48 protein-coding genes (1 of these 48 running past the window's edge) are annotated in these 57,035 nt (G+C 72.5%); 27 read left to right on the top strand and 21 right to left on the bottom strand.

Annotated elements, in window-relative coordinates:
- The 3 genes in view from AB0M43_RS07415 to AB0M43_RS07405 are tightly spaced (at most 9 nt apart) and all read right to left on the bottom strand, a layout consistent with a single transcriptional unit that may run on beyond the window.
- Positions 1-233, bottom strand: partial view of an ABC transporter permease gene (locus tag AB0M43_RS07415; protein WP_363722020.1) — the 5' portion only. It extends 673 nt beyond the left edge of the window; only the first 233 of its 906 coding nucleotides appear in the window; it begins with the start codon at positions 231-233; the stop codon falls past the left edge of the window.
- Positions 230-1,306 carry an ABC transporter permease gene (locus AB0M43_RS07410; RefSeq protein ID WP_363722019.1) on the bottom strand — a complete coding sequence of 359 codons (1,077 nt, stop codon included), beginning with the start codon at positions 1,304-1,306 and terminating at the stop codon, positions 230-232. The genes AB0M43_RS07415 and AB0M43_RS07410 overlap by 4 nt, the downstream gene beginning before the upstream one ends.
- Positions 1,307-1,315: 9 nt before the next feature.
- Positions 1,316-2,920: an ABC transporter substrate-binding protein gene (locus tag AB0M43_RS07405; RefSeq protein ID WP_363722018.1), complete on the bottom strand. Its 1,605-nt coding sequence runs from the start codon at positions 2,918-2,920 to the stop codon at positions 1,316-1,318.
- Between the two features lie 303 nt (positions 2,921-3,223).
- Here AB0M43_RS07405 and AB0M43_RS07400 point away from each other — a divergent pair, with 303 nt between their 5' ends.
- The 6 genes from AB0M43_RS07400 to AB0M43_RS07375 all read left to right on the top strand — a co-directional run bounded on the left by AB0M43_RS07400 (position 3,224) and on the right by AB0M43_RS07375 (position 8,135).
- The gene (locus AB0M43_RS07400) at positions 3,224-3,760 is read left to right on the top strand and encodes a cupin domain-containing protein (protein ID WP_363722017.1); all 537 of its coding nucleotides are present in this window, start codon (positions 3,224-3,226) and stop codon (positions 3,758-3,760) included.
- Positions 3,761-3,843: 83 nt separating this feature from the next.
- Positions 3,844-4,761: a dihydrodipicolinate synthase family protein gene (locus tag AB0M43_RS07395; RefSeq protein ID WP_363722016.1), complete on the top strand. Its 918-nt coding sequence runs from the start codon at positions 3,844-3,846 to the stop codon at positions 4,759-4,761.
- Positions 4,761-5,927 carry an FAD-dependent oxidoreductase gene (locus AB0M43_RS07390; RefSeq protein ID WP_363722015.1) on the top strand — a complete coding sequence of 389 codons (1,167 nt, stop codon included), beginning with the start codon at positions 4,761-4,763 and terminating at the stop codon, positions 5,925-5,927. The genes AB0M43_RS07395 and AB0M43_RS07390 overlap by 1 nt, the downstream gene beginning before the upstream one ends.
- Positions 5,920-6,309, top strand: coding sequence for a 2Fe-2S iron-sulfur cluster-binding protein (locus AB0M43_RS07385; RefSeq protein WP_363722013.1), 390 nt, complete (start codon positions 5,920-5,922; stop codon positions 6,307-6,309). Before AB0M43_RS07390 ends, AB0M43_RS07385 begins: the two co-directional genes overlap by 8 nt.
- Positions 6,306-7,766, top strand: coding sequence for an FAD-dependent oxidoreductase (locus tag AB0M43_RS07380; protein ID WP_363722011.1), 1,461 nt, complete (start codon positions 6,306-6,308; stop codon positions 7,764-7,766). Before AB0M43_RS07385 ends, AB0M43_RS07380 begins: the two co-directional genes overlap by 4 nt.
- 120 nt (positions 7,767-7,886) lie before the next feature.
- Complete coding sequence (locus tag AB0M43_RS07375) at positions 7,887-8,135, top strand: hypothetical protein (protein WP_363722009.1); 249 nt, start codon at positions 7,887-7,889, stop codon at positions 8,133-8,135.
- A 234-nt stretch (positions 8,136-8,369) separates the two neighbouring features.
- Here the strand turns inward: AB0M43_RS07375 and AB0M43_RS07370 are convergent, their stop codons facing one another.
- Complete coding sequence (locus AB0M43_RS07370) at positions 8,370-9,029, bottom strand: TetR family transcriptional regulator (RefSeq protein ID WP_363722008.1); 660 nt, start codon at positions 9,027-9,029, stop codon at positions 8,370-8,372.
- Positions 9,030-9,343: 314 nt separating this feature from the next.
- Between AB0M43_RS07370 and AB0M43_RS07365 the strand changes: the two genes are divergently transcribed.
- Positions 9,344-10,129: a DUF3050 domain-containing protein gene (locus AB0M43_RS07365; protein ID WP_363722006.1), complete on the top strand. Its 786-nt coding sequence runs from the start codon at positions 9,344-9,346 to the stop codon at positions 10,127-10,129.
- A 414-nt stretch (positions 10,130-10,543) separates the two neighbouring features.
- On the opposite strand, the gene AB0M43_RS07360 is transcribed toward AB0M43_RS07365, so the two are convergent.
- A complete protein-coding gene (locus AB0M43_RS07360; protein WP_363722004.1) occupies positions 10,544-11,302 on the bottom strand; it encodes a hypothetical protein in 759 nt (252 codons plus the stop codon).
- A 368-nt stretch (positions 11,303-11,670) separates the two neighbouring features.
- Here AB0M43_RS07360 and AB0M43_RS07355 point away from each other — a divergent pair, with 368 nt between their 5' ends.
- From AB0M43_RS07355 to AB0M43_RS07340, 4 genes are all read left to right on the top strand, one after another.
- Positions 11,671-12,807, top strand: a complete 1,137-nt coding sequence (locus tag AB0M43_RS07355; protein ID WP_363722002.1) for a hypothetical protein — start codon at positions 11,671-11,673, stop codon at positions 12,805-12,807.
- Positions 12,808-13,139: 332 nt separating this feature from the next.
- Positions 13,140-13,337, top strand: coding sequence for a hypothetical protein (locus tag AB0M43_RS07350; protein WP_363722000.1), 198 nt, complete (start codon positions 13,140-13,142; stop codon positions 13,335-13,337).
- A gap of 156 nt (positions 13,338-13,493) precedes the next feature.
- Complete coding sequence (locus AB0M43_RS07345; RefSeq protein ID WP_363722074.1) at positions 13,494-14,273, top strand: exodeoxyribonuclease III; 780 nt, start codon at positions 13,494-13,496, stop codon at positions 14,271-14,273.
- 933 nt (positions 14,274-15,206) lie between these two features.
- Entirely contained in the window at positions 15,207-15,911 is a 705-nt protein-coding gene (locus tag AB0M43_RS07340) for a hypothetical protein (protein WP_363721999.1), read from the top strand.
- Positions 15,912-16,189: 278 nt separating this feature from the next.
- On the opposite strand, the gene AB0M43_RS07335 is transcribed toward AB0M43_RS07340, so the two are convergent.
- The 4 genes from AB0M43_RS07335 to AB0M43_RS07320 all read right to left on the bottom strand — a co-directional run bounded on the left by AB0M43_RS07335 (position 16,190) and on the right by AB0M43_RS07320 (position 20,505).
- Positions 16,190-16,774 carry a DinB family protein gene (locus AB0M43_RS07335; RefSeq protein ID WP_363721997.1) on the bottom strand — a complete coding sequence of 195 codons (585 nt, stop codon included), beginning with the start codon at positions 16,772-16,774 and terminating at the stop codon, positions 16,190-16,192.
- 205 nt (positions 16,775-16,979) lie between these two features.
- Complete coding sequence (locus tag AB0M43_RS07330) at positions 16,980-18,083, bottom strand: LPXTG cell wall anchor domain-containing protein (protein ID WP_363721995.1); 1,104 nt, start codon at positions 18,081-18,083, stop codon at positions 16,980-16,982.
- 189 nt (positions 18,084-18,272) lie between these two features.
- Positions 18,273-19,946: a TlrC/CarA/OleB/SrmB family ABC-F type ribosomal protection protein gene (locus AB0M43_RS07325; protein WP_363721993.1), complete on the bottom strand. Its 1,674-nt coding sequence runs from the start codon at positions 19,944-19,946 to the stop codon at positions 18,273-18,275.
- Between the two features lie 157 nt (positions 19,947-20,103).
- Complete coding sequence (locus AB0M43_RS07320; RefSeq protein ID WP_363721991.1) at positions 20,104-20,505, bottom strand: VOC family protein; 402 nt, start codon at positions 20,503-20,505, stop codon at positions 20,104-20,106.
- Between the two features lie 94 nt (positions 20,506-20,599).
- Between AB0M43_RS07320 and AB0M43_RS07315 the strand changes: the two genes are divergently transcribed.
- The gene (locus AB0M43_RS07315; RefSeq protein WP_363721989.1) at positions 20,600-21,283 is read left to right on the top strand and encodes a TetR family transcriptional regulator; all 684 of its coding nucleotides are present in this window, start codon (positions 20,600-20,602) and stop codon (positions 21,281-21,283) included.
- A 171-nt stretch (positions 21,284-21,454) separates the two neighbouring features.
- On the opposite strand, the gene AB0M43_RS07310 is transcribed toward AB0M43_RS07315, so the two are convergent.
- The 3 genes from AB0M43_RS07310 to AB0M43_RS07300 all read right to left on the bottom strand — a co-directional run bounded on the left by AB0M43_RS07310 (position 21,455) and on the right by AB0M43_RS07300 (position 24,477).
- Positions 21,455-22,102 carry an alpha/beta hydrolase gene (locus AB0M43_RS07310; protein ID WP_363721987.1) on the bottom strand — a complete coding sequence of 216 codons (648 nt, stop codon included), beginning with the start codon at positions 22,100-22,102 and terminating at the stop codon, positions 21,455-21,457.
- 398 nt (positions 22,103-22,500) lie between these two features.
- The gene (locus AB0M43_RS07305) at positions 22,501-23,058 is read right to left on the bottom strand and encodes a hypothetical protein (RefSeq protein WP_363721985.1); all 558 of its coding nucleotides are present in this window, start codon (positions 23,056-23,058) and stop codon (positions 22,501-22,503) included.
- A 168-nt stretch (positions 23,059-23,226) separates the two neighbouring features.
- Positions 23,227-24,477, bottom strand: coding sequence for a hypothetical protein (locus AB0M43_RS07300; protein ID WP_363721984.1), 1,251 nt, complete (start codon positions 24,475-24,477; stop codon positions 23,227-23,229).
- A 364-nt stretch (positions 24,478-24,841) separates the two neighbouring features.
- Between AB0M43_RS07300 and AB0M43_RS07295 the strand changes: the two genes are divergently transcribed.
- From AB0M43_RS07295 to AB0M43_RS07280, 4 genes are all read left to right on the top strand, one after another.
- Positions 24,842-25,432 (top strand): NAD(P)H-binding protein, encoded by a 591-nt coding sequence (locus AB0M43_RS07295; RefSeq protein ID WP_363721982.1) that lies wholly within the window; start codon positions 24,842-24,844, stop codon positions 25,430-25,432.
- A 15-nt stretch (positions 25,433-25,447) separates the two neighbouring features.
- Positions 25,448-25,684 carry a hypothetical protein gene (locus AB0M43_RS07290; RefSeq protein ID WP_363721980.1) on the top strand — a complete coding sequence of 79 codons (237 nt, stop codon included), beginning with the start codon at positions 25,448-25,450 and terminating at the stop codon, positions 25,682-25,684.
- 27 nt (positions 25,685-25,711) lie between these two features.
- Positions 25,712-26,812 (top strand): winged helix DNA-binding domain-containing protein, encoded by a 1,101-nt coding sequence (locus AB0M43_RS07285; RefSeq protein ID WP_363721978.1) that lies wholly within the window; start codon positions 25,712-25,714, stop codon positions 26,810-26,812.
- A 247-nt stretch (positions 26,813-27,059) separates the two neighbouring features.
- A complete protein-coding gene (locus AB0M43_RS07280; RefSeq protein ID WP_363721976.1) occupies positions 27,060-29,039 on the top strand; it encodes a M4 family metallopeptidase in 1,980 nt (659 codons plus the stop codon).
- A gap of 129 nt (positions 29,040-29,168) precedes the next feature.
- Here AB0M43_RS07280 and AB0M43_RS07275 read toward each other — a convergent pair whose 3' ends face one another.
- Positions 29,169-30,563: an MFS transporter gene (locus tag AB0M43_RS07275; RefSeq protein WP_363721974.1), complete on the bottom strand. Its 1,395-nt coding sequence runs from the start codon at positions 30,561-30,563 to the stop codon at positions 29,169-29,171.
- Positions 30,564-30,650: 87 nt separating this feature from the next.
- On the opposite strand from AB0M43_RS07275, the gene AB0M43_RS07270 reads away from it, so the two are divergent.
- Entirely contained in the window at positions 30,651-31,649 is a 999-nt protein-coding gene (locus tag AB0M43_RS07270) for a YafY family protein (protein WP_363721972.1), read from the top strand.
- Positions 31,650-31,841: 192 nt separating this feature from the next.
- Here AB0M43_RS07270 and AB0M43_RS07265 read toward each other — a convergent pair whose 3' ends face one another.
- The 4 genes from AB0M43_RS07265 to AB0M43_RS07250 form a co-directional block, all read right to left on the bottom strand.
- Positions 31,842-32,843 carry a hypothetical protein gene (locus AB0M43_RS07265; RefSeq protein ID WP_363721971.1) on the bottom strand — a complete coding sequence of 334 codons (1,002 nt, stop codon included), beginning with the start codon at positions 32,841-32,843 and terminating at the stop codon, positions 31,842-31,844.
- Between the two features lie 304 nt (positions 32,844-33,147).
- Positions 33,148-35,496 (bottom strand): hypothetical protein, encoded by a 2,349-nt coding sequence (locus tag AB0M43_RS07260; protein ID WP_363721970.1) that lies wholly within the window; start codon positions 35,494-35,496, stop codon positions 33,148-33,150.
- Between the two features lie 369 nt (positions 35,497-35,865).
- Complete coding sequence (locus AB0M43_RS07255) at positions 35,866-37,503, bottom strand: hypothetical protein (RefSeq protein WP_363721968.1); 1,638 nt, start codon at positions 37,501-37,503, stop codon at positions 35,866-35,868.
- Positions 37,504-37,701: 198 nt separating this feature from the next.
- Positions 37,702-38,409: a trypsin-like serine protease gene (locus AB0M43_RS07250; RefSeq protein ID WP_363721966.1), complete on the bottom strand. Its 708-nt coding sequence runs from the start codon at positions 38,407-38,409 to the stop codon at positions 37,702-37,704.
- Positions 38,410-38,514: 105 nt separating this feature from the next.
- On the opposite strand from AB0M43_RS07250, the gene AB0M43_RS07245 reads away from it, so the two are divergent.
- Both AB0M43_RS07245 and AB0M43_RS07240 read left to right on the top strand, forming a co-directional pair.
- The gene (locus tag AB0M43_RS07245) at positions 38,515-39,486 is read left to right on the top strand and encodes a LysR family transcriptional regulator (RefSeq protein ID WP_363721964.1); all 972 of its coding nucleotides are present in this window, start codon (positions 38,515-38,517) and stop codon (positions 39,484-39,486) included.
- Positions 39,487-39,658: 172 nt separating this feature from the next.
- A complete protein-coding gene (locus AB0M43_RS07240; protein WP_363721962.1) occupies positions 39,659-39,898 on the top strand; it encodes a hypothetical protein in 240 nt (79 codons plus the stop codon).
- A 435-nt stretch (positions 39,899-40,333) separates the two neighbouring features.
- On the opposite strand, the gene ligA is transcribed toward AB0M43_RS07240, so the two are convergent.
- Entirely contained in the window at positions 40,334-42,409 is a 2,076-nt protein-coding gene (ligA, locus tag AB0M43_RS07235; RefSeq protein WP_363721960.1) for an NAD-dependent DNA ligase LigA, read from the bottom strand.
- A gap of 384 nt (positions 42,410-42,793) precedes the next feature.
- On the opposite strand from ligA, the gene AB0M43_RS07230 reads away from it, so the two are divergent.
- The 3 genes from AB0M43_RS07230 (at position 42,794) to AB0M43_RS07220 (ending at position 46,088) form a co-directional block, all read left to right on the top strand.
- Positions 42,794-43,717 (top strand): hypothetical protein, encoded by a 924-nt coding sequence (locus AB0M43_RS07230; RefSeq protein ID WP_363721958.1) that lies wholly within the window; start codon positions 42,794-42,796, stop codon positions 43,715-43,717.
- 254 nt (positions 43,718-43,971) lie between these two features.
- Positions 43,972-45,447 (top strand): hypothetical protein, encoded by a 1,476-nt coding sequence (locus AB0M43_RS07225; protein ID WP_363721957.1) that lies wholly within the window; start codon positions 43,972-43,974, stop codon positions 45,445-45,447.
- Positions 45,448-45,479: 32 nt separating this feature from the next.
- A complete protein-coding gene (locus AB0M43_RS07220; protein WP_363721955.1) occupies positions 45,480-46,088 on the top strand; it encodes a hypothetical protein in 609 nt (202 codons plus the stop codon).
- 126 nt (positions 46,089-46,214) lie between these two features.
- Here AB0M43_RS07220 and AB0M43_RS07215 read toward each other — a convergent pair whose 3' ends face one another.
- The 3 genes from AB0M43_RS07215 to AB0M43_RS07205 form a co-directional block, all read right to left on the bottom strand.
- The gene (locus AB0M43_RS07215) at positions 46,215-47,081 is read right to left on the bottom strand and encodes an SDR family oxidoreductase (RefSeq protein ID WP_363721953.1); all 867 of its coding nucleotides are present in this window, start codon (positions 47,079-47,081) and stop codon (positions 46,215-46,217) included.
- A 104-nt stretch (positions 47,082-47,185) separates the two neighbouring features.
- Positions 47,186-47,824, bottom strand: a complete 639-nt coding sequence (locus tag AB0M43_RS07210) for a TetR/AcrR family transcriptional regulator (protein WP_363721952.1) — start codon at positions 47,822-47,824, stop codon at positions 47,186-47,188.
- Positions 47,825-47,902: 78 nt separating this feature from the next.
- Complete coding sequence (locus tag AB0M43_RS07205) at positions 47,903-48,505, bottom strand: anthrone oxygenase family protein (protein WP_363721951.1); 603 nt, start codon at positions 48,503-48,505, stop codon at positions 47,903-47,905.
- 80 nt (positions 48,506-48,585) lie between these two features.
- On the opposite strand from AB0M43_RS07205, the gene AB0M43_RS07200 reads away from it, so the two are divergent.
- From AB0M43_RS07200 to AB0M43_RS07180, 5 genes are all read left to right on the top strand, one after another.
- Positions 48,586-51,441, top strand: coding sequence for an AAA family ATPase (locus AB0M43_RS07200; RefSeq protein ID WP_363721949.1), 2,856 nt, complete (start codon positions 48,586-48,588; stop codon positions 51,439-51,441).
- Between the two features lie 119 nt (positions 51,442-51,560).
- Positions 51,561-52,205, top strand: a complete 645-nt coding sequence (locus AB0M43_RS07195) for a methyltransferase domain-containing protein (protein ID WP_363721947.1) — start codon at positions 51,561-51,563, stop codon at positions 52,203-52,205.
- Complete coding sequence (locus tag AB0M43_RS07190) at positions 52,202-53,047, top strand: alpha/beta hydrolase (protein WP_363721945.1); 846 nt, start codon at positions 52,202-52,204, stop codon at positions 53,045-53,047. The genes AB0M43_RS07195 and AB0M43_RS07190 overlap by 4 nt, the downstream gene beginning before the upstream one ends.
- A 228-nt stretch (positions 53,048-53,275) precedes the next feature.
- The gene (locus tag AB0M43_RS07185; protein WP_363721944.1) at positions 53,276-54,070 is read left to right on the top strand and encodes a calcium-binding protein; all 795 of its coding nucleotides are present in this window, start codon (positions 53,276-53,278) and stop codon (positions 54,068-54,070) included.
- Between the two features lie 7 nt (positions 54,071-54,077).
- Positions 54,078-57,011 carry a BTAD domain-containing putative transcriptional regulator gene (locus tag AB0M43_RS07180; RefSeq protein WP_363721942.1) on the top strand — a complete coding sequence of 978 codons (2,934 nt, stop codon included), beginning with the start codon at positions 54,078-54,080 and terminating at the stop codon, positions 57,009-57,011.
- Positions 57,012-57,035 lie beyond the last annotated feature (24 nt).

Here is a 57,035-nt window from a genome sequence, read left to right as displayed (position 1 = left end):
GACCCCGACGGGGGTACGTAGGTGTCGGCGCTCTGGGCGAGCGGGTCGTACGGCGCGACGAGCGGGGCCAGGACCGCCAGCAGTAGCCAGACGACCAGGATCGCCAGGGCCGCGGCGGCGACGGGCTGCCGCCAGATCGGTCGGCCGCCGTCGCCCCGGAGCCGGCGCAGCCAGCTCCGCCGGCCGAGCGCCCGGGTCACCTTGCGGTCCTCTGTTGCGGTGGGGATCGTCACGACAGCCGGATCCTCGGGTCGATGAGGCCGTACAGCAGGTCGACGGTGAGGTTGACCATTGTGTAGACCAGTGCCACGAACAGGCTGACGCCGAGGATCGCGGGCAGGTCCAGCGCGGTGGCGCTGCGGAACGCGTACTGGCCGAGGCCCGGCCAGCCGAAGATGTTCTCCACCAGCACCGTGCCCGACAGCAGCGACGCGAACGCCAGGCCCGACACGGTGATGACGGGGACGAGCCCGGCGCGCAGCAGGTGCCTGCGCAGGACGGTCCGGCCGGGCAGCCCCTTGGCGTAGGCGGCCCGGATGTAGTCCTGCTGCAGGACCTCCAACATCGAGGACCGGACGAACCGCACCAGCATGGCCACGGTCAGGCAGGTCAGGACGAGGACGGGCAGCAGCAGGTGCTGGGCGGCGTCCCAGGCGACGTCCCACTGCCCGGCGAGGGCCGCGTCGACGGTGTACATGCCGGTGGTCGTGGGCGGCGGGCTGAAGTCCGTGGACAACCGGCCGCCGCTGGGCGCGATCCCCAGTTTGTAGAAGAACACGTACAGCACGACGAGGGACAGCCAGAACGGCGGCGCCGACAGCCCCAGCAGCGCGCCGATCCGCACCAGCTGGTCGGTGATCCTGCCGTTGCGGACGGCGGCCAGCATGCCGATGCCGGTGCCGAGCAGCAGGGCCAGCACCATGGTCGGGATCGCCAGTTCCATGGTGGCCGGCACGTAGTGCCCGAGGTCGGCCATCACGGCCCGGCCGGTCTGCTGGGAGGTGCCGAGATCGCCGTGCAGCAGGTTGCCGAGGTAGTGCAGGTACTGCTGGTACACCGGCTGGTCCAGGCCCCACTTCTCGCGGAACGCGGCCACGGCGGCCGGGTCGTTGAGGGCCTGGTCGGACAGGTTCGCCGTGACCGGGTCTCCCGGCACGACCTGCACCAGCCCGAATGTCACGATCGTGACCCCGAGCAGCAGTCCGACGGTGATCAGGAGCTTCTTGGCCAGGAAACGCAGCAGCAGGTGCTGGTTCCGGGGCCGCGACGCGGTCGGGGCGACCGCGTCGGGTCCGGCCTGTCGCACGGCGGCCACCTACTTGCGGCCGATCGCTGCGACGTCGACCTGCCAGCCGGCGGGGGTGTAGTCCGCGCCGGTCAGGGAAGGGGTCGCCACCACCATGCCGGAGTTGTTGGCCACGACGATGTACGGCGAGTGCGCGTTCATCTGCCGCTGCCAGTCCTGCATCGCCGCCGCCCGGGCGGCCAGGTCCAGGGTGCCGGTGACCTTGGCCCCGGCGGCGACGACGCCCGGGTCGGCCCGGTCCACGGTCCAGCCGGCCCGCAGCGCGGTGGCCTGGCCGGGGGCCATGTTGTTGATCAGGGAGTCGGCGACGGGGTAGTTCAGGCTCTGCGGGGTGAAGCCCATCGCGGACTTCCCGGACCGCATGTCGTCGAGGAACGTGGTCAGCGGCTGCGGGTTGAGCTCCAGCTTGATGCCGGCCTCGGACGCGTCACTCTGGATCTTGGTGGCGACGGTGCCCAGGTCCACGCCCCGGTAGGTGATCGCCGGGTAGCTGAACTTGAGTGCGGGACTGGTCAGACCCGCCTCGGTGAGCAGTGACTTCGCCTTGGGGACGTCGCGCCTGGACGCCTCGGATTCCGGCAGCGCGCCGGGGAAGCCGGGGGCGACGAGCCCGGCGGGGTTGCCGGCGCCCTTGCCGTACAGGGCCGCGATGCCCGCGTAGTCGATCGCCGAGCGCAGCGCCTGGTTGAACTTCGGGTTCGAGCTGACCGGGGACACGGCCGGGTCGGCGTTGAGGTACAGGAAGTACACGGTGTCCTGCACGCCCGACGTCCGCAGGGTGGCGGGCAGGCCGTCGAGGAGTTTGCCGGAGATGTCCAGGGAGACCTCGGTGCCCTCGGCGCGCGACATGGTCAGCTTCTGGGTCTGCACGTCCATGTTGCGGAGTACGACCCGGCCGAACGCGGGCTTCGTCCCCCAGTACCGGGGGTTGGCCTCCAGGACGACCTGCGAGTTGGGTTCGTAGGACTTCAGCACGTACGGGCCGGAGCCGGCGGACGCCCCGTCGAGGTACTGCTGGGCGGTGTCGGCCTTGGCCGCGTCGTCCCCGGCGCTGGCGCCGTGTTCCTTCGCGACCTTCGAGTTCAGGATCCCGGTGGCGGGCATGGCCAGCACGGTCGGCACGTTCGGGTCGGCGGTCGCGGAGGTGACCACGACGGTGCGCTCGTCGGTCCTGGCGGCGGTCAGCCCGTTGACCATCACGGCGGGGCTGCCCTTGACGTTGCGCAGCCGGTTGAGGGAGAACACCACGTCGTCGGCCGTCAGGGGAGTGCCGTCGGCGAAGGTGACCCCCTTGCGCAGCGTGAACGTGAACGTCTTCGCGTCGGGCGAGGCGGTGTAGGACTCGGCGAGCGCGGGAACGGGTCTGCTGACGTCGGAGCCCTTGAACGTGACGAGGGTGTCGTAGAGGGCGTGCACGGCGGTGAGGCCGGTCGCCTCGTACACCCGGCCGGGGTCGAGGGTCTTGAGCACGAAGGACGTGTTGACCGTCAGGGTCTTCGAGTTCCCGCTGGCGCCGTCACCGCCGCCGGTCGTGCAGGCTGCTGCGGTGGAGGCGACGGCCAGCGCGGCGAACGCGAGGGCTCCGCCACGGGTGCGGCGTGCGGTGATCGACATGCTGCTCCTACCTTCTGTCGGGACCGGCCGGGGGAGCGGGTCCACCAGGTACTGCGGCGTCCCGGTTCCGGTCCGGGGTCCTGGGGACCGGGGACGCCGGGAGGCGCTGGGGTGTTCGCCCGGACTTTCCCTGTGGCCCCACCACGGGTTGGATGGGGCGGACACAGCACGGTCGTCCGAGTTGTCATTGCCACGGCATGTTTAGTGGAAATGGCTTTCCAGGGCTCCGTGTTTGACCATACTAGACACGGCCGTGTAGCTTAGTCAAACAAGTTCAGCCTGACTGATCAGAACGAGGATCCGATGCTCGGAGAACGACTCCGCGAACTACGTCAGCGCCACAACCTGACGCTGCGTCAGCTCGCCATCGCGGCGGATGTCTCGCCCGCCCTGCTGAGTCAGATCGAGAACGCCGCGACCGACCCGAGCCTGGCGACCCTGCGCAAACTCGCCCAGGTGTTCGACACCTCCATCGCCGAACTGTTCTCCGAACCGGACGCGCCGGCCGTCCACGTCAGTCGCCCCGGCTCGCGCAGCCGGCTCGCGGCCCCGCCCGGCCAGATCTCCTACGACCGGCTCACCCCCGGCCGTGGCGACCTGGAGGTGCTCCAGGCCGACCTCGCGCCCGGCGACGCCAGTTCCGCCGAGCCGTGGTCGCACCCGTCCACGGAGTGCGCGATCGTGCTGGCCGGCACGGTCGTCGCCGAGATCGACGGAGAGAGGCACGTGATCGAGACCGGAGAGGCGGTCACCTTCGACTCCCGGTTGCCGCACCGATACCTCAACGCCAGCGGTGCGCCGGCCCGCCTCCTCATCGCGGTGACCCCGCCGACCCCCTGACCCGACCCCGCTCCCCGCACGTCAGCCCGCGTCCGGCACGCGGGCCGCCCCACCCTGCCCGCGCAACCCGGAAAGGCCCGCACATGGACCGCCACAGCGTCGACTGGCACGGCTACATCCCCGCCGTCACCACCCCGTTCACGGCGACCGGCGACCTGGACCTCGACAGTTGGCGGACCCAGCTCGACTGGCTGGCCGCCGAGCGGATGCACGGCATCGTCGTCGGCGGCACCACCGGCGAGTGGTTCAGCTGGAGCGAACAGGAACGCGCGGACCTGTTCCGCACCGCCGTCGCACAGGTCGGTCGCACCATGACCGTCCTCGGCGGCTGCAACGCCTACACCCCGGCCGAGGCGATCCGGCACGCCGAGGCCGCCCGCGCCGCCGGGATGCACGGCATCCTGCTCACCCCGCCGCCCTACGTGGTCCCGACCCGCGCCGAGACCGTCGCCTTCTACCGCGCCGTGTCCGACGCCGTGCCGATCCCGATCTGCGTGTACAACTGGCCGCGCGGCACCGGCGTCGACCTCGACCCGGAACTGCTCGGCGAACTCGCCGACCTCGAACACGTCGTGGCCGTCAAGAACTCCACCCCCGACTTCGGCGCGTTCGTCCGGGGCCTGGTCGCGCTGCACGGCCGGGTCCGGTACTTCGGCGTCCCCACCGACGAGACCGGCATCGCGCTGCTGACCCGGATCGGCGGCGACGGGCTGATGGGCGCGGGCGGACTGCTCGGCGCCGACCACCCCGACTTCTTCCGCGCCGTGGCCGACGGCGACCTCGACCGGGCCCGCACGCTCGGCGCCCGCGACCGGGTACTGATGAACAGCTGGTTCGGCCCCGACTACGGCGCGAAGTTCGGCAACGCGCAGGCCATCCTGAAGTACGCGCTGACCCTGCGCGGGGTGCCCGCGGGCCACGTCCGCGCGCCCCTGCTGCCCCTGACCGCCGGGGAACAGGCCCGGGTCCGCGCCACCGTCGCCGAGCTCGACCTGATCTGATGGCGCACTACGACACGGCGGTCATCGGCGGCGGACTGCTCGGCTGCGCGACGGCCTGGCACCTCGCCCGGGCCGGCACCCGGGTACTCCTGGTCGAGAAGGACCAGCTCAACCGGCACGCCTCGGGCCAGAACGCCGGCAGTCTGCACTTCCAACTCGAGTACCGGATGGTCGAGCACGGCGACGCCGCCGCCCGCCTGGCGGCCCGAGCGCTACCCCTGCACCTCGACGCGATGCGCGCCTGGTCCACCGTCGAGGCCGAACTCGGCGAACCCTGCGGGGTCGCCCGGCACGGCGGGCTGATGCTCGCCGAGACCCCGGCCCAGGTCGCCGCGCTCGACCGCAAGGCCGCCCTCGAAAGCCGCTACGGGCTCCCGGTCGACGTCGTGTCGGGTCGGGACCTGCGCGTCCTGGCCCCGTACCTGTCGACCGACGTCCTCGCGGCGGGCTTCGCCCCAGGGGAGGGCAAGGCCAATCCCCGGCTGGTCACCCCCGCCTACGCCCGGGCCGCGACCCGCCTCGGCGCCGAGATCCGTACCGGGCACCGCGTCACGTCCCTCGACCGGCACGCTGGCCGGTGGCGGCTCGGCGCGGACGGGGCGGTCGACACGGCGGACACCGTCGTCCTCGCCGCCGGCGTGTGGACCACCGAGGTGGCGGCCATGGCCGACGTGCGGCTGCCCGCGTTCCCCGTCGGACTGACCATGAGCGCCACAGCCCGTACCGGTCCGCTGCTCCCGCACCTGATCCAGCACGTCGGCCGCCGGCTGTCCATGAAGCAGACCGAGGACGGCAACGTCCTGATCGGCGGCGGCTGGCCCGCCAAGCTGGTCACCCGCGCCGGCCGGGTCGACCTGGACGTCAACCCCGAGCTGCGCTACGAATCCCTGGCCGGCAACGCCGCCGCCGCCCGGGTCGTACCCGCCGTCTGCGACCTTCCCGTGATCCGGACCTGGACGGGGATGACCACCCTCACCCCCGACCAGTTGCCGCTCCTGGGGGCCGTGCCCCGCCGCCCCGGCATGTACGTGGCCACCGGCGGCTCCGCGTTCACCCTCGGCCCGACGTACGCCCGGCTGCTCGCCGAGATCCTGCTGACCGGCCGCGCCGGGCTGCCCGTCGACGACTGCTCCCCGGAGCGGTTTGGAGCGCTGAACTTTGCCTGACACCCCCACGTCCACGCCCGTGTCCGGCCCCGGCCCGACTCCCGCGCTCCACCAGGCGGGCCCCGCCGCCGGGGTCCCGGCTCCCGGTGGCACCCGGGTGCCGCTGGCCACCCGCACGGGCATGGAGCTGCCGGTCCCCGTGACCATCGACGTCGACGGCGTGCCGGTCACCGCCTACCCCGGCGAGTCGCTCGCCTCGGCGCTGCTCGCCGCCGGCCAGCGCGCGGTGCGCACCACCACGTCAGGGGTCCGCCGCGCCCCGTACTGCAACATGGGGGTCTGCTTCGAGTGCGTCGTCACCGTCGACGGCGTGCCCTACCAGCGGACGTGCCTGGTCCGGGTGACCGCCGGCATGCGGGTCCGCACCTCGGTGCCCCGATGAGGCCCGACGTCGTGGTCGTCGGAGCGGGGCCCGCCGGACTCGCCGCCACCGCGACCCTGAGCCGGCACGGGGCCACGGTCGTCGTCGTGGACGAGCAGGAACGGCCCGGCGGCCAGATCTACCGACAGCCGCCTGCCGGCTTCACCCGCCCCGGTGGGATGGCCAAGGCGGGCCGGGCACTGCTCGACGCGGCGCACGCCGCCCCCGGAGTGTCCTGGCTGCCCGACACGACCGCCTGGGGGGTGTTCGGCACCCGGGCCGGCCTCGACCCGTACGCCGGCGGAGAACCCCCACCCGGACGGATGCGCGTCGCCACCCACGGCCCGGCGGGCGGCCGGATCCTGGAACCCCGCGCACTGCTGCTCACGGCCGGCGCCTACGACCTGCCGGTCCCCTTCCCCGGCTGGACCCTGCCCGGCGTACTCACGGCCGGCGGGGTCCAGGCCTTCGTCAAGGCCCAGGGCCTCCTGCCCGGCCGGCGGTTCGTCCTCGCCGGTGGACACCCCCTCCTGCTGGTCGTGGCGGACCAGCTCCTCCGGGCCGGCGCGGACGTCGCCGAGGTGGCGTTCAGCCAACGCCCGCGCGACCTGATCCCCGGCCCGGCCGGGCTGCTCGCGGCCCTCGGCAATGCCGGCAAGGTCGCCGAGGGGGTCGCCGCACTGCGCAACCTGCGCCGGGCCGGCGTGCCGATCCGCTTCGGCACCGTGGTGCGCCGCGCCACCGGCGATCCCGACCTGCGGTCGGTGACCCTCGTGGACCTGACGAACGCGGGGCCGAACGGGCCGGAACGCGAGATCGCGTGCGACACCCTGGCCGTCGGCTACGGCTTCGTGCCCTCCACCGAACTCGCCCGGCAGGCCGGCTGCGCCGTGCGCTGGGACCCGCCGGCCGGCGGCTGGGTCGTCCGGCACGACGACTGGCTGCGCAGCTCCGTGCCCGGCATCGCCGTCGCGGGCGAACTGACCGGCGTCGCGGGCGCCGAACAGGCGGAGGTCGAGGGTCGCCTCGCGGCACTCGGGACGGTCCTCGACCTCGGACTCCTCCCCGCCAGGGAGGTGGCGGAGCACGCCCGGCCGGTGCGCCGGGTGCTCGCCCGGCGACGACACTTCGTCTCCGGGGTCCTCGACCGGTTCGCCCCCGACCTCCCGGCGCTCGGCGCGCTGGTCACCGACGACACGGTGCTGTGCCGGTGCGAGGAGGTCCGGGCCGGTGACATCCGCCGGGCCGTCGCCGAGCACCCGCACCTGGGCACCGCCAACGCCGTCAAACTCGTGACCCGGGCCGGGATGGGACTGTGCCAGGGCAGGTCGTGCGCGCCGGGCGTCTGCCAGCTCCTGGCCACCCTCACCGGGCGGACACCGGAGGAGATCGGAACGTTCACCGCCCAGGCGCCGGTGAAGCCGCTACCGCTGTCGGCGCTGGCGGCCGGAACCGACGACCCGACCATCTGTTCCTGACCGCGGGACCTACCGGCCTCCAGGGCCGAGGGAAGGCATCGCGAGGCAGAAAGTGATAGACATCTATCCAATGTGGACGGCGGAACGCTACGCTCTCCTCTCCCTATGAGAGGAAGACCGATGACCGTACCCACGTTCGTCCGCCGAGCCGTCGCGCTGGCCGTGACCGCGACGGCGGCGACAGTGCTCCTCGGCCAGGCCCCGGCCTCTGCCGGCCTCAAGTTGGAGAACGGCGTGTTCCCCACCCTCCAGTGGTGCGAGGACAACAGGGTGTTCTCCGATGACGGCATGAAGTTCCTCGGCCCCTGCGAGTACAAGGACAAGCCGGGCACCGAAAGCGACGGCTGGTACTTCTGGTCCTACTACTAGGCGCCTCGGGGGTCGGTGGTCCAGGCGGGCGGCGTCGGTGACGATGTCGCGGCCGGCTTCGTCGGCGAGCACGTCCTGCCCGCGGACAGTGCGATGACCGCCCACACAGCGCAGCCGGAGCCGATGGGTGACAGGTGTGCCTGGCCAGGGGCTCGCGTCCGGCGTCGAGACCCGGGCCGGCCCTGCCGGGTGCGAACACAAAGGGGCCTGGCCAGGTCGCCGGCCGGCGCCGGTTCACCGGAGCCGGCGGCGGCCGAGCTGCAGCTGGGCCCGCAGCACCTGACGCGGGCGCAGTGGTGGCGTCGGCAGCGGGTGGGCCGCGGTGGCCCGGTACCCGTCGAGGGTGAGAGCCAGGTAGCGCCGCCAGGCCGACGGGTCGATGGCGAAGGTGGCCTCGCTGACCCGGGACAGCGCCCAGACGATGAACGCCAGGTCCTCCGCGGTGACGTCGGCACGCAGGCTGCCCTCCGACTGGGCCCGCTCGACGATCCGCCGGCCGAGGTCGTAGGCGCGCTTGCGGGCGGCCTCGATGCCCGCGTGCGGGAACCGCATCGACGCGATGTCGTTGAAGGCCAGGTCCCCGGCCTGCAACTCGCAGGTCCGCTCGAGGAAGAACACCAGCCCGTCCCAGGCCGGCTCCATCACCACCGCGGCCTCGGCGGCCTTGATCCAGGCGCGCTTCTTGTCCGCGATGACGGCCGCGACCAGGTCCATCCGGGTCGGGAAGTGCCGGTACAGCGTGCCGATCGCCACCTCCGCGCGGCGGGCGACCCCCTCCAGCGGGGCATTGAGGCCGTCCTCCGCGAACGCGGTCTGCGCGGCGGCCAGCAGTGCGGCCCGGTTCCGGCGCGCGTCCTGACGAAGAGGCCCTGCGGGGGCCCTGCGGGTTGCCATGCGCCGCAGCATATATCCGGAGGGCAGCCTCCGATTAGGCCCTTTAAGTCGAGGGCAGCCTCATCTTAAAGTGTAAAAGTGCCGGTCCAACCCATTGCGAGCGTTCGTCGAACGAGCCTAGCCTTGCATCGATCCAAAGAGTTCCGCCGTGCCGCGACGGGGACGGTAAGCCGTGTCCCGGTGCGAAGGGGAGTTGTATTGCGGGTTTGCGCCGGATCCGCTGTGGATCTGTAGCACCCGATAGCAGAGTCGGCGGCGGCCCGTCACCGAACGGTGTGCCGCAGCGCTGCTGCGACCAGTAGGAGGAGAATTCGATGTCGCGCTATGACTGGGGCCAGACCCACCCGGGGATCGAACGCCTCGAGAAGGCCGTGGACGAAGCCCGCGCCCGGGTCGTGGCCCACCCGATGTACCGCACTCTGGACAACCACGACGCGATCGTGACGTTCATGGAGCACCACGTCTTCGCCGTCTGGGACTTCATGTCCCTGCTGAAGTCGCTCCAGATCAACCTGACCTGCGTGTCCGTGCCGTGGCTGCCCACGTCGCACCGGGCCAGCCGGCACCTGATCAACGACATCGTCACCGTCGAGGAGAGCGACGAGCTCGGCGACGGGTACATCAGCCACTTCGAGTTGTACGTCAACGGCATGCACGAGGCCGGCGCCGACACGACCGCGATCGACTCCCTGATCTCGTTGCTGCGTTCCGGGAAGCCGGTCCGCGAGGCGCTCGTCGAGGCCGGCACCCCGGCCCCGTCGCTGGCGTTCGCGAACGCGACGTTCACGTTCATCGAGACCCAGCCGATCCACTGCCAGGCCGCCGCGTTCGCGTTCGGCCGCGAGGACCTGATCCCGGACATGTTCCAGCAGGTCGTGGCCGTCAACGAGCGGGACAACAAGCTCAACACGTTCGTGGACTACCTGGAGCGGCACATCGAGGTCGACGGGGAGAAGCACACCCCGATGGCCATGCAGATGCTCGCCGACCTGTGCGGCGACGACGAGCAGAAGTGGCAGGACTGCGCCGACACCGTCAACGCGGCACTCGACGCCCGCGTCGCGCTGTGGGACGGCATTCTCGCGGCCATCAAGGCGTAGACGGCAGCCCGGGCTTCCGGGTCGCTGTTCGGTGCTTCCGAGCCGGGGTGGCTGCCGGAGGCCTTCGATGGCGCACACGAGCGGATGGCGATCCTCGTCGCCGTGAACGAGGAGAGTGGTAGGGGACAGGGAGCTTCCCTGTCCCCTCTGCTGCATCAGCGACGACCTGCTGTGCGGCGCAGCAACCCGACAGACGGTCGCCTGTGTAAGAAGCTGATCCTCCACCAACTCCGCAGACCGGCCGGCGATTCCGCCAACCCCAACCACCTCGACATCGGGTACTGCGGCGAATGTCCGCACGAAACCGAGCACGTCCATCGGAACATCGTCGACAACGGCGAGCCGGATCGTAGTTGCGTCATCGCCCCAGAAGGCGTGCCGTGCTCACGGCGGCAACTGTCGCGATTCCGCCATTCAGCTGTACCCGTTGTACCTGCCCCGTGCGGGCAGCTGAAATTCGAAGACCCCGACGACGCCGTCTACGAGCTGGGACACGGCCTCGGCCTCCCACGGCACGTCCGGCAGCCAGGGGGGTGGCTCCGTGCCGGGGTCGAGCCCCGGCCACCGCCACAGCGCGAAGCGGGACGCGACCGCCGCCGACAGCAGTTCGGGCGGTTCAGCCGGCGAGTACTCCACCGAGCGGGCGGCCCGGAGTTCCCGACCTTGTCGGGTCGGTCCGGTGCGGCCGTGCAGGGTCGACAGGAAGATCCACCCGATCCCGGCCACGAAGCCGATCGCGCACCAGGTCAGCACATCCGGGTGACCGGACGTCAGCCACACAAACCAGCCGTCCACGGCCAGCACGACGACCACGATGGCGGCAAGCACCCACCGCGGCGTGCGGGCCAGCTCCCCGCGCAGCAGCAACACTCCCCGCATCCGGGCGCGCAGCTCCGAACCCCGGTAGGCGAGGTCGAACCTGTGCAGCGGCACCTCCCTCCGCCCGTGGTCCTCGTCGCCGAACACCGCCTCCAGCACCATCACGTCGCCGGAGGACAGCGCCAGGTCGCTCCGGCGCGCCGGCCCCTCGACGGCGACGACGATCTGACTCTCCCCGTCCACGCGCAACGTGAGCACGCCCCGCTCGGCCAGCGACAGGACCTGCGCGGCCAGGGTCCGCGCCTCGACTTCGTGGGGGGACGCGAGAACCGCGTCGAGAATGTAGTCCGGCACGACAACTCCCGAGGGGCTCCACCGCCCGGCAGGGCGGCCCGGCTGTCCGTTCATGGTCGCGCGTCGACGCGGCAGGCACATGTCGGGCGTCTACCCGACAGCGGCCAAGGAGGGACGCAACCGAGCCGGTACCCAGGACGAACAGGCCAAGTTGTTTCACGTAGTGGCGCCCGTCCCGAGTACCCATCAGCGCGTTTTTGTCGGGTGAACACCTGACAAGTCATGGCAGGGCATGGTTGGCAGCATGGACAACGCCGCCCTGTGGGCGCAGTCCGGCAGGCGGCCCTCGAGGCGTACGTCGGCCCGCCGTCCCGCGACGGGCCGTCCGTCCGGGCCTCGCCCATTCGGTCCGGCGCTCTGGAGGGCGTATGTCTGTTCTGTCTCGTTCGCGGCGGTGGTCCCGGTGGGCCGTCGGTGTGGTGGTCGCACTCAGCGCTCTGGCGGTGACGGCGTCGCCCGCGCTGGCTTCCGCCCCGAACGTGGTGCGGCTGTCGGGTACCAGTTATCCGAACACGTCGAGCACCCCCACGGTGGTGCGCGCGGAGTTCGCCGGGGCCGTCGCGATCGCCTCCGGGTACGACTTCATGATCGCGCTGATGCCCGACGGCACGCTGAGGTCCAGCGGGGTCAACGGTCACGGCCAGCTCGGGGACGGCACGTACGAGACCCGGTACACGCCGGTGACCGTGAAGAAGGTGACCGGGGTGGTGGCCATCGCCGCGGGCGAGGACTACGCGATCGCGTTGCTCGGCAACGGCCAGCTGCGGGTGTGGGGCAACAGCCTCCAGGGCCAGCTGGGCACCGTGGGCGTGAAGTTCCCGACGCCGGTGAAGTACACCCTGGCGCAGCCGGCCCGTTCCGTCGCGATCGGTGACGACCACGTCCTCGTCTCGCTGGCCGACGGCACGGTGGTCGGCTGGGGCGACAACTACTGGGGGCAGCTGGGCAACGGTTCCTCTTACCAGTGGCCGCGGGTCGTGACCCCGGTGGTGGCGACCGGGCTCACCGGGGTGACCTCCGTGGCCGCCGGTCGCCATTACAGCGTGGCTCGCCGGTCCGACGGCACGGTCTGGCATTGGGGCTGGCAGTCGGGCACCTCCCAGCCGATCCTCACCACGCCGACCCCGGTCCCGGGCCTGACCGGCGCGACCTCGGTGAGTGCCGGCGCTGACTTCGCCGTGGTGCTGCTCGCCGACGGCACGGTGTGGACCTGGGGCGACAACTACAGCGGCGAACTCGGCGACGGCACCACCACCGACCAGAATCTGCCGGTACCCGTCCTGGGCCTGACCGGCGTCACCCGGATCGCCTCCGGCGACGTCCACACCCTGGCTCTGCGGGCCGACGGCAGCGTCTGGGGCTGGGGCTACAACCACTACTACGCCCTGGGCGGCGGCACCCGGGACCTCTGGAACCTCGCGGCCCCGATCAACGCGCTGCCGACCAGCGGGGCCCTGGCGATCTCCGCCGACCGCGACATCAGCATGTTCACCTCCACCAGCTGATCCGGGACGTACCGCCGCCGCGTCGCGATCCACGGGAGGTCCGACAGCCAACGGCCCGGGCGGCCTCGCGCCGCCCGGGCCCGCCTACGTGCCGTCGACGGTGTCCCTTGGCCACCTAGGGGTAAGGGGCGCCGTCGGCGCGGGCCTGGACACGGGCATCGTGCCCTGCGGCTGGCGGGAACAGCCGGACCTGGTGGTGTTGGACGACCAACTGCCGCCGGGGCATCAACCGGGCCGCCGCAATCGCCGCCGAGAGTGTCCGCACGACCTGGACCGATGTCATCTGCCCGACCTGCCACGCAGCCCTGTCGCCGCGCGACCGCGATCACGCGATGCCTACTCCTGAGCAGGCCAACTGCGGCGACTGCGACTCCGAGTACCTCGACCAGGTCGTGATCTCTGCGTCAGACCGGGAGTTCGATCGTTACCGCGAGCAGTGGCGCGAGACCCAGGACAAGATCCGGCACGCGCAGGCGGAGTCGACGAGGCGCGCCCACCAGGGCCTGGTGCGGGTAGCCCTGCGCGGGTGAGGATGACAGCTCCTCACCCTGCGCTGGCCACCCGGCCCGCGACCCGGTGGCGGGCCGGGTTGCGGTGCCTGGTGTCCGGGGCGTGGTTCGATGGTGCGTGGCGGAGGGTCTCGCCGGCCGCCGTTCGGGGGCATCGATGGAGAAAGAAGAATGATCTTGCGGGTAGCCGCCTGGAACGTCAACTCGATCACCGCCCGACTGCCCCGGGTACTGGCCTGGCTCGAGTCGGCCCGCCCGGATGTCCTGTGCCTCCAGGAGCTCAAGAGCACCACGGACACGTTCCCCGCCGAGGACGTGCGCGCGCTCGGCTACGAGGTCGCCGCCTACGGCACCGGGCGGTGGAACGGCGTCGCGATCCTGTCCCGCGTCGGCCTCGACGACGTGGCGCGGGGACTGCCCGACGAGCCCGACTACGAGGGCGCCCGGGAGGCGCGGGCGATCACGGCCACCTGCGGGCCGGTACGCGTCTGCTCGGTGTACGTCCCGAACGGGCGGGAGGTCGACCACGCGCACTACGCGTACAAGCTGCGCTGGCTCGGGGCGCTGGCGGAGTCTGCCGCCGGTGACGCGGCCGGCCGGCTACCCTACGCCGTGCTCGGGGACTTCAACATCGCGCCCACCGACGCCGACGTGTGGGACCTCGCGGCGTTCGAGGGCGCGACCCACGTCTCCGCGCGCGAGCGTGCCGCGCTCGACCTGCTGCGGGAGGCGGGCCTGTCGGAGGTCGTGCCGCGCGCGCTGAAGTACGACGTGCCCTTCACCTACTGGGACTACCGGCAGTTGGCCTTCCCGAAGAACAACGGCATGCGCATCGACCTGGTCTTCGGCACCCCGGTCTTCGCGGCGGCCGTCACCGACGCCTATGTCGACCGCGACGAGCGCAAGGGCAAAGGCGCCTCCGACCACGCGCCCGTGGTCGTCGACCTGGAGATCTGAGCATCGGGCGGGCACGACCACGCCCGTCAGCCCGCCGCCGGGGACTGAAGCCCTCAACACGTCGAAGCCACCCCGTCGCCAGAGCATGAGGACGGCAACCCGCACGTTCGGCAGCCCCGAATGGCAGCCGGAAGGGCCGTCGTCCGTCGACGCACCTCGTGTTGGGTCGCCGCCGACCAGTCAGCGCCGGTCCGGGGGCCACGCTTCTCCTCAATTCAGGCGACTGTGGACGGTAGGCAGGTTGGCGCTCGACGGCACCGATGAGTAGGCCGCCGCACACGCAACTGCTCGGTTCGATCCTGGCCAGCACAGTTCGCTGGCCTGAAGCTGGTGCCAGCGACGCCGTAGTTGTTGGGTCAGGTCGTGTCGGTGAAGGCGGTTTGAAGGCGTGGGCTGGTGAGCTTGGCCATTCCCGGACCGGCGGGCCGGTTGATCTCATCGCGTGACTCCAGGGGCGAGTAACATGATCATTTTGCGGAAAACGCTCGCTGCTACGGGTATCGCGGTCCATGTAGCCGGGGGAATGGCTGCGGTGTCGGCCACCCCGGCGGTCGCCGACTCGGTTCGTCGGCGACCGCGCGGCCCGGGCCGTCGCCCGGCTGGGCACTCTCACCGACCGCGAGCGCGAGGTGGCGGTTCTCGTGGGCCGGGGGCTGTCCAACACGGAGAACACCGCGGAGCGCCTCCCGTCGGTGCCCACGAAACACCATGGCGCCGAAGGGCCGCGCTGATCGGCAGCGCGGTCCTGGTTGGAGGCGGTTTCGTCGCCCTCGATCACGCGGTCCCGAAGCCGAGCGCCGACCGGGAGGTCGTGGTCCGCGAGGCGATCACCGCGCTGACCGGATCGACGGGGCGGCCGGTCGCAGGCCTGGTGGATGCGCGGGTCAAGATCCCGACACCGCCTGGCGATCAATCCCGTGCCATTCTTTCGTGATGAATGCGCAGGTGGGGGTGCGTGTACGGTCGCGGCGGTGGCTCGTGGTCTGCGCCTCGGCGTTGACCGTGGCGTTGGCGGCGGTCGTGTGGCATGGGTGGGCCGGCCCCGGGGACTTCAGTGTGTTCGAGGGGCAGGGCGAGGCCCGGGCAAAGCCGACGGCGTGCGTGAGCCCTGCGCGCTGGTTCGTGTATCCGGAGGACTCGGGTGTTCCCGCGAGGTGCTCGAAGGCCACGGGTCGTGCTGTCCTGACCGCCCCGCCTGGGCAGTTGCCGACCGAGGCGCAGGTCCGTGATCTGTACAAGGTCCCTGTGCTGGCCTCGTGGACGTCGGATTCTGGCCTGCCCGAAGTCTCGGTGGACGTTCCGGCCCTGCGAGGAATGATGATCTTGATGGCCTGCCTCGGTGGCGGCTCGATGACGGTGCAGGTCGGGACACGGTCAGCGAGCGTGACCAGTAGATCCTCCGTCGCCCAGTCCTGTGACGGCCTACTGCTCCCGGTCTCGCGGGACAGTGGCCCCACGGAGGTCATCGACGGCACGCAGGTGCACGCCGCAGGCACGGTGCGGTTGGTGCCCTCACTGGCAGGGCCGGCGGGGCCGGCGGAGATCTTCGTCCTGGACTGCTTCCGCACCCCACTCCCGCTGGGGACGCTCAACCCAGGTGTCTTCGAGGCGTGGGAAGCTCGGCCACTGTGCGAATAGGCCGCATCCGGCACCGCACCGTGGACCGCCACGTCCGGTGCGATCGAACGGCAGCTCCCAGCCGGCGCACGGCGGTAGCTGGAAGGCGTGGCTAGTCGGCTACGGTTCCGGCCACAGCGACACGATGACGCAGTCGGTGACCATCCCGACGGGCTGCAAGGCCACCCTCAAGTTCCACCGGTGGTACGCATCTGGCCGCGCTGGGGTCCTTTGATGACGGTGACGCCGAGCAGGCGGATCGCCGCCCCGATCACCCGTTAGGCCCCAGCCGCCGACGGTCAGTCGCGACCGAGGCGACGGCCTGCGGCTGTGTTCCGCAGATAGAGGTCACGAAGCAGGCAGATCTCCGCCCCGTGGTGGATGACCTCCGTGTTCGTGAACAGGATGAGCTTCGCCATGGGCTCGTCGGCGAATTCGGGTGGCTGCGACGGGCCCTGCGGCCGGGCTAGTCCCGCCGCGCCGAGGCCGCGCACCCCGTCGACCCACATGGCGTACGCGTCATCGAGCTGTCTCAAGGCCTCTTCGGAGGTGCCCGCGTAGCGGAACGTCGAGCTTGCCGTCGGCGGACCGCCGAAATGCGACGCGTTGTCCACGGCGAACCCGACCGTGATGTGCGCGAGTCTCCAGGCGATCGTGGTCACCGGCTCCGGAACGCGCGGCGGTTCCGCGTAGTCCATGGTGAACTCGCCCGCGCCGAGGGAGATCGGCGCGGAGGTCTCGCCGCGACGGCTGATCGTCCAGCAGCCGGGGACTGGCTGCCAGAAGTACTCGTCATCTGTCAGCCCGTCCAGCCGGGGCCTGAGCTGATGCCGCCAGTGTGACTCGAGTTGACCGACCAGCTCGGCGTTCCAGTCAATATCCACCTTAGGACGGTACCCGGCGGCGGGGGCGGACCGGTCGCATGATCGGACCGGCCGGGGCGGTGGCCAGCAGGTCGAGGGTTCCGAGTCGGTGCAGTCAACAGGCCGTGGGTGGAGTCCTGCCCGATCGGCAGGACTCCACCCACGAATCACGCCAGCGCGCTCAGCTCGGCTGACGATGGCCCGGCGCGCGCCGGGCCATCCGGTGTCAGGCGGCGAAGGTCCGTCGACGACGGCGCAGGACGAGCAGCGCGACCGTACCGGCGGCCAGCAGTCCCGCGCCGGCTCCGGCGAACGCCAGCGTGTGCGTGCCGGTGACGGGCAGCCCGCCGGTGGCCCGGGCGGTGGGCGAGGCCGGGCGGGCCGGGGCGGGCTCGGCGCACCCGTCGGGGACCGTCCGCGCGGGTGCGCCCTCGACCGTGACGATGATCCGGGCGCAGTTGTTGCTCAGGTCCGGGTCGCCGCCCAGGGCCTCGACGCGGAACGTGCCCTCGCCGACCTCCCGGGACAGGATCCGCAGCCCGTACGTGAAGGAGCTGTCCGCTCCCGGCTCACCGGGGGTGCCCGGGAAGTCCTCCTCCGAGACGCACCGCCGCTCGACCTTGGGGCGCACCTCCAGGCAGTTCAGGGGCGGTTCCTCCGCCCATTCCGTGCCGGCCGGGGCCCGGAGGCGGGAGAGCTTCTGGCCCGCCGGGTAGGAGTCCCCGGTCGGGCCCTTGAAGAAGCTGGTCACCGTCACGTAGACCACCTCGCCGACCTTGCCCGTGACCGGCTGCGCGCGGGCGACCCAGTCCTTGGGCGTGGCGGTCACGGTGCGCAGTACCTGGCCGGTCGCCGTGTTGTCCGCCGGGTTGGAGTCGGTCTCCGCCGCGGCGACCGTCACCTTGGCCTTGATCGGCATCGGGGTCGGGGTCGCGCCCCCCGGGACGTGGGTCCGCTCGTCGGTGGGCAGGGCCAGCGTCATGCCGCGGGATCCGGCACCGGCGACGGGGTCGTCCAGGCGGCAGGCGATCTTTGCCGGACTGAGCAGGGTGCATGTCCTTCCGCGCACGGTCCGCTGTGCCGTGAACGTCAGCGCGGGGCTCGCGCCGCCGTCCACCAGCTCGATGGTCACCGTGGCGGCCGTGGCCTCACCGGGGCCGGCGTTGGACACCTGGAGCCTGAAGATGAGCATGCTGCCGTTGAACGAGGCCGTGCCGAACGTGGGTTTGAGGTCGACCGTGGGCAGGGCGGCCCGGGCGGGGGAGGCCACGAACATGCCGAGGGCGGCGGCCACGGCGGCCACGACCAGCCCGACGGCCCGATGCCGCACGGACCGATTCAACATCTGCGTCACAGGAGGGTTCATTCCGCTGAGGGTGTGGGGAACAGAATCCTAGCCCGGCACCGAATTCCGGCGCAGCCCTGCCCGGACCGCTCGACTTCACCGTCCACATTGGTGCGATCGGCGAATGGCTGCGACGATGCTTCGCGACAGTGCTGCGCCCCGGATACCCGTGGGTCAGGACGTTCGGCCAGGTGGACGTCCCGGCAGCGTCAGGCCGTCTACGGCCCGGCCGGCACGCAGGCGCAGGTGTGATCCGGTGAAGCGGGAGCGCATCCGCCGGTCGTGGGTGACCAGCACGAGTGCGCCCTGGTAGGCGGCCAGTGCCTCTTCCAGTTCTTCCACGAGAGCGGGAGCGAGGTGGTTGGTCGGTTCGTCGAGCAGCAGCAGATCGACGGGGTTACTGACCAGGCGGGCCAGCTCCAGCCGGCGGCGTTGCCCGTAGGACAGTTCCCCGACGCGCAGCCGCAGATCGGCCCGGCCCAGCAGGCCGAGCGACAGCAGCAGCTCGATGTGTTCGTCCGGGTCGCCGTCGCGGCCCTGGGCGAAGGCCTGCGGCACCGTCAGGGAGGGGGGCCACGGCAACTCCTCCTGCCGTAGGTGTCCCACCCGGCCCGGCACGTGCACCTGGCCGCTGTCGGGTGTCAGTTCGCCGGCCAGGATCCGCATCAGTGTCGTCTTGCCCGCGCCGTTGGGGCCGGTCACCAGGAGGCGCTCGCCGGGCAGTAGGCGCAGGGCGGGGACGTGCAGGCGGCCGTCGACCGTCACGTCGGTGAGCTGCGCGGCGACGAAGGCTTCCGCGGTCTCGGCGCCGGTCGTGGCCAGCCGCGCGGTGAGCACGAGCGGATCCGGTGGTGGTGTCGCCGGCGTGACGGTGAGCCGTTGCACCCGTTCCTTGGCGTTGCGGATCCGGACCATCGCGCCATGGCCGCGTCCCCGGGCGCGGAAGCCGCCGTGCCCGAAGACGCTCAACGGAACCTTGCGGGGAATGGCGTCCAGCCGTGCCACATTGGACTCGGCGAGCTGCCGGTTGCGGGCCAGTTCGAAGCGCCAGGCGTCGTACTCCCGCATCCTGCGCCGACGTTGGGCCGCCTTCGCCGTCAGGTAACCGTCATAGCCGTTGCCGTACCGGGAGACCTTGCCGGCGTCCACCTCCAGCACGGTCGTGGTGACGCGCTCCAGGAACACCCGGTCGTGACTGATCACCACGGCTGTCCCGCTGTGCCCGGACAGGTGGTCCTCCAGCCAGCCGACCGCCTGGTCGTCGAGGTCGTTGGTCGGCTCGTCGAGGAGCAACAGTTCCGGTTCGGCCGCCAGCGTGGCCGCCAGCGCGAGACGGGACCGCTCGCCTCCCGACAGCGTCCCCAACGGCCGGTCGAACTCGAGGTTCGGCAGGCCGAGTCCGTGCAGCGCGATGCCCACCCGGGTGTCGGCCCCGTATCCGCCCCGGGCTTCGAAGCGTTCGATCAACGCGGCGTACTCGGTGAGGGATCTGGCGTCCTCGGTGGCGCGCCCGTGCGCCCAGTCGGCTTCGATCCGGCGGATCCGGGCCTCCAGGTCGCGCAGGTCGGCCAGGGCCAGGTCGACGGCGGCCCGGACGGTGACTTCCGGTGGCAGCTGCAGGGTCTGGGCCAGGTAGCCGATGCCGTCGGGTGCCGACACGACCAGTTCACCGTTGTCGGGGTGCTCCTGCCCGGCGATGATGCGCAGCAGGGTGGACTTGCCCGAACCGTTGTCTCCGACGACTCCGACCTTCTCGCCGGGTTTGACGGCCAGGGACACCTGGTCGAGCACGACGCGGTCGTCGTACCGCTTGGTGATGTCGTGTAGTGCCAGTTGTGAGGTTCGCATCGCGGTGGTCTCCTGTTCCCGGCCGAGCCGATCGGAATGATTCGATGTGATGGCCGCGTGTGCCTGGGGCGACGGCCTGCGGCGACGCTGGGAACGGGATACTGGGCGACTCTTTATGGGATGCCTCCTTCTTGAGGTGACGGGCGCGGTTCGGCGTTCAGGGGGTGGCCGGCTCGACCCACTCGACGAACTGGATCACCACGCCGTTGGGGTCGGTGATCTGGAAGAGCCGTTCGCCCCACGGTTCCTCGCGGAGCGGCATGGTGATCGCCACGCCCTGCCCCTCGAGTCGGGCCTCCTCGGCGGCCAGGCCGGTGACGGTGAAGGCCAGGATGAGGCCGCTCGCGTGCTGGTCGCGCTGTTCGGCGGGCAGCACCTCGAGACCGCGACGCAACAGGACGATGTCGACGGCCTCGTCGTCGCGTGTCAGCGACGCGAAGTCGCCCGTGGTCATGGTCTCGGTGTAGCCGAGGTGGGTGGTGAGGAAGGTGCTGGACGCGGCGACGTCGTCCACGGTGAGCGACACGGTGGAGGACGTGATTCTGGCGGCGGTGTGCACGATGTCTCCTCGGGCTAAGTTTACTACGGTGGTAATTATAGTCCCGAGATCAAGGGGTGCCAACATATTTTTGCTACGAGTGTAAGATTTTTCCGTGAGCATCGAGATGATGGGACTCCGCGAGTCCAAGAAGCGCGAGACCCGGCAGGTCATCTCCGACCACGCGACCCGCCTGTTCCTCGAGCGCGGGTTCGAGCAGACGACGATCGCCGACATCGCGACCGCCGCCCGGGTGGCCAAGAAGACCGTCACCAACTACTTCGCCCGCAAGGAGGACCTGGCCTTCGACCACCAGGACCAGTTCGTCGCCAGCCTCGCCGGCACCGTCGCGCGGCGAGCCGTCGGCGAGTCGGCCCTGCACGCGCTGCGCCACGCGTTTCTCGCCGAGGCCCGCGCCCAGGATCCGGTGGCGGGCTTCGCCGGCCCGGACTTCAGCCGCATGGTCGCCGACAGCCCCACCCTGACCGCCCGCCTGCGCGACCTGCACGACCTGAGGGAGAAGGCTCTCGCGGAAGACCTCGCCCTCGCTACCGGCGCGGCCCCCGACGACATCGCCCCCCGCGCCGCCGCGGCCCTGCTCGGCGCGGTGCACCGCACCCTCTTCGACCGCATCCAGGAGCTCACCCGCGCGGGCCGGGACAACGCACAGATCTCCACGACGATCCTCGCGGAGGCCGAACATGTCTTCGACCTGCTGGAACCCGCGCTGGCCGGCTATGGCACGAGGCCGAGTGCGGCCCTGCCGGAAAACGACGCGCATGAAAGGGCGGCCAGGTAGTAGTTGTGGTTGCCTTCCCGGGTGGGGTGATCACCTGGGAGGTGGACGTCGGGCTCGCCCGGAGCCGGTCCTTCATCCGCACCCTGCTGAGGGTGGCCGGCGTCAGTTCGTGAACGCGGTGTCGACGACTGTCGCGACTTCGGCCGCTGGTCCCGCTCGGCGTGGCGGCGGTCAGCTGCTCCCGCCGAGTCGGGCGGACAGGAACCGGGCGATGGCCCCGGCGATGTCGGCCCGGCCCGGGTCGAAGTCGGCGTGCCCGCCGTCGGTGATGGTGACGTGGGTCGGGTGCCCGGCCGCGATGAGCGCGTCGGCCAACCGCACCGCCTGGCTCGGCGGGATGATCGCGTCGTCGAAGGCGTGCACCACCAGCACGGGCGTACCGCCGCCCACGTGCGGCAACACCCCGGACGCGACCGCCTCCGGGTCGTCGGCGGTGGGCACCCGGCCGAGCAGCTTCGTCCAGGAACTGTTGGGGCCGAACGGTTTCGGCCAGTCCGGGCTGACCGGGTCGACCGGGGCCTGGAACGCCAGTACCGCGGCCACGTCCCCGGGCTCGTCCACCCCTCGCAGCCCGAGGTGCAGGGCCAGGTGCGCGCCGGACGAGTTGCCCGCGACGACCAGGGGCTTGCCGGCCTCACGGGCGGCCCTGGCCTCGGCTCGCACATCGTCGAGCTGGGCCGGCCAGACGTGCTCCGGGGCCAGCCGGTACTTCGCGTGTCTCACCGTCATGCCCAGCCGCTCGAACACGCTGACATCCACGTTGTCCACGTGCTGCCAGCCGCCGCCGTGCACCCAGAGCAGTACCGCGTCGAGCTTCATGATCAAGACAATAGCCTCCGGCCGCGGAGGTGTCCCGGGCTCGGCGGGTGGTCGCGCAGGGGTCGGCGTCTGACCCGCTGCCCCGGGCCGCGCCTTCGTTCGTACCCATCTGAGGGTCGAGGCGTCGCCGAATCTCGGCAGTCGGTGGAATGCCGATCAGGTGTCGATCCGACCTGGTCCTCAGCCGGAGGCTGATCGCGAATTCCTCGGCTCGGGCGTGCAACGCCTTGCCGACCTGCCTCCGTTCCAGGTGCGACAGCGAGGGAGGACCCCGAGGCCTACGCCCGACGGGTGCCTGGCTCGACGAGCGCCGCAAGCCACCCGGGCTGGTGCCCGCCGCCCGGGCCCCGACACATCGGTGGCACCTCGGCGAACGGCACCGGAAGTGCCACCGGGGGTCAGGCCGACGCCGGTAGGTTGAGGAACGCCCCGATGAGGCGCAGGTGCCTCGGGGTGAGGCCGACCCGGCGTGGCGGGCTGATCGCCAGGGTCGGCACCGGCAGGTCCGGCCACAGCGGCCGGGTGTCGACCGCGGTGCGCAGCCCGAGGTTGTCCCGCAGGTCGTCGTCCGTCCACACCATCGGCCGACCGGTGGCTGCGGTCCGCCGCCCGCCCGCCTCCTTCCACCACGTGTCCGGGATCGGGGCCAGGGGCCCGGCGGCCTCCTCCACCAGGTACTCCGGGGCCGGCAGGACCGGCAGTTCCGGCAGGCCGAGCGCCTCGGTGGGGGAGGCGATGTGCTGCTGCCAGGTGCTGTGCCAGCGGATGTCGGCCCCGGCGGCGTGTGCCCGGGTGATGAAGCGCAGCACGGGCCGGGCCGCCATGATCGGGTAGGTCTCCTCGGCGTCGCTGGCCTCCGCGCGGATCCACTCGTCGGCCGGCCACACCGACCGGTCGGGGTTGCGCCCGATCGCGTTGACCACGCCGTCGAAGTCCAACAGCCAGACCGGATCCATGAAGCCCTCCTCGACCGGGGCCCCGATTATGCTGCACACCGCCGGAGGCCGGCGAGTGCCCGGCGGGGATCCGGGGCCGCCGACGGCCGGTCGGTCAGTCCGACACCCACATCATCGGGGGTACGCCCGGCCCGGCGCGACAGGTACACGCGGGCGCCGGAACCATGCTCACCCGATCAGTCGCACGGCCTCCTCGTAACTGCTCAGCCCTTCCTGGAACTGGTGTCCGGCCGCCAGTAGCACCGCGCGTTCGGTCAGTGCCCGGACCAGGGCCGGTCGAGCGGCGCGGTCGTCGGAGGCGTGCCAGCGGCGGGCGGCGGTGACACTGTCGTCGAAGGCTGGCAGGGCTGTCTCCAGGAACTGGTGGCCGCGTCTCCACAGGTGGTATGTGCCGATGCGGATCGCGCGCCGGCGGTGTGCCACGGCGGCTTCGGCGAGTGGCGCGTCCTGTCCGGCGGGGTCGGGTACCGGTCGCGGCGGCCGGTCCGGGTCGACGCAGCCGCACGCGGCCAGTCCGGAGTTCTCGCCGTAGTGGGCTCGCAGGTCCGGTGACCAGTGCATCAGGTCCGCGCCGTACGGCGGCCGGGGTTCGCCGGGATCGTGGTGTCCGGTGTCCCACGTCATCGCCGACAGCAGGGTTCCCGCGATCGAGTACTGCGCGCCGCACCAGTTCTTCGGTTCGCCGGTGGCAGCCAGTCGCCGGAGGAGTGCCATGGCCTCGCGTCGCGCGGCGCCGGCATCGGATTCCCGCCCGGCGCGGTCGAGCAGAGCCGCCCGCCAGACCGACTCGTGAAAGACGGTGGCCACGGATCCGGTGCCGGCGGACATCCGGCCGAGGTCCTCGCCGAGAACCTCGTCGAGGACGGCGACCGCCTCGGCGGTACGACCCGCCATGTCCAACTGCGCGGTCAGGGCGAACCGGTTCCACGCGATGTCGTGCTGACCGGTGCCGTCCGGGACCTCGGTCAGCACCTCGCTGGCCTCCGCATGGCGGCCTTCCTCGGCCAGTCCCAGCGCGTAGGAGACCCTGTCGCCACCGGGCGTCGACGCGATCCTCGCCCGGATCGCGAGCCCTTCCGCCCGACGGCCGGCCGAGTACAACAGGCGCTGGTATGTCCCCAGGACGTCTGTGACCAACCTGCCGTGGCCCGGATCCTGCGGGTCCGCCAGTTCCACGGCGGCGCACGCATCCTCCAGCCGTCCCAACTGCACCTCGATCGGTGCCCGGTCGCCGTCGGCGTACCTCAGGCCCACCAACGCGCGGGCCAGGCGGGCACCGTAGCCACGGGGATTGGACGCGGCCAGAATCCGGTATGCCTCAACCCGCTGGTCCGGCCTCGGCGGGCGCGATCCGAGCAGGATCGTCCGGGCCCACACCTCACTCTCGTAGTCCGCCTGGAACTGGTCCGCAACTGTCATGTTCCCCCTCACGTCAGCGTCGAATGGCGAGCCTAGTTCAGAAGAACCCCAGGTCAACTGGCCTGTTAGGTCGAGTGTCCCGTAGGGAATCCCACGGTAGGCTGGGGACGGCACCCACCCGTCGCGCTCGGGGCAGGGGCGGAGGCGATGGGCCGTCTCCAGGCCGGAAGCGGTCGGTGACGACGAACCCGGTGCCGCTCGTCGCCGAAGCCTCGAACGTCCTACGCCGGGCACGCCCGCCATCCCGAACCGAGGTTCCCGACTTCGAAGATCACGCGCTCGCGACTATTAGGAACGAAACATTCCTGATAGCTGCCTACGCTGAGGGCCGGACAGACGATCCAGCGCTCGAAAGGACATCTTCATGTACCTCGTCATCGGTGCCACGGCCCACTTCGGACGCCAGGCCGTCGAGGAGCTGGCCGCCGCGGGCGTACCCGTCCGGGCGCTCACCCGTACCCCGGAGAAGGCCGCGTTCCCCGCTGGTGTCGACGTCGTCCAGGGTGATCTGACCAGGCCCGAGACGTTGCCGGCGGTGATGGCGAACGTCGAGGCGGCGTTCCTGGTCCTGCAGTACGGCATGGACGTCGCCCCGCTCCTGTCGGCCGCCCGCGCGGCGGGGGTACGGCGGCTGGTGTTCCTGTCGTCGGGGGCCGTGGTCCCCGACGCGGACCAGCAGCCCGACGTGATCGCCCGGTACCACCGGGACGTCGAGCGGGCCATCGAGGCGTCCGGAGTCGAGTGGACGTTCCTGCGGCTGCTGTTCCCGGCCATCAACTCGTTGACGTTCGCGATGCAGCTCGGCGGCGGCGACGTGATCCGCGCGCCGTACACCGAAGCGGCCTTCAGCGCCGTGCACGAGCGCGACGTCGCCGAGGTGGCCGCGCGGATCCTGACCGGCGGCGGGCACTCGGGGCAGGTCTACGACCTGACCGGCCCCGGGTCGCTGACCTAGGCCGAGCAGGTCCGCGTGCTCGGCGCGACGCTCGGGCGACCGCTCACCGTGCAGGACCTCGATCCGGAGCCGGTGCGCGAGCAGCTGGGCCAGTTCATGGACCCGGAGTTCGTGGCCGCGCTGTTCGCGCTCATGGCGGAGACGGTCGGCAGGTCCGCGCCGCTCAACGACGTCGTCGAGCGGATCACCGGGCACCCCGCGCGGACATACGCCCAGTGGGCCGAGGACCACCGGGCCGACTTCGACGGCTGAACGACGGGACGGGGGAGGGGGAACGAGATGACGGCACCGATCCTGCGGCGGCGCGAACTGGGCCGCGCCCTGCTGGCCCGCCAACTGCTGCTGGAGCGCGCCGACACGACCGTCGCCGACGCGGTCACCCGGCTCGTCGGCCTCCAGGCGCAGGCGCCGTACGCGCCGTACTTCGGGCTGTGGAGCCGGATCCGGGCGTTCGGCACCGCCGACCTGGCCGACGCGTTGACCGGGCGGCGCCTCGTGCGGATCGCGCTGATGCGCAGCACGGTGCACCTGGTCACCCCGGACGACATCGGCGCGCTGCGGCCGTGGGCGCAGCCGGCCCTCGACCGCGAGTTGGACACGGCGTTCAGGGCCGGCCTCGCGGGGCTGGACCGCGCGGCCGTCGCGGCGGCCGGCCGCGCGCTGCTCGGCGCGGGCCAGCTCACCCCGAAGGAACTCGGCGCGGCCCTGTCCGAACGGTGGCCTGACCGGGAATCCCGGGCGCTCGCCACCGTGGTGCGCAACCTGGTGCCGCTGGTGCAGGTGCCGCCGCGCGCGGTCTGGGGCATCGGCGGGAGCACGCGGTACGCGACGGCGGCCGACTGGACCGGAGCCGAGCCGGCACCCGCCGCCGACCCCGGTCAGGTCGTGCTGCGCTACCTCGCCGCGTTCGGCCCGGCGTCGGTCGCCGACATGCAGACCTGGGCCGGCCGTACCCGTCTGCGTTCCGTTGTGGAGGGTCTGCGGGCGGGGTTGGTGGTGTTCCGCGACGAGCACGGTGTCGAGCTGTTCGACCTTCCCGAGGCACCGCGCCCCGACGCCGGGGTCGCCGCGCCGGTGCGGTTCCTGCCCGAGTACGACAACCTGCTCGCCTCGCACGCCGACCGCAGTCGGGTGATCACGGACGAGGCCCGCCGACGGGTCGTGACCCGCAACGGGATGCGGGCCACCGTCCTCGTCGACGGGGAGGTGGCCGGTGCCTGGAAGCTCCGGAGGGCCGCGACGTCGGCGAGCCTGGAGGTCGAGCCGTTCCGGGCGCTGACGGCCGGCGAGCGGGCCGAGGTCGAGGCCGAGGGCGCGCGGCTGCTGGCGTTCGCCGCGCCGGACGCGCGCCACGAGCTGCTCGTCGGATACCCCGGATAGTCCATCCAGGCACCGACCTTGAGGGGTACGTGTGGGGACGCGCCCGATGCCGGCCGTGCCTCGACCCGCGTCACCCTCCCCGCCCGTGACGCCGCACCGGGCCCGGCTCATCCGGTACCGGGGCACCGCCGGTCGTGGGACATGCCAACCCCGGGCGGAGGGCGGCAGCACGCACTGTACAAACAAAAGATCGACTGATATGGATGTATTGGAGGTTTGTGCGCCACAGTCGGCAGGGGGAACCGGTATGAGAAGAACCGCCGCCGCGACCGGGATCGCCCTGCTCCTCGCGGGACTGACGACCACGGCCGCCACGCGTTCGGCGGCGGCGCCCCCGCCGACCGGACGGGACCGGGCCGTCGCCGTGACCGGCGCGCTGCTGTCCACCCACCGCGCCGAGATCAGTGGCTCCGACGGCGACGCATACCAGGTGTACGCCACGACCCTCGACCCGGACGGCTCCACGCACGCGCGCTACACCCGCACCTACCGGGGACTGCGGGTCCTCGGCGGCGACCTCGCCGTGCACGCGGCCCCCGACGGCACCCTGACCAGTGTTGGCAACACGTTGACCCGGCCACTGGCCCTCGACACCGCCCCGACCGTCGGGAGGGCCTCGGCCGCCGCCGGTGCCCGGGCGCGGTTCGCCGGCACGGTCCGCGCCGTCGGCACCCCGGAACTGGTGGTCGACGCCGCAGACGGCACGGGCGTCCTCGCCTGGGACACCCTCGTGGAGGGCACCGGGCCGGACGGGCAGACCCCGAGCAGGCTGCACGTGCTGAGCGCCGCGCACGGCGGCGGTCTCCTGCGCGCCTTCGACGAGATCCACACCGCCGCCGGCACCGGCCGGACCCTGCGCGCCGGCAACGTCACGCTGGACACGACGGCTCCGGGCGTCGGGTACCGGCTGATCGACCCGGTGCGCGGCGGCAACCTCACCTGCGACGTAGGCCCCGTGCCCACCTGCACCGCGATGGCCGACGCCGACAACACCTGGGGCAACAACAGGCTCACCGACCCCGCGACCGTCGCCGCCGACGCGCACTACGGCGCGGCCGTGACCTGGGACTACTACAAGAATGTCCACGGCCGCTCCGGCATCTTCAACTCCGGCGCCGGGGTCCGGAGCCTCGTGCACTTCGGCAAGAAGTACGCCAACGCGCTCTGGGACGGCAGCCAGGTGCTCTACGGCGACGGCGACGGCAGCACCGGACCGATCATCTCCCTCGACATCGCCGGGCACGAGATGTCGCACGGTGTCACCGAGTACAGCCTCCCCGGCGGCCTGAACCCCACCAGCGAGTCCGGCGCGCTGGACGAGGCGACGTCGGACATCTTCGGCTCGATGGTGGAGTTCCAGGCCGCCAACGCGACCGACCCGGGCGACTACCTGATCGGGGAGATGCTCGACTACTACCACAACGGCACCCCCTTCCGGTACATGTACAACCCCCGGCTGGACGGCTCGTCGGACACCTGCTGGTCCCCGAACACGGCCGCCAAGGATCCGCACTTCTCCTCGGGCGTCGCCAACCACTTCTTCTTCGACCTCGCCGAGGGCACCGGGGCCACCCCGTACGGCACGTCCCCCGTCTGCCAGGGGGGCGCCGTCACCGGCATCGGCCGGACCAGTGCCGCCAGGATCTGGTACCGGGCGCTGACGGTCTACTTCGTCTCCACCACGAAGTACGTCAACACCGCCGCGCCGAACGGCACCGCGCGGGCGTTCACCCTCCGCGCGGCGGCCGACCTGTACGGGACCTGCTCGGTGGAGTACCGCACCGTGCAGGCCGCGTGGACGTCGGTGAACGTCGCCGGCCCGGACGCGGCGTGCCCGCCCCCGGGCGACTTCTCCCTCGCCGTCGGCTCGCAGACCGGCACCGTCGACCCGGGCGGAAGTACCACCGTCGCCCTGACCACGACCACGACGTCCGGTGCCCCGCAGACCGTGAACCTGTCGGCGTCGGGCCTGCCGTCCGGCGTGCACGCCTCGTTCCAGCCGCCGTCGATCCCGTCCGACGGCGTGTCGGTCCTGACGCTGGCGGCCGCCGCCGCCGCCCCGCCGGGCACCTACCCGCTCACGCTCACCGGGACCGGCACCGCGATGGGCAGGGCGCACAGCGTGCTGTACACCCTGACGGTCCGCGGGTCGTCGGGCGCCCGCCCGAGCCCGGGCCAGATGTCGACGTCGTTCGTCCTGGACGACACCACGCTGACGGTCACCTGACCTTCCCTTCCGGGCCGGACGGCCGGCGCGCGCACGAGCCGGCGCAGGTCGTCACCGCCCGCCCGTGCCCCGCGCACGCACGAGCCGGCGGCCGGGCGCGGGGCCCGGCCGCCGGCTGGCGGGGTCCGTTCAGTGCTGCCGGGCCCGCTTCGGGAGCAGGAACCCGAGCGCGAACGCGAGCCCGGTCAGCGCCAGCGCCAGGAGCGTGACCGGCTCGATGGCCGCGAAGTGGGTGCCGGGCGCCGTGAACCGGCCGAAGAACACCGTGCCGAACACGGCCACCCCGACCGATGCCGCGAGCTGCTGCACCGTCTCCAGCGCCGCGGCCGCCGAGCCGGTCTCGTGGTCGGCCACGTCGCCCATGATGATGTCGAACAGCGGCACGAAGATCATGCCCATCCCGAGGCCGAACACCGCCAGCGGCGCCACGATCGCCGTCGACCCGCCGTGGAAGGCCAGGTACAGCCAGCCGATCCCGACGGCCATCACGGCCAGGCCGAGGTGCAGGACCGTGCGGCCGAGCCTGGCGACCAGGCCGCCGCTGAGGCCCGAGCCGACGAACGCGCCCACCGCCCAGCCGGCCATCGTGAGGCTGGCCCGGGTCGCCGACTGGCCGACGCCCAGCTGGAGCAGCATCCCGACGGTCAGGGCGAAGCCGCAGATCGCGCCGAAGAACACCAGGACGAACGCCACGCCGGAGGTGTAGGACCGCTTCGCGAACACGCTCAGCTCGATCAGCTTCGTGTCCGTGGCGCGCATCTGCTGCCGGGCGAACAGGCCCAGTACCGGCACCGCCGCGACCAGCATCGCGACCGTCCACAGCGGCCAGTCGAGCTCCCGGCCCTGCACCAGCGGGAAGGTCAGCAGGAACATGCCGGTCCCGGCCACGGCGGCGCCCCGCCAGTCGAGCCTGTGGCCCCGGGCGACCGGCGCCGGGTCGGGCAGGGCCCTGCCGCCCGCGATCAGCGCGAACGCGCCGAGGGGCAGGTTGATCAGGAAGATCATGCGCCATCCGGTACCGAACACGTCGGCGTCGACCAGCGCCCCGGCCACGACCGGCCCGAGCACGGTGGACAGCCCGATCGCCGGACCGAAGATCATGAACGCCTTGCCCAGGGCGGCGCCGAACAGGTCCCGCAGCAGCCCGAAGCCCTGCGGGATCATCACCGCCGCCGCCAGGCCCTGCAGCGCGCGGGCCCCGATCAGGGCCTCGGCGCTCGGTGCCACCGCGCAGGCCACCGACGCGACCAGGAACCCCACGATGCCCCATCGCATCATCGGCTTGCGTCCGTACAGGTCGCCGAGCCGGCCGCCCGCGAGCAGGCCGACGGCGATCGCCAGCGTGTAGCTCGCCGCGATCCACTGGATCGCCGTGTAGCCGCCGCCGAGGTCGCCCTGGATCGCCGGCGCCGCGACGCTCACGACCGACGCGTCGAGCAGGTTCATCAGGGTGGCGGCCAGGATCGCGAACAGGCTCAGCCAACGGCGGGTGGCGACGACGGGCGCTTGGAGCACTGCGGTCATGACTTCTCACTCCTCGTTCGGGGGATGCCACCAACCTACGGCGCTATTAGGAAGACTCCGTTCCTGATAGTCGGGCAGACTGGCGGAATGTTGGAAACATCCGCCCGACTTCTCAGACTCCTGTCCCTCCTGCAGACGCCCCGCGACTGGACCGGCCCCGAACTCGCCGACCGGCTCGACGTCAGCACCCGCACCGTCCGCAACGACGTCGAACGACTCCGCGGCCTCGGCTACCCGGTCAACGCCACCCGAGGCAACGTCGGCGGCTACCGGCTCGGCGCGGGCGCGGCCATGCCCCCGCTCCTCCTCGACGACGAGGAGGCCGTCGCCATCGCGCTCGGCCTGCGCACCGCCGCCAGCGGAAGCATCACCGGCATCGAGGAGTCCTCCCTGCGGGCACTGGCCAAACTGGAACAGGTCTTGCCGTCCCGGCTGCGCCGCCGGGTCAACACCCTGCAGAGCTACACCGTCACCACCCGGTACGACTCCGGCCCCAAGGCCGACGCCGCCGTACTCACCGCCCTGACCGCCGCGTGCCGCGACCACGAACGTCTCCGCTTCGACTACGCCGACCACACCGGCGCGACCAGCGTCCGCTCCGTCGAGCCCTACCGGCTCGTCAACCGGGGCAGCCGCTGGTACCTGGTCGCCTACGACCTCGACCGCGCCGACTGGCGCACGTTCCGCGTCGACCGCCTCACCCCCCGGATCCCGACCGGCCCCGGGTTCACCCCGCGCGACCTGCCGTCCGACGACCTCGCCGGTCACGTGGGCCAGGGCGTGGCCACCGCGACGTGGCAGCACCGGGCCCGGATCACGGTGCACGCGCCGGCGGCCGTCGTCGCCGAACGGATCACCCCCTGGATCGGCGGAGTCGAGGTCCTCGACGAGGAGACGTGTGTGCTGGTGACCGGCGCGCAGAACGTGGAGACGATCGCGGTGTACATCGGGATGCTCGGCCTGGACTTCACCGTGACCGAGCCGCCCGAACTCGTCGCCCAGCTGCGGAAACTGGCCGACCGCTACGGCCGCTCCACTCCCGACGGCGCGCCGGGACCGATGAGTCCCGGTGGCGACGGCGGGTGAGGATCCGGTACTCGTTCCTGACGGGCACGGCGTTCGGATCCGACTGCCGCTGGCCGGGCATGCTCGTCGGTGGGCCCACCTGACGCCGCGGCGCCCGGCGACGAGTTGCGGAACACGCACGCGCACACCGCCACCTGTGCCCGAGTCCTATGACGAGGTCATCCCCGTGCGCCCCGTCAACCGTTGGGACGGTCAGCCCGCTTCGATCCAGCCCACCGGGTCACCGATCCTCTGCCAGGTGCCCGAGCCACTGATCCACCTGAGAACACCGGCGGTCGGGTCCTCGGCGTAGATCGAGCGGCGGCTGTCGGCCGAGTAGGTCCTGCCGACACCGCAGGTGGACCTGCCACCACCGGCCTTCACTTCCTTGAAGAGGGTGAAGTTCGGGCAGATCCTGGGGTTGAAACCCGTCTGCAGGACCCACATGCCGCCGGTGTAGTAGTCACCCCCGTACATCCTGCCGCCGTAGTAGTCGACCTGCGTCCAGTTCGTTCCGTCCCAGACCTCGGCGGAACCCTGGGCGTTCCGCCGGCTGACGTACCCCTGGGTGCTGGCGGTGAACTGGGTCGACGGTCCGCTGATCTTCCGCCAGGCGCCGGGGGTGTCGCGGTTGGTGTAGAGGTCCCCGGCGGCGTCGGTGCGGAAGACGACGCGGTCGCCGCCGGCGTAGATCTGCTGGCTGGGGCCGGCGATCTTCTGCCAGGTCCGGCCGCCGCGCCAGGCGAGTACCGCCGACCGGTCGGGGGAGAGGGCGAAGACGTGGCCGGTGTCGTCGACGACGACCTGGGCGGCGGGGCCGCCGATCCGGGTCCAGGAGTCCGGGGTGGCGTCCCAGGCGTAGAGGTTGCCGGTGTCGGGTTCCTCGGCGACCACGCCGCCCCCACCGGCGTGCAGGGCGCTGGCGGTGTAGCGGTCGCCGATCGTGGTCCAGGCCCCGTCGTACCAGGCCAGAACGTCGAGGGTGGTACTCCGGGCGTAGAGGGGCGGGTCGAGGTTGGCGGTGGTGGGGGCGGGCAGGCGATCGGCCGGCCAGACGGCCGCCGTCGGGCGGGTGGCCGGCCGCGCGGTGCCGGTCGAAGCGGTGCCGGCCGAAGCGGCGGCGGCCGAGGCGGTGCCGGCGGGCAGCACGGTGGCGGGAACGGCGAGGGCGGCGGTGAGGAGGAGGGCGAACAAGGGCCGGGAAGGACGTGACACGGGACCCCCTGGGGCGGCGGTCGGCAGGAAAAGGCCATCCTAACCAGCGATAGAGATCCATAGTGGATTGATCATGTTAAATGGGACAACTTCTGGGAATCCCGCGCCACACCGGCACCGGGGCGCGCCGACGGCGCACCGCAAGGAAGCAGGTGGGCCGCGCCTGCGAGAGCGTGCGGAGGACTGTCCCCGGCGCGCACCGGAAGGGAGCACGGAGCGCGCGGACGCCCCGGGCCGGAAGCGCCTACGCCTACGCCGACGCCCCGGGCCGGATGCGCCCGCACGGACGCACCGAGCCCGCCGGTCACATCGACGTCGGCGCGGGCGCGGCGAACGGGAACACCCGCACGTGCGCGCGCTGCCCGCCGATCAGCACCTCCGCCTCCTGGAACCCGCCGCCGGGCACGCCGTGGTACAGCACCCCGCCCCGGACCCGGTACCCGTTGAGTCCCTCCGCCGTCGTGAACCGCGCGTACTGCTCCGGCCGCAGGTAGATCCGGAACTCGGTGTTCGCCACGGTCGGCACCGCGCGACCGGTGCGCCGGGCGGCTGCGGGCAGATGGTCGACGGTGTTCTGGAACTGTTCGACCGCGTGCTCCACGTCGGTGCCCTTGCCCTCGGCGATGATCCACCGGGGCGGGGTCCCGTAGGCGAGGATGTCGGCCGACTGGGTGTTGCCGGTCATGCCCAGCGCCCGGCGGACCCCGTCGTCCGTGGCGCCGAACGGCTCCGCGGCGTCGAGGGTCGCGTGCCGGCGGGCGCCCTGTTCGAGCTGGTGGGTGGCCAGGGCCTGCCGGTAGGAGGCCCGGACCTGGTCGTCGGCGGAGTTCATCAGGTCCCGGATCCGGCCCCAGAGGGCGTCGTGCTGGGCGCGGACGTCGCGGAGCTGCCCGTACACCTCGGCCGAGGCCGCCGGGTTGCCCCGGATCCGGTCGAGCAGCTGGTCCAGCCTGGCCTGGAGCCGGGCGTAGTCGGCGTCGATCCGCCGGTACGGCGCCACGTACCGGCCGAGGCCGCGCACGTCGCGGGCCAGGATCCGGGCGTCGCGCGCGGGCCCGGTCAGCGGCAGCCCGGGCAGCGCCTCCCCGGCGGCCGGTACCGGTGCGGCGGAGGCGTTGCCCCGGCCCATCTCCTCCACCTGCGCGGCGGACAGCTGCGGCTCGGCCGTACCGACCGCCGGGGCCCCGCCGGGCCGGGCCTCCTGCTCGACGGTGGCGGCGTCCTGGAGGACATGGTCGACCTGCTGCTCCACCGGGCCGGCCGGGCCGCCCGCCAGCCGGGGCCGGACCCGGCCGAAGGTCTCGCGGAGCCGCTGGAACGCGGTGGGCGCGGCCAGGACGACCCGGGCCAGCGTGTACACCATGATGAGTTTCTGGACGCTGTCCCAGGCGCGGAGGAACTCCGGCCCCCCGGCCATGGCGGTGATCTGCGGTCGGAACGACCGGACCGTGATGTCGGTGGCGCTGAGCAGCAGGTCGAGTGCCGCGAGCAGCTTGGCGGCCCGGGAGCCGGCGGCCACCAGCCCGGTTCCCCCGGCGGCCAGCAGGGCGACGTCGACGGCGGTGCCCATCTCCTGACGGAACTGCTTGTGCTGCAACCCCCACAGGTTGACCGCCGGCAGGAACAGCACCTCGCCCTCCGCCGCGCCGACCTCGGGCTCGTCGGCGACGAACCGGACCGAGATGAGCTCCGTCGGGTCGAACTCGTAGTGCTGCACGACGGAGAACAGCGGCCCGACGAGCAGCCGCAGGTCCAGCACGATCCGCCCGGCGGGGGTCCATTCCAGCCGGTCGGCGTGCGTGCGGGCCAGGTGGGTGGTCATCGCCTGCAGCACGGTCGGGTCGCCCCAGACGATCTGGCGGGCCTCGTGCATCCGGCGGGCGGTCTCCTCGGGGCCGCCGGCCCGCAGGGCGAGGTCGCACAGCGCGGACTGGTACCCCCGGATCTCCTCCCCGTCGATCGCGGAGTCCAGTTCGCGGAACAGGGCGGAGCCGCCGGACCGCAGCCGGGCCAGCAGCTCGGTGCCCTGGGCCTCGGGGGTGGTCCGGATCAGCCGGGTGATCGTGGTCTCGTCCTCGTCCCCGACGAGGGTGCCCCGGCCGATCGCGGCGATCAGCCGGGCCCTCGGGTCCACGGCCAGGCCGACCATGGACCGGTCGTCGAGCCGGGCCGCGAGCGAGTCGACGTCGCCGTCCCCGGCGTCCAGCGCGCGCAGGGTCGCGGCGACCCGCTCGCGCTCGCGTTCCTCGGGGGTGGGCGCGCGGCGGGCCTGCCAGTACTCGACCCGTTGGCGGATGCCCTGCTCCCGGTCGCGGAACACCCGGCGGGTGGCGTCGGCGAGCCGGCTGAGCTGGTCGGCGTTCAGGGGCTCCAGGTAGCGGTCCAGCCAGCCGGTGTCCCAGCCGGGCATCATCCGGGCCGCGTCGTCCCACCGGTCGTGCTGGACCGCCGCGTCCCAGCCGGGCCGGGCGGCGGCCGGGTCGACGTCGCGTTGCAGGGCGGTCACGGCCCGGGTGGTGGCCGCGTTGCCGACCTGGCGTTGCAGGCGGAGCGTGGCGGCGGCCCGGCCGCCGGGTTCGGGCCGCCGGGCCGGTGGGTGGGCCGGCCGGTGCCGGGGCTGGTCGTGGTCTCTGTCGGGTCGGCTGGTGGTCACGCGGCTCCCCCCGGGGCCGTGGTCGAGTCCCCACCAGCATGATCACCTCGCCGTCGGGAGGCGCTGTCGTTGGTGTCGCCGGTCGGGCAGTCCCCACTTCCCATTCGTGCAGGCTCGCCCAGGGAAAGACCCTTTCCGGGTACGAGGTGCCCGTGGTCCTCGGCGCTCGGCTATTGCCCCTGTGCAGCTACTGGACGGATGCCCGCAGCAAGGGCCGCGAAGAACTCGACAGCTGATCCCCTACCGGGCGGTCCCGCTGCCGTGCCCAGGTCCGTTGGCTGCGGACCTGGGCACGGGTGAGCGTGGGGGGACGCGTCAGTGCCGGTACCGCCGTCGAAGCCGTTGCTGGCGGCCAGGGCGGCGTGCCGGTCAGCGGTAGTCGATGGTGTGGGTGTAGACGAGGTTGCGGGCCGCCGCCGACGTGTCGAGTCCGACCAGGGGGCGGTCGCTGAGGAAGTGTTCGCGGAACGAGCTGGACTGGTAGCGGCGCATCAGGTCGAACGTCCGGGCCGGACCGCCGTCGCGGTTGCGCCACAGGTCGATCATGGCTCCGGCGACGCGGCTCTCGACCCAGTCGCCGTTCTCGAGGTTGGTGTTGCTGGCGGGGCGGGACGGGTCGTACCAGGCGGTGGACATCAGGTTCACGTACTGGCCGTTGGGCCAGTAGAACCGGCCGTCGCCCATGCCGTAGCCGGTGACGGCGTTGGCGAAGCCCTCGGTCCAGGCGCAGTTGGCGCCGGAGCGCTTGTGCAGGTAGTGCGGGTTCGGGCAGTCGAAGTAGGGCCACCAGCGGTTGTAGAGCAGGTCCATGAACGCGTGCCCGGCCTCGTGCATGACGAGGTGTTCGGAGTCGGGGTCGGCGTCGGCGAAGGCCACGTACCGGCCCGACGGCGAGAAGTAGGTGCCGTCGGTGCTGCCCGGCTGCCAGTGCAGGGTGATCGTCGTGCAGTTGGCGGTCTCCCGGGCGGTCCAGCAGCCGGTGCCGGAGCCGCGCATCGACCACAGGATGTTCATGGTGTCGAAGGCATGCCAACCCCGCATATGGGTACTCGAAGGCGCGGTCGTCCCATAGTTCGGGTCCGTGCCGGACGCCACGTTGTACTTCGCCGCCGTGGTGATCGTGTAGATGCTGGTCCCGGCGTTGTTGGTCACCCGCCACACGGAGGCCTCGGTGCTGAACCGGACCTGCACGGAGTACATCGTGGACACCGGGGCGGTGAAGCACAGCCGGTACCGGCCGTCACCGACGCCGGTCAGCCCACTGGCGTAGGTGGTCAGGGCCGCGCTCGACGTGGTTCTGCCCTGCACCGCGACGGGGATGTTGCGACCGACGAGCCAGGTGCCGTTCTTGTTGGCGACCGTGAACTGCCCGGTCGCGCAGATCTGGCCGGGTGCGGTGGCGTCCGGCGCTCGGGGCGCGATCGGGGTGGCCTGTCCGCTGGCGGTGACCGGGGCGGCGGGGCCGGTGTCGACGGCCGGGGCGTCGGTCGACGCGATGCCCGGCCGGGAATCCGTCACGTCGACGGTGAACTCGGTCGAGCCGTGGGCGGCGCGGAGCTGGTCGGGCTGGTCGGCGTCGGCCACGTCGGCCTGGATCTGGGCGGGGCCGGTCCGCAGGGCAGTCACCCGGGCGGTCACCACCCGCCCCCTGTCCGTCAGCCCGAACTGCTGCTCGGCGAGATGGTCGAGGCCGACCGCGCGCGGGGCCGACAGGCCCGTGCCGGCGGTCTCCAGTCGCAGGTTGTCCGACAGGCGGATGCCGAGCCGGGCGGTGCCGACGCGCACCTGCGACCGCACGTGGATCCGCACGGTCGTCGATTCGCCCACCGCGGGCAGCCGGTCGAGCGTGATCTTGGCGGAGACGCACTTCGGTGCGATCTCCGAGTGGGCTCCGGTCTGGAACGTGCATTTCGCGGCGGGTGGCGCGGCGGCGGCCAGCGTGGCGGGCGCGACGGCCGCACCGAGCACGAGTGCTGTCAAGAGGGGTAGTTGCCGTATGTAACGCATAAGGGGTCCTTTTTCATTGGATCAGATGTAGGGGCGCCGACCCTGTGGGGAGTGGTGCGGGAGCGTCGCCGATGGGTGAACCGGGCTTCCGGACCCGCACGGGGCGGCGGTGGGGACGAGTTCGTGTTGCCGCCGCCCGGCCGGCCATTCGACCGCACACCGGGCGGCCGGCTGAGGGGTGACGGGGCCTCGCCCGGGTCAGACGCCGGAGATGTTGCGGATCCAGCTGCGGTACGCCGTGGTGCTGGTGTAGTAGGCGTAGTTGGCGCGGTCGCTGGTCGAGGCGACGCCGACCTGGTAGCCGCCGGCGAACACCGGGCCGCCGGAGTCCCCGCCGGCGATGATGCCGTCCACGCGCTGCACGCCGATCGCGACGCCGCCGCGCCCGTCACGGCTGTTGGTGGAGAAGACCCGGGTGTTGGCGTACTTCAGGTAGCGCGACTGGCACTGGTCGGACGGGCAGGTCGAGCCCCAGCCGTAGATCTGCGCGTTCTGGCCGACGGAGGTCGACCCGAGCCGGGTGTAGGTTCCGCTGACCGGCCGGGACAGCTGGACGAGGGCGAGGTCGGCCTGCGGGTGCTGGTAGACGTAACTCGCGGTGACGGTGGTGCCGCCGGAGTACGCGTCGGTGCTGCCGATCCGGTAGGAGTAGGACGCGCTGGCGGACACGCAGTGCTGGGCGGTCAGAATCCAGCTCGGGGCGATCTGGCTGGCGGTGCACCACTCCGCGCCGTTGCGGAACTGTTTGACCGCGCCGTAGGTGTAGGAGGAGTACCCGCCTCCTACGACGCTCGGGGGCGTTCCGCCGACGGCGCCGGGCGCGTTACCGACGGCGTGCGCGGGTGCCGAGACGAGCAGGGCGGCGGCGAGCCCGAGGGCCGCGAAGAGCGTGCGCTGGAAGCGCATAGGTCATCACCTCTTTGGGGTAGGGATGCGGTGAGTTGTCGAGATAGAAGGATGTCTCCGCTGGTCACCCTGGCGTCAGCACTCAGACGCCCCTAACATCGCGTTATGGAGCTGGAGGTACGGCACCTGAGGGTCGTCTGCGCCATCGACGACTGTGGCAGCCTGACCCGGGCGGCAGCCTCGTTGCAGGTGACGCAGCCGGGTCTGAGCGCCCAGCTGCGCCGGATCGAGACGATGCTCGGCGGACGCCTGTTCGAACGGACCTCGGCGGGCCTGGCCGCGACCCCGCTGGGCGTGGTGGTCCTGGCCCGCGCCCGCGCCGTGCTGCCCACCCTGGACGAGCTGATGGACACCGCGGCCGTCACCGCCGGATCGGCGTCGGACGTGTTCCGGCTGCGGCTGGGCGCGATCGCCGGTCCGCTCCTCGGATGCCTGGTCACCGCGACGGTGGCGTCGCTCCCGCAGGCGGTGGTCTCCACGCGGGGATATCCCACCGCGGCGCCGCTGGTGGACGATGTGGCCCATGGCCGGCTGGAGTGCGCGGTCGTCGGCGACTCGCCGGGCTACGAGATGATCGCACCCGCCGGGGTCGTGCTGCGGGAGGTCGTCCGTGAACCGGTGTTCGCGCTGCTGCCCGCGACGCATCCGCTCGCCGCGCGGGCCGAGGTCGACCTGTGCGACCTGGCGGGGGAGGACTGGGCGATGCCCCATCCACAGGACCGCACACCCGAGTACTGGTCACGGGCGATGTCCGGGCGGAAGCTGGCCATCCGGCACCGGGCCGACGGACGGCTCCTGGTCGAACTCGTCCGGCACGGGCACGCGGTGAGCCTGTGCCAGGTGACCTTCGACGAGGTACCCGGCGTGGCTGTCCGCCCCCTGGTGGGTGACCCGCTGTGGTTCCGGCACCTGCTGGCGTGGCACCGCGACGGGCCACTGGCAGAGGTCGGCGACCTCGTCACCGCTGACGTGCGCCGGGCCTACGAGGCGGCGTGCGCGGCGCACCCGGCATACCAGCGGTGGCGTGCCGCACGGCCAGAGCCGGACGTGACGGCCTCGTCACCCATCGCGGAGTGACGGAGTCTGGGCGCCACGGGATCCTGGGCGGTGAACGGAAAATATCGTTCAAGCCCCGCAATTGGTGTAGCTCGCACATAATGGACCGTGGTACGTCACAGGTCGTGGCGGTCTCGCCGGGAACCGGCCACGGTCCAGGCGGGCGCCGTCGCGGGAGTGAAAGGTGGACTGTATGAAGCGGTGGGTCAGAAACGGCATCGGTGTGGGCGTGCTGGCGGCGGCGATCGTCGCCATCGGCGCGGGCCCGGCCCAGGCGGGCGACGACGCGGGCGACGTGCACGCGTCGGTCGGCAGCGTGCAGGCCTGGGTCTGTGACGACGTGAAGGTCTGGGTCGGCGGGGTGCACGCCTCGATCAGCGACCCGCACGCCCAGCACCACCCTGGCCTCTCCGGGGCCCCGAACAGTCACTAGCAGTCGCCCAAACAGGCCGGCCCGGGCAAGCGTGCCCGAGCCGCCCACGCTGGTCCGGTCCCGTGTCAGGCAGCCTGACACGGGCCCGGACCGGGCGCGGTCGGGGCCCCGGAACTCCACCATCGATTCGCGGAAGTACGGGTCGTCAGTGACGATCGCGGCGGTCCGGCACTAATGCGCACCCACACATCGGGTCCACGGTGGAGGATCGCTCGATTCGCCACATCCGCCGACCCTGGGGGCTTCTCCGAGCCGGTGGCCACTACGCCAGCTACCTGGGGATGCCCGTGCCCGGGTGAAGTGTTCTGGGGTGGACATCGCGTTGGGGTCCTCCGTCATCGAACAGCCCGGCAGCCTGACTGGCCGGGTCTGCGGCCGGCCGCCCGCCGCATCGATGGCACGGCCGGCGGGTCGGACGGTTACCGGGAACGCGGGTCAGTTCGGCAGGAACGCGGCGACGAGTTCGGCGAACTCGTCAGGCCCGATGACGGTGACGCCGAGGGTTTCGGCCTTGGCGAGCTTCGAGCCGGCCTTGTCCCCGGCGACGAGCAGGGCGGTCTTCGCCGACACCGAGCCGGACGCTTTGCCACCGGCGCGTTCGATGAGTTCGTTCATCTCGTTGCGCGACAGCTCGGCGAGGGGGCCGGTCATGGAACCGGTCACGACGACGGACTTCCCCGCGAGCGGGAGATCAGAGCCCTCCCCAGTGGACTCCTGGCCGGGCGGGGTCGCGCCCGGTTCGGTCATATTCACGCCGGCGGCGACGAGCTTGTCGATCAACGGCGCGAGGTCCTTGAGCTCCTCGACGATGACCGGCGTCTTCTCCGGGCCCAGGCCGTCGACCGCCTGGAGTGCATCGGCATCGGCGGCGCGGATGTGGTCCATGGTCGCGAAGTGTCTGGCGATCCGCCGGGACATCGAACGGCCGGTCCCGCGTACCCCGAGGGCGGTCAGGACCCGGGCGAGGGGCTGCTGCTTGGCGGCCTCCAGCGCGGCGAGGAGGTTGTCGGTGGAGATGTCGCCCATCCGGTCCAGGCCGAGGACCTGCTCGCGGGTCAGGGAGAACAGGTCAGCGAAGTCTCCGATGAGACCGGCGTCGACGAGCTGGACGATCCGGGTGTGCCCGAGGCCCTCGATGTCCAGGGCGTCACGGGACACGGCGTAGTCGATCGAGGCGACCGCGTTGCAGGCCCGGCCCAGGACGCACCGCCAGCGTTCCTGCGAGCGGTCGATGTCGCTGCCGCACCGGGGGCACACCTCGGGGATCGCGATGGGGGTCTCCGCGCCGGTGCGCACGGCGACGAGCGGCGCCTCGATGGCCGGGATGACGTCCCCTGCCCGGTACACGGTCACCTGGTCGCCGAGGAGCAGGCCCTTGCGGGCGATGTCCGCGGCGTTGTGCAGCGTGGCGTACGTGACGATCACCCCGCCGATCTCCACCGGTTCGAGGACGGCCCGGGGTGCGACGATGCCGGTCCGGCCGACCTCCCACTCCACGGCCAGCAGCTTCGTGATCTTCGTGTCGGCGGGCAGCTTGTACGCGATCGCCCACCGGGGCGCGCGGGAGGAGAATCCGGCCTGCTCCTGGTCGAGGGCCGGGTCGGTCTTGATGACGATCCCGTCGATGCCGAACCCCAGGCCCGCGCGGGCGTCGCCGATCTCCTCGATCCGGGCGAGGACCCCGTCGAGGGTGTCGTAGCGGATGTCCCCGGGCAGCGCCGCCGCGCTGGTCCGCACGCCGAGGCCGGTCAGGAGGTTCAGGATGCCGGAGTGCGGCAGGGTCGCCAGGTCGGTGGCGACGGTGTCGCCGGTCGCGTCGAGGGGGAGGGCGCTGTAGCCGAAGAACGTCCACTCGACCTCGTACGGCCGGTTCTTCGTCCGCATGCTCCCGGCCGCCGCGGACCGCGGGTTGCTGAACGGGTCACCGCCGGCGGCGACGCGCGCGGAGGTCGCGGCCTCGTACTGCTCGCGGGTCAGCAGCACCTCGCCCCGGACCTCCAGGGTCTCCGGCCGGGCAAGTCGCTCCGGGAGGCCGACGATGTGGCCGAGGCCCTGGGCGGTGACGTCCTCGCCCTCGGTGCCGTTTCCCCGGGTGACGAGCTGGACGAGCCGTCCGCGCCGGTACCGGGCGGCGATGGCCAGGCCGTCGAGCTTCGTCTCCACCGCCCATGCCTCGACCGGACGCCCGAGGCGCCGCTCCAGGCCGGCCGCCCACGCGGTCAGCTGCTCGGCGTTGAAGACGTTGTCGAGGGACAGCATGGGCCGGGTGTGCGGGACGTCGCCGACCGCCGTTCCGCCGGCCACCTTGCCGGTGGGGGAGTCCGGCAGCACCGCCTCGGGGTGCGCTTCCTCCCAGGCGGTGATCGCCCGCACGAGCGCGTCGTAGACGTCGTCGTCCATCGTCTGGGTGCCGTCGGCGTAGTACGCCGCAGCGGCGGTCGTCGCGGCCTCCACGGCGGCGGCGTAGTCGTCGGGGGAGACGATGGTCGAGGGGGTGGATGCGCTGCTCATGAGGCATATTCTGCCCTGGGGGTACGACAGTTTCGAGAACTTGTGGGTACAGCCTGCGCGTCACGGTGGCCATGCCGGTCCTGCGCCGTCCCGGTGTGTGGCGGTGGGTCCGGCCGGCCCTCAGTGATCACCGGAGCCACCTGTCCGCGGTATCGGAGATCGGCCGGGTCCGCTGGCGGGTCGACGGACACGTGGACAGTCCCGGGCGGAGCCGGCCCGGGCGCGGCCACGCCTCACCCGTAGCTATAAGAGCTGGTTAAGGCGTGTTTCGACATCCGGGACCGGCTGGACAACGCAACGGTCGGCGCCAATATTGGGGGTTCGCGCGACTGCCCCGGCCGGTCACCCGGCGGGGACGCGACCGACGGCGACAAAGGGGACGCGATGGCACCGAATCCGAGATCCGGCCGGGACGGCAGGCACCTGGCGCGGGTGCTGCGCACGGGCACGTTCGCCGAGGCCCTGGACGCGGCGATCACGGCGCGCGGCCTGACGCTGGACCAGTTGCGGTTCCACCTGGCCGAGCGCGGGGTCACGATCAGTCAGACGACGTTGAGCTACTGGCGGCGTAACCGGTCACGTCCGGAGCGCGGGGCGTCGCTGCGGGCGCTGGGGGAACTGGAGGCGCTACTGGGGCTGCCGGCGTCGTCGCTGGTGGTCCTGCTGGGTCCGCCCCGGCCACGGGGGCGGTGGTTGAACGGCTGTGACCGTGACTATCTGTGGCCCAGCGAGGCGCCGGTCATGACGCAGTTGGGTGCCGAGCCGCAGGGCAGGTTCGAGATCCTGTCCACCTACGACGTGGTGACCGTGGCGGCCGACCGCTCGGAGCTCAGGGTGCGGTGCCGGCCGGTGATGCGCGCGCTGCGGCACCTGATCGACCGGTGTGTGATCTTCTACCAGGCCGAGGACACCGACCCGGACCAGGAACCGCCGGAGGTGGTGGCCACCCGGTTCTGCTCCGTCGACCGCGTCCGGTACGACCCGCACAGCCGGCTGCTGGTCGCGGAGCTGTTGCTGGACCGGACCCTGCGGGCCGGTGAGGACACGATCATCGAGTACGAGTTCCGGTTCGCGCCGGGCAGGCGCAGGGACTACTTCCACACCCGGTTCCACTACGGTTCCCGGGAGTACGTGTTGCAGACGGAGTTCCTGGGCGCCGCGCCCACCCGCTGTGACAGTTACCGGAGGCTCACGTGTGACGGGCCCGATCTGGAGTCCCGTCCGGTGCCGATCGGCTCGTCGAACACGGCCCTGCTGGTCGAGCGGGACGTGCCGCCGGGGGTGTGCGGGATGCGGTGGGAGTGGTGACACCGGTCGGGGTGCTGATCAATCTTTCCGTCTGAACCCCGCACCTGTCCGCGTCGCACTCCTGAAGGCTCCTGACCAGCGGAAACACGGTGAAGAGCGGGGCTCGGCCGGGTGGGTGCTTCACACAATTGCCGGCGACATAACTGACGAGCGCCGCGATATTGAACTTGTCCGGGTGAGGTGGTCATCATGGGTCGTCAATCCCCTCACCCCGGCGGTGGCCCGACGGCCACCGTCAGAAAAGGCATCCCCTCATGTCTTCCAGACACCTCCGGCGCGTCGTCGCCACGGCGGTCACGGCGGCGTTCTGCGCCGTGTTCGTGCCGCTGGCCACGGCCGACGCCCACAGCCCCCGGTCCTGTACGCCGCCGGTCGGCACCCACGAGCACTCCGAGGCCGAGCCCAGCTGCGTGACCGCCGACGTCACGCTCGACAGGCTGCCCGCGGTCGGCGAGTCCACGACCGTGCGGGTGAAGCTGCGTTCGCAGGTCGCGATCTCCCGGGCCCGGCTGTCCGTCCAGCTGCCCACCACCCTGCGGCTGAGCAACGGCGGGTCCGGCCTGTCCGCGCCCCGCACCGTCGGCCTGAACCAGGTGGCCGAGCGGACGTTCGCCCTCGGCGGGTCCGAGCGGACCGTCACGTTCGCGGTCACGGCGCTGGCCGCCGGCCCGGCGCAGATCGAGGCGGCCGTCGTCGACGCCGACACCGTCACGCCCGGCCGGTCCGGCAGGGGCTCGGCACTGCTCACCGTCGGGCAGAAGGCGGGTACCTCGAAGGCAGGCATCACCGGGCAGGACTCCCCGGCCGTCACCCTCGCGCCGGGCGTCGGCGCCACCGTGAAGGCCACGCCGTCGTTGGCGCGGTCGGCCGCCCCCGGGCAGATCTGCGCGAAGGGCGCGTTCAACGTCGCGGACAAGGGTGGTACGTGGCTCGCCGGGCGCAACATCCCGGTCACCGTCTCCGGCAAGGCCACCTCCACGTCGGCCACCGTCCCCTACGGCACGGGCCTCACGTCGGCCACCGACGGCTCGTACAACATCTGCTTCAACTCCTCGGTCACCCTGGCGCAGTTGTGGGTGCAGTTCAGCACCAACGGGAGCCTCTGGGGGGTCACCAACAACGCCGGCAGCAGCTTCTACACCGTGACCACGGCGGTGGCGTCCAACGCGGCCCCCGGCACCGACCAGTCCTTCGGCACCAGCGTTCCGGCCTCGGCCTACATGCGCGGGTGGCACGTGTTCGACACCCTGAACCTGCTGTGGTTCGCCCGGGGTTCGGGCATCAACTGCTGGACGGCCCGGGAGTCCGGCACCTGCACGAAGATCACCCTGCACTGGCAGCCGGGCAGCACCACCGGCGCGTCCTTCAACAACTCCGTGCCGTTCGGGCAGCGCTACGTCAACCTCGCCGACGCCGATCCCGACTCCGAGCACCTGGTGCTGCACGAGTCCGGGCACGCGTTCATGGACCTGCTCTACGCTGGCTCCTGGCCGCCGAGCGACTGCCCGAGCGAGCACTTCATCCACCTGCGCACCGGCGCGATGTGCGCGTGGACCGAGGGCTTCGCCAACGCCATCGCCGGCTACCTCAAGGGCGACGGCCGGTTCTACTGGGCCAACGGCGCCTACGCCGACCTGATGCAGACGAACTGGAACAAGCCCAACGAGGAGGCAGCCGCACCAACCCCGAGGACGGCGACTGGGTCGAACTCCGCGTCGCCGGGGCGCTGATCGACCTGTGGCGCAACGTCGACGGCGGACCGGTGGCCACGTTCGACAACATGCGCCAGTACCCGTCGAGTTCTTTCAAGGAATGGTTCACCGTCGACCGGCCCGAAACGAAACTCGACATGACCGCCGCCACCCGTGACCGGGTCTACGCCCACACCATCGACTACCGGACCGCCACGCCCCCCACCACGGGCCTGGCCAACGGCGGCTTCGAGAGCGGCACCACCGGCTGGACCATCACCGGCAACGTCGTCGGGAACTGGACCGGCTACCCCGCCCAGGCCGGCTCGTGGTTCGCGTGGCTGGGCAGTCGCGGCGGCGGCACCACCGACGCGGTGAGCCAGACGTTCACGGTCCCCAGCACCGGCAGCACGGCGACCCTGAACTACCACCTGCGGATCAAGACCGCCGAGACCGGCACCACCGTCTACGACACGTTCAAGGTCCAGGTAACCGACGGCGGCAGCACCACCACGCTGGCGACGTTTTCCAACACCAACGCCAGCAACGGGTACGTGGCCCGCACGCTGAACCTCAGCGGGTACCGGGGCAAGTCGATCACCCTGCGGTTCGTCAGCCTGGAGGACGCCAACCTCCAGACGGACTTCCTGCTCGACAGCCTGTCGGTCACCACCTCCTGACCCGCCACAGGCCGGGCCGCCGGTCCGACCCGCCGTGTGGCGGGCCGGACCGGCGGCGCGGGGTCGTTGCGGGAGCTGAGTCCGGAGTGGACGGGGTTGTCGGCGGACCGGCGGCGCGCTGTCAGGTCAGGACGGGTCCAGGCCCACCAGGTCGGCGCTGATCCGCCAGAGCCGGGCCGCCGCACCGGTGTCGTAGGACGCCGGGCTGGAGGTCCTGGGGCGGAGGCCGACGTAGTACTTCCCGCTGACGCCCTCGACCTCGGCCGCCGACGCCAGGTGCACCGACGTCGCGGCGCCCCGGGCGGGGTTCTTCAGGAACGGCCGGATCAGCGGCAGCACCACCCGGGACAGCGTCGAGGGGTCCTCGGCGCTGAACCCGGTGGACACGACGCCCGGGTGCAGCACCGTGGCGGTGACCCCGGTGCCGTCGAGTCGGCGGGCGAGTTCGTAGCTGAACACGACGTTGGCCAGCTTCGACTGGTTGTAGGCCCGCGCCCCGGAATAGCGCGCCGCCCCCTGGAGGTCGTCGAAATCGAGGCGGCCCATCGACTGCGCGCCGGACGCGACCGTCACGATCCGGGCCGGGGCGCTGGCCCGGAGCCGGTCCAGGAGCAGATTCGTCAGCAGGAACGGCGCGAGGTGGTTGAGGGCGAAGGTGCGCTCCAGCCCGTCCGGGGTCTCGTGGCGGTGCGCCCAGAATCCGCCCACGTTGTTGACGAGCACATCCAGGCGCGGGCAGGCGTCGAGCACGAGGGCCGCGAGGCGGCGGACCTCGGCCTGCGAGGACAGGTCGGCGGCGAGTGCCTCGACCTCGGTGTTGCCGGACGTGGCCCGGATGCCGGCGGCGGCGGCCTCGGTGCGCGCGGTGTCACGGCCCGTGATGAGGACGCGCGCGCCGAGGGCCGCGAGCGCCTCGGCGGTGGCCCGGCCGATCCCGCCGGTGCCTCCGGTGACCAGGACACTCTTGCCGCGCATCGAACTCGGTTCCGTCATCGCCTGCTCCTTCGTCGAGTACCCAAGGAATGTAAAGCAGACGCGACATGGAGTCAAACATTCTTTACCTTGCGGACTGATGGTGCAGGTGACGGCTACCGCCGCTACCGGCCGTAGAGGCGGTAGAACAGCTCGACGGCCTCGGCGGCGCGGGTGCCGATCGTGGCCTCGTCCCAGGTCGGTCCGGCCAGGAGGGCGACGATCTGGGCGTCGCGGACGGCGAGCCCGTAGAGGACCGTGAACGCGTCGGCGGCGTCGGGGCAGTGCAGTTCGCCCTCGTCGTGGGCGCGGGTCAGCATCGCCTCGAACAGCGGACCGGTGGTGTGGCGGCCGTGGGCGAGCAGGAGTCCGCCGAGCCGTGGTTCGGCGGGCAGGCCCGCGATCGCGGTCCGGTTCAGGGCCAGGGACCGCGGCCCGGTGAGCAGCCGGAGCAGCCCGGTGACAGCCGCCAGGAGCGCGGGGCGCAGGGGTGCGCCGGCAGGGGCGTGCAGCGCGGCGCCGAGCCCTTCGTTGGTGGCTGCGGCCTCCCGCAGGATGACGGCCGCCAGGAGGCCGTCGCGGTCGCCGAACCGGCTGTAGATCGTCTCCTTGGACGCCCTGGCCAGCTCGGCGATCCTGCGGGTGGACAGGCCCGGGTACCCCTCGGTCTCCAGGATCGCCACCGTGGCGTCCAGGATCGCGGTCAGCCGGGCCTCGCCCCGCGCGGGGGAGGCGGGACGGGCGGGTCGTGTCGCGGGACTCATCCGAGAACCGTACCGACGCGGGTTCCGCCCCTGCCCGGAACCCGTTGCGGGCCGCCCCTCCGCGCCCCGGTTCCGTGGTCAGTGGCCGGGCGTCGGGCCGTCGTCGCCGGTCTGGACACCACGGTCGGCTTTCGCGTGGGCGCCACCGCGGATCCGGGACATGGTCAGCTCGCGGCCGAGCTCGTACACCGCCGCGCAGGCCAGGCCGAAGGCCATGGTGGAGGCGAGCGTGCGGACCAGGTTCCACGCCGTCCAGGGCTGCTCGTAGGCGGCCCGGACCGTGGCCGGGTCGGCGAGCGCGCCCGGATCCCCGGCGGCGGCCAGCTGCTCGTTGAGCGGGACGCTGAAGCCCAGGGTGAGCAGGAACCCGCCCAGCCCGTAGGTCAGCAGGGCGGCGGCCAGCAGCACGGTCGCGCGGCTCCGCCACCGCCGGGCGCCGAGCGCCACGGCCAGGGCGGTGACGATCAGCGCGCCGAAGAACGTCGGGGCGAATCCGAGGTTGCGGACGTGGGCGTTGATCGCCTGCATCGCGGAGAGGAACACCACGTCGTCGGTGTGGGCCAGTCCCACCATCACCGAGCAGGCGTAGGCGTAGAAGAAGCCAGCGATCAGGGCGAGGAGCACCGTGGCGAGGGCGGCGGCGAGGAGTTGGGCGCGGGGTGGCCGATCGACGTGTGGCATATCCGTACCGTACGGTACGGATATTGCTGGAGTCCAGAGGGCGAGGCACCGCGAGGCTCGTCGGCTGGCATTCTGGTCCCATGCCTCGACGGGTGAGTCCACTGTTCGTCGGCCGCGGGAACGAACTGGGCGCGCTGGCCGCGGCTTTCGACGACGCGGCCAGCGGTACGCCGGGCGCGGTGCTCGTCAGCGCGGAAGCCGGCGGCGGCAAGTCGCGGCTGATCCGCGAGTTCGCTGAGCGGGTGCGGACCCGGGCGCTGGTCCTGACCGGCGCCTGCGTGGGGATGGGGGAGGTGGGCCTGGCGTTCGCGCCGTTCACGGCCGTGCTGCGGGAACTGGTCCGGGAGCGGGGCGTCGGTGCGGTGACCGACCTGGTGGGCGGTGCCGGCACGGGGGAACTGGCCTGGTTGCTGCCGGAGTTCGGGGCCGCGCCGGTGACGGCGGATCCGGAGCTGTCGCGGGCCCGGCTCTTCGAGGTGCTGCTCCGGCTGTTCGGCGCGCTCGCCGAGCAGCGGCCCCTCGTCCTGGTGGTGGAGGATCTGCACTGGGCCGACCGTTCCACCCGCGACCTGTTGCGCTTCCTGGTCGCCAACCTGAGGGACACCCCGGTCCTGCTGGTGGTCACGCTGCGTGAGGACAGGTCCCGGCCACTGCGGCTGTACCTCGCCGAGCTGGAGCGGATGGACGGCGTCACCCGGTTGCCGCTGCCCCGGCTGTCCCGGGTGGAGATCGGCGCACAGTTGGAGGGCATCCTGGGGTACCCGCCCGACGCCGCCGCGCTCGCCGAGGTGCACCGGCGCGGCGACGGTGTCCCGTTGTTCACCGAGGCCATGATCAGCGCGGATGGCACCGTCAGGTCCTCGGTACCCGGGTCGTTGCGGGACCTGCTGCTGGGCGCGGTCGGAGAACTGCCCGAGGACACCCAGCACGTGGTACGGACGGCCTCGGTCGGCGGCGTGCGCATCGGGCACCCGCTGTTGGCCGCGGCGACCGGGTGCTCCGACGCCGCCCTGGCCGCGCATCTTCGCCGCGCGGCACTGGCGGACGTGCTGGCCGACGACGGGGACGGGTACGCGTTCCGCCACGGCCTGATCCGGGAGGCGGTGTACGGGGACCTCCTCGCCGGGGAGCGCGCCCGGGCACACCGCGCCTACGCCGAGGCGCTCGACGCCAAACCGGGCCGGGACTGGCCCACGTCGGTGCGACTCGCGACGCACTGGCTGGGCGCGCACGACGACGAGCGGGCACTGGGCGCGGCGTGGACGGCGGCGGGGGAGTGCGCGACCGGCCTGGCGTACGGCGACCAGCTGCGGATGTTGGAACAGGTTCTCGACCTCTGGGACCGGGCGCCGACCGGGGCCGGCGGCACCGGAACCGACCACGCGGGCGTCCTCGGGCTCGCCGTCGACGCCGCCTGCTGGGCCGCTGAGTCCGAACGGGGCCTGGCCCTCGCGGAGCGGGCGCTGCGCGAGGACCCCGTGCGGTCCGACGACGAACAGGTCGCGGCCCTGCTCCTGCAGCGGGCCGTGCTGCGCCAGCAACTGCTGCTCCCCGGCCCCACGGAGGACCTCCGCCTGGCGTTGGGGCTCGCGGCCACCCCGGGCCGGCTGCGGGCGGAGACCCTCGGGCAGATCTGCCGCGCCCTGCTGCAGGAGGACGGGTACGCCGAGGCCGCGCCGCTGGCCGCCGAACTGTCGCGGCTGGCGGGGCGGCTCGACGACGACGAGTACCGTACTGAGGCGCTCCTCACCGTGGCCCAGGTCCACGCGCCGGACGGACCCGACACCGCCTCCGCGGTGCGGGAGGCGCTGCGGGCGGCCGAGCGGATCGGCAACGCGCGGCTGGAGGTGCTGGCGCACGTCGCGTTGACCGAGGCGCTGGAGAACGACGGCGACCACGTGGCCGCGATCGAGGCCGGCCGCGCGGCCCTGGCCCGAACGGCGCTGGCGGGGCAGGGCCGCTACCTCGGAGCGACGGTCGCCCAGAACCTGGCGCTGGCGCTGACGTCCGCCGGCCGGTGGGACGAGGCGTCAGCCGTCGTGGCGGACGCGCTCGGACTGGACCCGCCGCCGTCCGGGCGCGCGCAGCTCCTGCTGTGCCGGGGCCAGATCGCCGTCGCGCGCGGCGATCTGGACACCGGGGCGCGGGTGGTCGGGGAACTCCGCGCGCTGCCGCCGGGTCCGCGCGCCGCGGTCCGTCGGACTCTCCGGCTGGAGATCGAGTACCAGCTGGCCGTCGGGGACCCGGCCGGCGCGCTCGCCACCGCCGGAGAGGTCCCCGCCCAGAGTGGGGCCGGCGACCCGCGCCAGTGGTGGCCCGTGCTCGCGACGGCGGCGCGCGCGTGCGTCGAGGCCGGGCCCCTCCACCCCGTGGCCGTCGCGGAGCTCCTGGCGGCACTGGAGCGTTCCGCCACGGACCTTCCGCGTCGGGGGCGGGTCGAGCGGGCCCACGCGGCGGTGTTCGCGGCGGAGCTGTCCCGCACCCGCGACCGCCCCGACCCTGCGGCATGGGACACGGCCGCCGAGGCATGGTCCGACCTCGGCGAGCCCTGGCCGCTCGCCTACGCGCTGACCCGGGCGGCCGCGGCCCACGCGGCCGACGGTGGCCGCGACCAGGCGGCGGTCCGGCTCCGGCGGGCGGCGGAGATCGCCGGCGAACTGGGCGCCGAGCCGTTGCTGCGCCGGGTCGCCGACCTCGGCCGCAGGGCCGGATCCGCCGCCGTGGGGCCGGTACCCCTGGGGCTGACGGCCCGCGAGCTGGAGGTGCTCCGCCTCGTGGCGGCCGGGCTGGGCAACCGGGAGATCGGTGCCGAGCTATTCATCTCCGCGAAGACCGCGAGCGTGCACGTGTCCAACATCCTGTCGAAACTCGGCGTGCCCACCCGGGGCGGCGCGGCCGCCGTCGCCCACCGCCTGCACCTGTTCGACCCGCGATAAGGCCCCGGGGAGCCGGCGGAGAGGAAAAGATAAGGCGATTGCCGCATCCGCCCGGGGACGCCTTAGGGCGAAGGTGGGAGCTGGCCGGACACGCCGGCCCGCGGAAACAGGAGTCTCCCATGATCACTACCGAAGCGGTCGACCCGCGACGCGTCGAGGCGCTGCGCCGGAACAGACATACCGTCGAGTCGTACGAACGGTGGGCCAAGGGGTACGCCGAGAGCGTGTCCCCCGAGCAGTCGCCCTTCGGCGCGGCAGCGCTGCGCCGGCTGGCCGGGGCGGCGGGTCCGGGGGGCACGGTCCTCGAGGTCGGGTCGGGGCCGGGCTGGGACGCCGACTTCGTGGAGTCCCTCGGGGTCGCGGTCCGGCGCACCGACGCCACCGGCGCGTTCCGCGACATCCAGACGGCGAGGGGCAAGCAGGTCGGACACCTGGACCTGCTCGCCGACGACCTCGGGGGCCCGTACGACGCGGTCCTGGCCATGTGCGTCCTCATCCACATCGACCGCGCGCTCACGGACCTGGTGCTCGGCAAGGTCGCCGGGGCACTACGACCGGACGGCGCGTTCCTGGTCAGCGTCCGCGAGGGCACAGGAGAACTCTGGGACTCCGGTGAGGCCGCGGGGTGCCACCTGGTCTTCTGGGACCGCGCCGGGTTCGCCGCCCGGCTGGCCTCGGCCGGCTTCACCGTCGACTGGGACGACCGGCACGTCTACGGCGGCGACGAGCCGTGGCTGACCTTCCTCGCCCGGAGGACCCGGTGAACACCTCCGGAGAACGGATGCTCCGGGCCAACGGGGTCGACCTGTGCGTGGAGACGTTCGGCGATCCGGCGGACCCCGCCGTGCTGCTCATCCACGGGGCGTGCGCCTCGATGCTGTACTGGGAGGAGGAACTGTGCCGGCGGATCGCGCGGGGCGGCCGGTACGTGATCCGGTTCGACAACCGTGACACGGGCCTGTCGGTGGCCTACCCGCCGGGCGCGCCGGGGTACTCGATGCGCGACCTGGCCGCCGACGCCGTCGGCATCCTCGACGCCCTCGGGGTGGACCGGGCACACGTCGTCGGCCGGTCGATGTCCGGCGGGACCGCCGTGATCGCCGCGCTCGACCACCCGGGCCGGGTGGCCTCGCTGACCCTGGTCACCACCACGCCGGGCGACGGCGACCTGCCGCCGATGTCGGCGGAGTTCCTCCGCTACACCGGGTCGGGTGGGCCGGACCCGACCGACCCGACCGCGGTGGTGAACTTCGTCGTGGGGCTCGTGCGGGCGTACGGGGGCGGATCGGGCCACTTCGACGAGCCGGCCGTGCGCGCGGTGGCCGAGCGGGACGTCGCCCGTACCAGGAACATCGCGTCCTGCCTGACCAACCACTTCATCATGGACCTCGCCGGGCCGGTCCACGGCGGGCTCGGCGACATCGACGTGCCCACCCTCGTGGTGCACGGGGAACTCGACCCGGTCTTCCCGCTTCCGCACGGCGAGGCGTTGCGGCGGGCGGTGCCGGGCGCCGAACTGCTCGTCCTCGCTGGCGCCGGGCACGAACTACCGCCCCCCACCTGGGACGTCTTCGTGCCCGCCCTCCTCGCACACACCGCGCGCTGATACTTGTGCGCGGGGCGCCCAGGCCTCAGTTCCTCGTCCTTCTGAAACCGTCGCCGCGGAACGGCCGTGGCAGGAGCCCCAAGCCCACGGGTCATGGGGCGGGCCCTGGGCGAGGAGTGGTTGGCCGATACCGACCTGGCTGAAACGAGGTAGATAAATCGCAGTCCATCGATGTTCTACTGGACGGGAAGGGCGCGGCGGGCGCCCCGGACCAGGGTGGAGCCGAAGATGCGAACTGATCCGCGACGGGTGATCGCCATGGTGGGCTGCGCGGTCGCGCTGGCCATCAACTCCGCGCCCCCGCCCGCCGCCACCACCGCCGGCACGGTCCGCGTGACCGGCGGACAGCTGACCTTCACCGCCGGCGCCGGTGCGGACAACAACGTCGTCATCACGCCGTTGGCGAACGGCCTGGTCGATTTCCGGGACGTCGGCGCCGACCTGATCGCGGGCGACGGCTGCGACCAGATCAGCGCCAGCCAGGCCAACTGCCACGGGGTGACGTCCATTCTCGCCGACGGCCGGGACGGCAACGACTCGATCGGCGTGCGCGAGACGGTGTTCGCGCCCGTCGCCCCGACCCCGGCGACGCTGCGGGGCGGGAGCGGCGACGACCAGCTGCGCGGCGGGTCCGGCGCGGACGTCCTCGACGGCGGCCCGGGAGCCGACACGCTGGTCGGCGGGACCGGCGTCGACACGGTGACCTACGCCGGCCGGACCGCGCCCGTCGTCGCCGACCCGGACGGGACCCGGTTCGACGACGGCGAGGCCAAGGAGCGCGACACGATCGAGCTCGACGTGGAGAACCTGGTCGGAGGCTCGGCCGCCGACCACCTGAGCGGCAACGACGCGGCCAACCGGTTGCTGGGCAGCGCCGGCGGGGACTACCTGTACGGACTCGGCGGCACCGACCGGCTCGAAGGGCAGTCCGGCTTCGACCACCTCGACGGCGGGTACGACAGTGATGTCTGCGTCCCGGGGCCCGACGGCGCGAGCACGAACTCCTGCGAGATCGTGCTCTGATTCCACTATGGAAATACGGTTGCTGGGGCCGCTCGAACTCACGGTGGGGGATCGGGTGGTCCCGCTGGGCGGCGCCCGGCGCGGTGCGCTGCTCGGTCTGCTCGCGCTGCGCCTGCCGGCGGTCGTGTCCGTCAGCCAGCTCGTCGACGACCTGTGGTGCGAACGGCCGCCCCCGGCCGCCGTGAGCTCGCTGCGCGCGCACGTCTCCCGGCTGCGCGGCGTGCTCGACGACGCCGGCCTGCCGGGGCTGATCGCGACCCGGCCACCCGGGTACGCGCTGTGCGCGGAGCCCGGGGCCGTGGACGCGTCCCGGTTCCACGCGCTGAGTGTCCAGGGCCGTGCGGCCCTCGACGCCGGCCGCGTGGACGAGGCCGCCCGGTGTCTGCGGGCCGCCCTGGAGCTGTGGCGGGGCGAGGTCCTCGCCGGCTACGTGCTCGGCGAGGACGCCCGCGCCGAGATCGTCCGGCTGGCCGAGGAGCGGCTGTACACCTCGGAGAGCCTCTATGCCGCCGAGCTCGGCCGGGGCCAGCACGGCTGGGTGGCCGCCGAACTGGAGACGATGGTGGCCCGGTACCCGCTCCGCGAACGGCTGTGGGAACTGCTGATGACCGCCTACCTGCGCGGCGGCCGGCAGGGCGACGCGCTCGCCGGCTACCGGCGGGCCCGCGAAGCCCTGGTCGCCGCGCTGGGAGTCGAGCCCGGGCCCGGGCTGCGCCGGCTGGAGGCCGCCATCCTGCGCGGCGACGAGCACGTCGGCGACCCCGCCGCCCCGGTCGCCCGGCGCGCCACGGTGCTGCCCGTGCCGATCACCGCCCTGGTCGGCCGGCAGGAGGAGGCCGCCGAGGTCGGCAAGCTGCTGACCCACCACCGGCTGGTCACCCTCACCGGCGTCGGCGGCAGCGGGAAGACCCGCCTGGCGATCGAGATCGCCCACCGCGCCGGACCCGAGGTCGGCTTCGTCGACCTCAGCGCGGTGCGCGACCCGTTGCTGCTGCCGGAGACGGTCGGCACGGCTCTCGGCCTGCCCGAACATCCCGGGGCCCGCCCCGACGAGCTGCTGTCGCGGTACCTGGGCCCGCTGCGGCTGCTGCTCGTCCTCGACAACTGCGAGCACCTGGCCGGGGCGTGCGCGGCCCTGGTCGTGCGACTGCTGGGCACCTGCCCGGGACTGCGGATCCTGGTCACCAGCACCGGCACACTCGGAGTGCTCGGCGAGGTGGCCTGGCCGGTGCCGCCGCTGTCGGTGCCGCCGCCGGACGCCGCGGCCGGCGGACTGACCGAGGTCGGCGGGTACGACGCGGTCCGGCTCTTCCTCGACCGGGCCTCGGTGCCCGGCGTGCGGAGCCTGCGCGACGCGGACGCCGCCGCTCTGATCACCGTGTGCGCCGGGCTGGACGGGCTGCCGCTGGCCATCGAGCTGGCCGCCGCCCGGACCACGGTGCTCACCGTCGGCGAGATCGCCGGCCGGCTCAACGATCCGGGGCTGCTTCGTGGCTCCGGCCCCGGGCACCGGGCACACCACGGCGCGCTGCGCCAGGCGATGGCCTGGAGCTACGGGCTGCTCGACCCCGGCAGCCGGTCGAGGTTCCGCCGGCTCGCCGTCTTCCACGGCGGGTTCGCCCTCGGCGCCGTCGGAGCGGTCTGGCCCGAGAGCCCCGGTCAGGCCGTCGACCACCTGTCGGAACTGGTGGCCAAGTCGCTGGTGGTGGCCGAGCACCGGCCGGGCGAGGTCCGCTACCGACTGCTGGAGACCCTGCGCCGGTACGCCGCCGAGCAGCTCGGAGCCGTTCCCGACGAGCTCACCCGGGCCCGCGCCGACCACGCCGAGCACTACCAGCGGCTCGCCGCGACCACCGACCCCGACCTGCGCGGCCCGGACCTGGACCGGCTGCTCGGGCTGCTCGCCGTCGAGCACGACAACCTCCGCGCGGCACTGGCCTGGCACGCCGCCCACCGCCCGGGCGAGCCCGAACTCGGCTTCGCCACCGACCTGGCCCGCTACTGCCACCTGCGCGGCAGGTACCGGGAGGGGCGCCGCTGGCTGGAGGAGGCGCTCGGCCGGGTCGGCGGGATGCCGGCGTCACCGGCCCTGGCCCGCGCGCTCAACCGGGTGGCCCGGTTGGCCTTCTTCGAGTGCGACTACGCCGCCGCGACCGCGCACGGCGAGCGGGCCCTGGCCACGCACCGGGAGCTGGCCGACGTACCGGGCGCCGCCGCGGCGCTCGGCCTGCTCGGTTCCATCGCCCGCGAACGCGGCCACTACGACGTGTCGCTGTCCTGGCACCGACGGTCCGCCGAGGCGTACCGGAGTGCGGGCGACCCCGGCGGCGAGGCGACGGCGCTGCAGTTGGCCGGTTTCACGCACTGGCTCGGCGGTGACCTTTCCGAGGCTGAGCGGCTCCTCGACCGGGCGCTGGGCCGGTTCCGGCAGCTCGAAGACCCCGAGGGGGTGGCGTCCTGCCGGCTGCACCTGGCGGCGGTGTCCCACTACCGGGGCGACCAGGTCCGGGCCCGGTCGCTGGCCGAGCGTGCTCTCGCCGGCTTCGGTGACCTGGGCTTCGACGAGGGCAGGGCCTGGGCGTCGAACATCCTCGGCCTCGTCGAGCAGGCCGAGGGTGCGCCCGCCGCCGCGATCACCCGGCTGCGGCTGAGCCTGGAACTGCACTGCGGGATCGGCGACCGCTGGCGGGCGGCCAGCGTCGCCGAAGCGCTCGCCGCCTCCCTGGCCGGCGGCCCGGACACCGTGGCGGCGGCCGAGCTGTTCGGCGCGGCGAACGCGATCCGGGCCGTGCTCGGCACCCCCGTGCCGCCCCGGGAACGCCCGGCCCGGGACGCGACCGCAGCGGCGCTCCGCGCGGCCCTGCCGGACCGGGAGCGGTACGCCGCCCTCGACCGGGGCGAGGAACTGCTCCTGGCCGACCTGCCGGGACTGGTTCCCTGAGCGGCGGCAATCCATCGGCAATCG

The organism is Longispora sp. NPDC051575 (genome assembly GCF_040681875.1).
In the GTDB taxonomy this organism is placed as follows: domain Bacteria; phylum Actinomycetota; class Actinomycetes; order Mycobacteriales; family Micromonosporaceae; genus Longispora.
Note: the sequence above shows the minus strand (reverse complement) of the source record. Positions and strands in the feature narration are given on the sequence as shown.

What these genes read in the sequence shown, in the direction of transcription:
- AB0M43_RS07375 (WP_363722009.1), top strand. Translation starts at nt 7,887, where the DNA reads ATGACCGTACCCACGTTCGTCCGCCGAGCCGTCGCGCTGGCCGTGACC.
- AB0M43_RS07270 (WP_363721972.1), top strand. Translation starts at nt 30,651, where the DNA reads ATGTTGGAAACATCCGCCCGACTTCTCAGACTCCTGTCCCTCCTGCAG.
- AB0M43_RS07310 (WP_363721987.1), bottom strand. Translation starts at nt 22,102, where the DNA reads ATGAAGCTCGACGCGGTACTGCTCTGGGTGCACGGCGGCGGCTGGCAG.
- AB0M43_RS07275 (WP_363721974.1), bottom strand. Translation starts at nt 30,563, where the DNA reads ATGACCGCAGTGCTCCAAGCGCCCGTCGTCGCCACCCGCCGTTGGCTG.
- AB0M43_RS07180 (WP_363721942.1), top strand. Translation starts at nt 54,078, where the DNA reads ATGGAAATACGGTTGCTGGGGCCGCTCGAACTCACGGTGGGGGATCGG.
- AB0M43_RS07255 (WP_363721968.1), bottom strand. Translation starts at nt 37,503, where the DNA reads ATGCGTTACATACGGCAACTACCCCTCTTGACAGCACTCGTGCTCGGT.
- AB0M43_RS07210 (WP_363721952.1), bottom strand. Translation starts at nt 47,824, where the DNA reads ATGAGTCCCGCGACACGACCCGCCCGTCCCGCCTCCCCCGCGCGGGGC.
- AB0M43_RS07380 (WP_363722011.1), top strand. Translation starts at nt 6,306, where the DNA reads ATGAGGCCCGACGTCGTGGTCGTCGGAGCGGGGCCCGCCGGACTCGCC.
- AB0M43_RS07205 (WP_363721951.1), bottom strand. Translation starts at nt 48,505, where the DNA reads ATGCCACACGTCGATCGGCCACCCCGCGCCCAACTCCTCGCCGCCGCC.
- AB0M43_RS07300 (WP_363721984.1), bottom strand. Translation starts at nt 24,477, where the DNA reads ATGACAGTTGCGGACCAGTTCCAGGCGGACTACGAGAGTGAGGTGTGG.
- AB0M43_RS07295 (WP_363721982.1), top strand. Translation starts at nt 24,842, where the DNA reads ATGTACCTCGTCATCGGTGCCACGGCCCACTTCGGACGCCAGGCCGTC.
- AB0M43_RS07280 (WP_363721976.1), top strand. Translation starts at nt 27,060, where the DNA reads ATGAGAAGAACCGCCGCCGCGACCGGGATCGCCCTGCTCCTCGCGGGA.
- AB0M43_RS07400 (WP_363722017.1), top strand. Translation starts at nt 3,224, where the DNA reads ATGCTCGGAGAACGACTCCGCGAACTACGTCAGCGCCACAACCTGACG.
- AB0M43_RS07390 (WP_363722015.1), top strand. Translation starts at nt 4,761, where the DNA reads ATGGCGCACTACGACACGGCGGTCATCGGCGGCGGACTGCTCGGCTGC.
- AB0M43_RS07195 (WP_363721947.1), top strand. Translation starts at nt 51,561, where the DNA reads ATGATCACTACCGAAGCGGTCGACCCGCGACGCGTCGAGGCGCTGCGC.
- AB0M43_RS07245 (WP_363721964.1), top strand. Translation starts at nt 38,515, where the DNA reads ATGGAGCTGGAGGTACGGCACCTGAGGGTCGTCTGCGCCATCGACGAC.
- AB0M43_RS07350 (WP_363722000.1), top strand. Translation starts at nt 13,140, where the DNA reads ATGCCTACTCCTGAGCAGGCCAACTGCGGCGACTGCGACTCCGAGTAC.
- AB0M43_RS07365 (WP_363722006.1), top strand. Translation starts at nt 9,344, where the DNA reads ATGTCGCGCTATGACTGGGGCCAGACCCACCCGGGGATCGAACGCCTC.
- AB0M43_RS07285 (WP_363721978.1), top strand. Translation starts at nt 25,712, where the DNA reads ATGACGGCACCGATCCTGCGGCGGCGCGAACTGGGCCGCGCCCTGCTG.
- AB0M43_RS07405 (WP_363722018.1), bottom strand. Translation starts at nt 2,920, where the DNA reads ATGTCGATCACCGCACGCCGCACCCGTGGCGGAGCCCTCGCGTTCGCC.
- AB0M43_RS07355 (WP_363722002.1), top strand. Translation starts at nt 11,671, where the DNA reads ATGTCTGTTCTGTCTCGTTCGCGGCGGTGGTCCCGGTGGGCCGTCGGT.
- AB0M43_RS07240 (WP_363721962.1), top strand. Translation starts at nt 39,659, where the DNA reads ATGAAGCGGTGGGTCAGAAACGGCATCGGTGTGGGCGTGCTGGCGGCG.
- AB0M43_RS07185 (WP_363721944.1), top strand. Translation starts at nt 53,276, where the DNA reads ATGCGAACTGATCCGCGACGGGTGATCGCCATGGTGGGCTGCGCGGTC.
- AB0M43_RS07225 (WP_363721957.1), top strand. Translation starts at nt 43,972, where the DNA reads ATGTCTTCCAGACACCTCCGGCGCGTCGTCGCCACGGCGGTCACGGCG.
- AB0M43_RS07395 (WP_363722016.1), top strand. Translation starts at nt 3,844, where the DNA reads ATGGACCGCCACAGCGTCGACTGGCACGGCTACATCCCCGCCGTCACC.
- AB0M43_RS07200 (WP_363721949.1), top strand. Translation starts at nt 48,586, where the DNA reads ATGCCTCGACGGGTGAGTCCACTGTTCGTCGGCCGCGGGAACGAACTG.
- AB0M43_RS07325 (WP_363721993.1), bottom strand. Translation starts at nt 19,946, where the DNA reads ATGCGAACCTCACAACTGGCACTACACGACATCACCAAGCGGTACGAC.
- AB0M43_RS07305 (WP_363721985.1), bottom strand. Translation starts at nt 23,058, where the DNA reads ATGGATCCGGTCTGGCTGTTGGACTTCGACGGCGTGGTCAACGCGATC.
- AB0M43_RS07230 (WP_363721958.1), top strand. Translation starts at nt 42,794, where the DNA reads ATGGCACCGAATCCGAGATCCGGCCGGGACGGCAGGCACCTGGCGCGG.
- AB0M43_RS07340 (WP_363721999.1), top strand. Translation starts at nt 15,207, where the DNA reads ATGAATGCGCAGGTGGGGGTGCGTGTACGGTCGCGGCGGTGGCTCGTG.
- AB0M43_RS07370 (WP_363722008.1), bottom strand. Translation starts at nt 9,029, where the DNA reads ATGGCAACCCGCAGGGCCCCCGCAGGGCCTCTTCGTCAGGACGCGCGC.
- ligA (WP_363721960.1), bottom strand. Translation starts at nt 42,409, where the DNA reads ATGAGCAGCGCATCCACCCCCTCGACCATCGTCTCCCCCGACGACTAC.
- AB0M43_RS07215 (WP_363721953.1), bottom strand. Translation starts at nt 47,081, where the DNA reads ATGACGGAACCGAGTTCGATGCGCGGCAAGAGTGTCCTGGTCACCGGA.
- AB0M43_RS07250 (WP_363721966.1), bottom strand. Translation starts at nt 38,409, where the DNA reads ATGCGCTTCCAGCGCACGCTCTTCGCGGCCCTCGGGCTCGCCGCCGCC.